37 protein-coding genes (2 of these 37 only partly in view) are annotated in these 57,671 nt (G+C 52.4%); 21 read left to right on the top strand and 16 right to left on the bottom strand.

Annotated features, from left to right (window positions below):
- Together EYB48_RS10665 and EYB48_RS10660 are read right to left on the bottom strand one after the other, a co-directional pair.
- Window positions 1-1,311 carry the 5' portion of an MATE family efflux transporter gene (locus tag EYB48_RS10665; protein ID WP_162020307.1) on the bottom strand. The gene continues 132 nt to the left of window position 1, outside the view, so 1,311 of the gene's 1,443 nt are visible here — the first part of the coding sequence; it begins with the start codon at window positions 1,309-1,311; its stop codon lies off the left edge, out of view.
- Window positions 1,292-8,812, bottom strand: a complete 7,521-nt coding sequence (locus tag EYB48_RS10660; protein WP_162020306.1) for a type I polyketide synthase — start codon at window positions 8,810-8,812, stop codon at window positions 1,292-1,294. Before EYB48_RS10660 ends, EYB48_RS10665 begins: the two co-directional genes overlap by 20 nt.
- 1,157 nt (window positions 8,813-9,969) lie before the next feature.
- On the opposite strand from EYB48_RS10660, the gene EYB48_RS10655 reads away from it, so the two are divergent.
- Window positions 9,970-10,941 (top strand): fatty acid desaturase family protein, encoded by a 972-nt coding sequence (locus EYB48_RS10655; protein ID WP_162020305.1) that lies wholly within the window; start codon window positions 9,970-9,972, stop codon window positions 10,939-10,941.
- 185 nt (window positions 10,942-11,126) lie between these two features.
- Here the strand turns inward: EYB48_RS10655 and hrpA are convergent, their stop codons facing one another.
- A complete protein-coding gene (hrpA, locus tag EYB48_RS10650) occupies window positions 11,127-15,302 on the bottom strand; it encodes an ATP-dependent RNA helicase HrpA (RefSeq protein WP_202927751.1) in 4,176 nt (1,391 codons plus the stop codon).
- Between the two features lie 152 nt (window positions 15,303-15,454).
- On the opposite strand from hrpA, the gene EYB48_RS10645 reads away from it, so the two are divergent.
- From EYB48_RS10645 to EYB48_RS10630, 4 genes are all read left to right on the top strand, one after another.
- Window positions 15,455-16,606, top strand: a complete 1,152-nt coding sequence (locus EYB48_RS10645) for a tetratricopeptide repeat protein (RefSeq protein ID WP_162020304.1) — start codon at window positions 15,455-15,457, stop codon at window positions 16,604-16,606.
- Between the two features lie 118 nt (window positions 16,607-16,724).
- Window positions 16,725-17,879, top strand: a complete 1,155-nt coding sequence (locus EYB48_RS10640; protein WP_162020303.1) for a tetratricopeptide repeat protein — start codon at window positions 16,725-16,727, stop codon at window positions 17,877-17,879.
- 84 nt (window positions 17,880-17,963) lie between these two features.
- A complete protein-coding gene (gene argA / locus EYB48_RS10635) occupies window positions 17,964-19,274 on the top strand; it encodes an amino-acid N-acetyltransferase (protein ID WP_162020302.1) in 1,311 nt (436 codons plus the stop codon).
- 51 nt (window positions 19,275-19,325) lie between these two features.
- Window positions 19,326-19,598, top strand: a complete 273-nt coding sequence (locus EYB48_RS10630) for an oxidative damage protection protein (protein ID WP_162020301.1) — start codon at window positions 19,326-19,328, stop codon at window positions 19,596-19,598.
- Between the two features lie 145 nt (window positions 19,599-19,743).
- Here the strand turns inward: EYB48_RS10630 and EYB48_RS10625 are convergent, their stop codons facing one another.
- From EYB48_RS10625 to EYB48_RS10615, 3 genes are all read right to left on the bottom strand, one after another.
- Window positions 19,744-20,478, bottom strand: a complete 735-nt coding sequence (locus EYB48_RS10625; RefSeq protein ID WP_328823358.1) for a carbonic anhydrase family protein — start codon at window positions 20,476-20,478, stop codon at window positions 19,744-19,746.
- Window positions 20,479-20,571: 93 nt separating this feature from the next.
- Entirely contained in the window at window positions 20,572-21,246 is a 675-nt protein-coding gene (gene rpiA, locus EYB48_RS10620) for a ribose-5-phosphate isomerase RpiA (protein ID WP_162020300.1), read from the bottom strand.
- A gap of 92 nt (window positions 21,247-21,338) precedes the next feature.
- A complete protein-coding gene (locus tag EYB48_RS10615; protein ID WP_162020299.1) occupies window positions 21,339-22,358 on the bottom strand; it encodes a serine/threonine protein kinase in 1,020 nt (339 codons plus the stop codon).
- A gap of 139 nt (window positions 22,359-22,497) precedes the next feature.
- Here EYB48_RS10615 and EYB48_RS10610 point away from each other — a divergent pair, with 139 nt between their 5' ends.
- A complete protein-coding gene (locus EYB48_RS10610; RefSeq protein ID WP_162020298.1) occupies window positions 22,498-23,199 on the top strand; it encodes a UPF0149 family protein in 702 nt (233 codons plus the stop codon).
- A 140-nt stretch (window positions 23,200-23,339) separates the two neighbouring features.
- Window positions 23,340-23,594, top strand: coding sequence for an acyl-CoA-binding protein (locus EYB48_RS10605; RefSeq protein ID WP_162020297.1), 255 nt, complete (start codon window positions 23,340-23,342; stop codon window positions 23,592-23,594).
- Here EYB48_RS10605 and EYB48_RS10600 read toward each other — a convergent pair.
- Window positions 23,591-24,571 (bottom strand): 2-hydroxyacid dehydrogenase, encoded by a 981-nt coding sequence (locus EYB48_RS10600; RefSeq protein WP_162020338.1) that lies wholly within the window; start codon window positions 24,569-24,571, stop codon window positions 23,591-23,593. The genes EYB48_RS10605 and EYB48_RS10600 overlap by 4 nt on opposite strands.
- A gap of 399 nt (window positions 24,572-24,970) precedes the next feature.
- Between EYB48_RS10600 and fdxA the strand changes: the two genes are divergently transcribed.
- Both fdxA and EYB48_RS10590 read left to right on the top strand, forming a co-directional pair.
- Complete coding sequence (fdxA, locus tag EYB48_RS10595; protein ID WP_162020296.1) at window positions 24,971-25,294, top strand: ferredoxin FdxA; 324 nt, start codon at window positions 24,971-24,973, stop codon at window positions 25,292-25,294.
- Between the two features lie 76 nt (window positions 25,295-25,370).
- Window positions 25,371-26,441: an NAD(P)/FAD-dependent oxidoreductase gene (locus tag EYB48_RS10590; protein WP_162020295.1), complete on the top strand. Its 1,071-nt coding sequence runs from the start codon at window positions 25,371-25,373 to the stop codon at window positions 26,439-26,441.
- A gap of 77 nt (window positions 26,442-26,518) precedes the next feature.
- Here the strand turns inward: EYB48_RS10590 and EYB48_RS10585 are convergent, their stop codons facing one another.
- Both EYB48_RS10585 and EYB48_RS10580 read right to left on the bottom strand, forming a co-directional pair.
- Entirely contained in the window at window positions 26,519-27,652 is a 1,134-nt protein-coding gene (locus EYB48_RS10585) for an HD domain-containing phosphohydrolase (RefSeq protein ID WP_235935026.1), read from the bottom strand.
- A 60-nt stretch (window positions 27,653-27,712) separates the two neighbouring features.
- Complete coding sequence (locus EYB48_RS10580) at window positions 27,713-31,627, bottom strand: response regulator (protein ID WP_235935025.1); 3,915 nt, start codon at window positions 31,625-31,627, stop codon at window positions 27,713-27,715.
- 277 nt (window positions 31,628-31,904) lie between these two features.
- On the opposite strand from EYB48_RS10580, the gene EYB48_RS10575 reads away from it, so the two are divergent.
- The 3 genes from EYB48_RS10575 (at window position 31,905) to nth (ending at window position 34,618) form a co-directional block, all read left to right on the top strand.
- Entirely contained in the window at window positions 31,905-33,140 is a 1,236-nt protein-coding gene (locus EYB48_RS10575) for a polyhydroxyalkanoate depolymerase (protein WP_162020292.1), read from the top strand.
- Between the two features lie 138 nt (window positions 33,141-33,278).
- The gene (gene rsxB / locus EYB48_RS10570; RefSeq protein ID WP_162020291.1) at window positions 33,279-33,974 is read left to right on the top strand and encodes an electron transport complex subunit RsxB; all 696 of its coding nucleotides are present in this window, start codon (window positions 33,279-33,281) and stop codon (window positions 33,972-33,974) included.
- Window positions 33,971-34,618, top strand: a complete 648-nt coding sequence (gene nth, locus EYB48_RS10565) for an endonuclease III (RefSeq protein ID WP_162020290.1) — start codon at window positions 33,971-33,973, stop codon at window positions 34,616-34,618. The genes rsxB and nth overlap by 4 nt, the downstream gene beginning before the upstream one ends.
- A 54-nt stretch (window positions 34,619-34,672) precedes the next feature.
- On the opposite strand, the gene EYB48_RS10560 is transcribed toward nth, so the two are convergent.
- Window positions 34,673-35,257, bottom strand: a complete 585-nt coding sequence (locus EYB48_RS10560; RefSeq protein WP_408058287.1) for a malonic semialdehyde reductase — start codon at window positions 35,255-35,257, stop codon at window positions 34,673-34,675.
- A gap of 205 nt (window positions 35,258-35,462) precedes the next feature.
- On the opposite strand from EYB48_RS10560, the gene EYB48_RS10555 reads away from it, so the two are divergent.
- Window positions 35,463-35,891: a DUF1841 family protein gene (locus EYB48_RS10555; RefSeq protein ID WP_162020288.1), complete on the top strand. Its 429-nt coding sequence runs from the start codon at window positions 35,463-35,465 to the stop codon at window positions 35,889-35,891.
- A 72-nt stretch (window positions 35,892-35,963) separates the two neighbouring features.
- On the opposite strand, the gene EYB48_RS10550 is transcribed toward EYB48_RS10555, so the two are convergent.
- Together EYB48_RS10550 and EYB48_RS10545 are read right to left on the bottom strand one after the other, a co-directional pair.
- A complete protein-coding gene (locus EYB48_RS10550) occupies window positions 35,964-36,308 on the bottom strand; it encodes a c-type cytochrome (protein ID WP_162020287.1) in 345 nt (114 codons plus the stop codon).
- Window positions 36,309-36,322: 14 nt separating this feature from the next.
- Entirely contained in the window at window positions 36,323-36,646 is a 324-nt protein-coding gene (locus tag EYB48_RS10545; protein ID WP_162020286.1) for a c-type cytochrome, read from the bottom strand.
- A 368-nt stretch (window positions 36,647-37,014) separates the two neighbouring features.
- Here EYB48_RS10545 and EYB48_RS10540 point away from each other — a divergent pair, with 368 nt between their 5' ends.
- Window positions 37,015-37,878, top strand: a complete 864-nt coding sequence (locus tag EYB48_RS10540) for an AAA family ATPase (RefSeq protein ID WP_162020285.1) — start codon at window positions 37,015-37,017, stop codon at window positions 37,876-37,878.
- A gap of 118 nt (window positions 37,879-37,996) precedes the next feature.
- Here EYB48_RS10540 and acs read toward each other — a convergent pair whose 3' ends face one another.
- Complete coding sequence (acs, locus tag EYB48_RS10535) at window positions 37,997-39,988, bottom strand: acetate--CoA ligase (RefSeq protein WP_162020284.1); 1,992 nt, start codon at window positions 39,986-39,988, stop codon at window positions 37,997-37,999.
- A 319-nt stretch (window positions 39,989-40,307) separates the two neighbouring features.
- On the opposite strand from acs, the gene EYB48_RS10530 reads away from it, so the two are divergent.
- The 4 genes from EYB48_RS10530 to EYB48_RS10515 all read left to right on the top strand — a co-directional run bounded on the left by EYB48_RS10530 (window position 40,308) and on the right by EYB48_RS10515 (window position 45,507).
- Window positions 40,308-40,910, top strand: a complete 603-nt coding sequence (locus EYB48_RS10530) for a TIGR00645 family protein (protein ID WP_162020283.1) — start codon at window positions 40,308-40,310, stop codon at window positions 40,908-40,910.
- Between the two features lie 117 nt (window positions 40,911-41,027).
- Window positions 41,028-42,545 carry a fumarate hydratase gene (locus tag EYB48_RS10525; protein ID WP_162020282.1) on the top strand — a complete coding sequence of 506 codons (1,518 nt, stop codon included), beginning with the start codon at window positions 41,028-41,030 and terminating at the stop codon, window positions 42,543-42,545.
- 135 nt (window positions 42,546-42,680) lie between these two features.
- Window positions 42,681-43,532: a glutamate racemase gene (murI, locus tag EYB48_RS10520; protein WP_162020281.1), complete on the top strand. Its 852-nt coding sequence runs from the start codon at window positions 42,681-42,683 to the stop codon at window positions 43,530-43,532.
- Between the two features lie 115 nt (window positions 43,533-43,647).
- Window positions 43,648-45,507, top strand: coding sequence for an AI-2E family transporter (locus EYB48_RS10515; RefSeq protein WP_162020280.1), 1,860 nt, complete (start codon window positions 43,648-43,650; stop codon window positions 45,505-45,507).
- Between the two features lie 84 nt (window positions 45,508-45,591).
- Here the strand turns inward: EYB48_RS10515 and EYB48_RS10510 are convergent, their stop codons facing one another.
- Both EYB48_RS10510 and EYB48_RS10505 read right to left on the bottom strand, forming a co-directional pair.
- Window positions 45,592-46,785, bottom strand: a complete 1,194-nt coding sequence (locus tag EYB48_RS10510) for an amino acid aminotransferase (protein ID WP_162020279.1) — start codon at window positions 46,783-46,785, stop codon at window positions 45,592-45,594.
- A gap of 404 nt (window positions 46,786-47,189) precedes the next feature.
- Window positions 47,190-50,474: an amidohydrolase family protein gene (locus EYB48_RS10505; protein ID WP_162020278.1), complete on the bottom strand. Its 3,285-nt coding sequence runs from the start codon at window positions 50,472-50,474 to the stop codon at window positions 47,190-47,192.
- A 572-nt stretch (window positions 50,475-51,046) separates the two neighbouring features.
- Between EYB48_RS10505 and EYB48_RS10500 the strand changes: the two genes are divergently transcribed.
- Entirely contained in the window at window positions 51,047-53,860 is a 2,814-nt protein-coding gene (locus EYB48_RS10500; protein WP_162020277.1) for a TonB-dependent receptor plug domain-containing protein, read from the top strand.
- A gap of 140 nt (window positions 53,861-54,000) precedes the next feature.
- The gene (locus tag EYB48_RS10495; protein WP_162020276.1) at window positions 54,001-56,256 is read left to right on the top strand and encodes a carbohydrate binding family 9 domain-containing protein; all 2,256 of its coding nucleotides are present in this window, start codon (window positions 54,001-54,003) and stop codon (window positions 56,254-56,256) included.
- A gap of 29 nt (window positions 56,257-56,285) precedes the next feature.
- On the opposite strand, the gene EYB48_RS10490 is transcribed toward EYB48_RS10495, so the two are convergent.
- Entirely contained in the window at window positions 56,286-57,404 is a 1,119-nt protein-coding gene (locus tag EYB48_RS10490) for a CaiB/BaiF CoA transferase family protein (RefSeq protein WP_162020337.1), read from the bottom strand.
- 187 nt (window positions 57,405-57,591) lie between these two features.
- Between EYB48_RS10490 and EYB48_RS10485 the strand changes: the two genes are divergently transcribed.
- Window positions 57,592-57,671, top strand: the 5' end (the start) of a protein-coding gene (locus EYB48_RS10485) for a TetR/AcrR family transcriptional regulator (RefSeq protein ID WP_162020275.1). The gene runs 541 nt beyond the window's last position; only the first 80 of its 621 coding nucleotides appear in the window; the start codon lies at window positions 57,592-57,594; the stop codon falls past the right edge of the window.

The following is a 57,671-nucleotide window of genomic DNA, read 5'->3' as shown; positions in this document are numbered from 1 at the left end:
CAGACTGAAGGCCAGCCACCACGCTGCCAGCACCAACAGGATGCTGAGCAGAACATCAAGTACAAATAAAGTTTTCAGTTCCCCGAGGCTGCGCAGCGCCGCGCTAAGTGCAAAACCGGGCGCATCACACAATACGGTCGCCACACCAATCAGCAACAGGCTGCTGACCGTGTTGACCAGTTCAGGATCAGAACTCAGCCAGGCGCTGATGGTGGCTGGCGTCAGTAAAAAAGGCAGAACCATGATCAAGGCAAGGCCAGCACTGATGCCTGCGGCCAGCCAGGCTGTGGCGCGCGGCCCCAAAGAATGGGGATTGCCCTGACTGGCGGACACCCTGACGCCAGTCGCGTCCGACAATCCCCAGATCACAATGCTGCAAGGCGTTAATATCAGCAACACGGCCTTGAGTGCCGCCATGGATGCTCCGCCCAAGCTGCCAGCCATCAAGGGGATAGTGAGATTGAGAATATTCAGTATCAATGCCTGCGCAGTCGCTGAATAGCCGCGCACTCTTTGCCCTGTACCATCCGCCCAGTCTTTGGCACTCCAGCGCTGGCGTACTCCCAGCCTCTGGTGATCACGCAAATTCCAGACATAGACGAAAAGCCCTGTCGCCATCAGCCAACGCACCAAGGTAGTGGCCCAGGCACAGCCCAAAGCACCCATCGCAGGAAAACCCAGCGCGCCACTGATGAACACCCAGTTCAAACCTATGTTGACCAGGTTGGCCAGCGTGACTGCAAGCACCACGGTATAGGCGCGTCCTGTCACCTCTAAATAACCAGCCGTTGCCAATGCCACTAAAGCCGCAGCAAAGCCCAGACCCAGCACCACAGAGACAGCCCCGCCTTGCGCAATCAGGCTGGCATCCTGCCCGGCCAGCGGCAGCCACCAAGGCGCAGTAAAGCTCAGCAACATGGCGCTCAGACCACCAGCCAGCGCCAGCATCAGGGCCTGACGCCAGACCGAGCTGCTATGCGCCGGATCGCCACCTGGACGGGCGGCCATCGTCATCCCGGCAATCACCAATGCAGCTACCACATCTAAGGCGCGCCCCGTCGTCCCTTCCGCCAATCCCAGCACTGCCAATTCATGGGTACCGGAAGGGCTGAACTGCGCAACCATCACGCCGTCCGCAACCGACATGCCAGCCAGGCCGACCCGGGATACGATCATCGGACCGGCAAGCTGCAAAAAACGCCTGGTTTCTTCTGCCAGGCTCAGGTGGCTGACTGTCATCGCTTGCTTTCCTGCCTGTACCGTAAATGCAGACGCTGGCTTACTTCCATCTTCATGTAGCCGCAGTTGCATTGATTGCTGCCATCAACATATCGGCAATCGCATTGACATTACCAGCCTGCAGCATCTGCATCACCGAGACCGGACGTCCCAGTTCATGTTCCAGGGAGTCAGCCAGTTCCACCGCCATCAGAGAATCCAGCCCCATTTCTGATAAAGGACGTGCCACATCAACCTGAGCCGCGCCAGTACCTAAAATGCGTCCCAGCAGTCCGCACAGGGTTTCCACCACGGCTGCGCGACGTGCTTCCGGCGCCAGATCACGCAGGCGCGCTGCCAGCGTGATCTGGTTTTGTCCGGCAGCTTCAGAGCCACCCTGCGGCATCAGATTCTGGAAACGCCGCGTGCGTGCCAAAGGCATCAGTTGTGCCATACGCTGCAAATTGAAAGGTGCAACACAGACACGGTTCACACCCAATGCCATCAGCTGACCTAACTCCTGCAATGCGGCAGCGGAGCTCACCGAATGCACGCCGGAACGCGCTTGCAAATGCAACTGCAAATCGGCACTGCGCGTGAGTACGCCGACATCCTGTATGCCACCCCAGCCTACTGCCAGAGCCGGTAAGCCGCGCTGACGGCGCCACATGGCCAAGCCTTCCAGATACAGATTGGCCGCCACATAGTTGGATTGTCCGGGATTGCCGATGGTGGTGGTGCCCGACGAGAACATCACAAAATGATCCAGTTCGTCATTCAATGTCTGTTCATGCAAATTCCAGGCTCCCAGAATTTTCGGTGCTAATACCTGATGCAAGCGCTGCGCATCCAGCTTCACGACAGGCGCGTCATCCAGCACCATGGCTGCATGTACCAATCCGCGTAACGGCGGCATAGATGTGCGGATTTCGGCGAATACCTGAGCCAGATCCTCAGCCTGCGTCACGTCTGCGGCAAAAGCGCGCACGCTGGCACCAGCCGCTTCCATCGCCGCGATTCCTTCACGCGCCTCATCAGTGCCCGCACCCCGTCGGCTCAACAGCGCCAGATGGCGCGCACCGCGCGACACCAGCCAGCATGCGGTCGCCAGCCCAAATCCACCCAGACCGCCAGTCACCAGATAAGTCGCATCGGCGCGCAGAGTGAGCTGTTCATCGAATACGGCGGGCAATGCTGCGCCAGCTTGCGGCAAGGTGATGAGGATTTTGCCGACATGACGGGATTGCTGCATCAGGCGGAATGCCTGAGCCGCGCGCTGTACCGGCACCGCCTGATAAGGCAAGGGCCGCAGGGCTTTGCTATCGAACAGCTCAATTAGTTGCCTGAACATCTTACGTGCCAGTGCAGGACGTTCTATCAACAAGGTATCGGCATCAATACCGAAATAGCTCAGATTGTTACGGAAAGGACGCAGACCGATACGCGAGTTGGCATACAAATCGCGCTTGCCGATTTCCAGCATACGGCCAAACGGACGCAGAATTTGCAGATTCTTCGTGATTGCTTCACCCGCCAGCGAGTTCAGCACCACATCCACGCCCTTACCTTTGGTAATACGCATCACTTCGTCGGCATAAGCCAGCGAGCGCGAATCGAGTACATGATCCGCTCCAAGCAAGCGCACCAGGCGCCGTTTATCATCATTCCCGGCAGTGGCAAATACTTCAGCACCACACAACTTCGCGACTTGTAAAGCGGCCAGCCCAACGCCACCGGCTGCACCATGAATCAGCACAGTTTCACCTGGCTCCAGACGTGCCAGATAGGTCAATGCATAATAGGCAGTCAGGAATGCGGTTGGAATTGTGGCAGCTTCTTCAAAGCTCAGGCCTTGTGGCATAGGCGCGACCGCTATGGCTTTGGTCGTGACATGGGTGGCGAAACAAGCGGTCGCAAATGCGATGACGCGGTCACCCGGCTTGAAATCAGTCACATCCGAGCCAACGGTGGTCACGGTACCGGAACACTCCATACCGATAGTGGCACCTGAAAAGCCATGTTCCACTGCTTCTTCGGGCAACATGCCCATGGCCCATAACACATCGCGGTAATTCAGCCCGGCTGCATGCACAGCAATTTCAACTTCACCCTGAGCAGGTGCCCTGCGTTCCAACCGTCGCAGCGTCAATCCATCCAAACCACCCTGGGCTGGGCTATCGAGCCGCAAGGCGGATACCGCGACAGCAGGCGGCAGATAATCACCGGCCGCAGCGGCTTCCATGCGGTTCACATAGCGCTGATCGGCCGTCAGCATCACTTCCGTTTCTGCATCGCTGCGTATCAGCTCATCTGTCAACAAGCTGGCGCCAGCTGCATCTAACTCTGCATGCATATCGATCAGCTTAGGTGCGTAGCGCGCATGCTCATTATTGGCGACCCGGACCAAGCCCCACAAAGCGATTTGTGCCGGATCAAGCGCAGCATCCCCGCCTGGCGCTGTCATTGCAGCATGCGTTACAAAGTGCAGCCTGGGTGCTTTTTCAGGCGCCTCTGCTTCCAGCGTCTGAAGCAAGGCCATCGCCGACGCGCAACGCAATTGGGCCGTGGCTAACTGACCTTCCGCCGTTCCCGGGGCACTGTTCAAACCCACGAGATGGACGATGTGCTGTACGCCAGCCCGCAGGCAATCGGCCAGCCCTGCCGTATCAAATGCCTGGCAAATGGCAGGATAGTCACGCTGACTCAATTGCGCTGCCACTTGTTTCGCAAAAGCGAATGTTTGTGGGTTTTCATCACTGAGCACCAGCCAGCGGCTTCCAACTTCAGCCAGCGCTTCCTGCGCAGATACAGCTTGAGATGCCGGCTGTGCAGGTTTTTGGGCCAGCAACAAAGTCTGATCATAGTTTTCAGCGCCATCTGCCAATACCGCAAAGTTGAATCCCGCTTTGTCCAGCATGTCATTCCAGCGCGACAATTCCTGGCCATGTATACCTAAAAACGTATTGAAGGCTTGCGCATGGGCGGCTGCGATCAATGCATACCCACCGGGCGCAAGCAAAGTATTAACATGGCTCAGGCTAGCGAGATTGTTTGGCGATCCTGCCAGCGTATGTCCACATATGACGAGATCAAAACATCCGGTCCAAGCACTCAAATTCAGTTCAGGCGCATGCACATCAAGCAGTTGCGTTCGCAATACATGGGCACCGGAAAAACGCTGTGCGACACGGTCTATATGGGCTTGTTCAGCATCGCTGAATACATAATCTGCATCGCGACCGGACAGCAGTGGCAGCAATATCGCTGTCACCGCACCTTGCCGGCCGGCCAGTTCCAGCACGCGTATCGGCCGTCCGGCAGGCCAAAGTGCGATCAGTTGGGCCAGCGCAGCCGCGCTCAGTTCGCTCATGCTGGCCTGGTAAGGCGCACCATCAAGCAAGACATCAAGTGCTTGGTCAGGGATGCTTAGCTCACCACGCAAAATCTGCGGCAAGTTCTCGCCGATACGGGCGATCAGCATTAACTCCCGCGCATAAGCGGGATAATCACGCCAGATTTCGCGCCACTGATCATCTGCAGACGACTGCTGTTCAGCTGGCATAAAGCGCCATTGCCCATTATCTTCCGAGGCTGCACCTGTGCTTTTTGCCATATGCAGCAGACTTTCCAGCAAGGTCATCTGTTCATCGCTGACATCTGCGCGACGCTGCAAGCGACCCAGTGTAAAGCTACCCTGAGCCCCTATCGCTTGCAAGGCATTGCACGCATAGGCAGCGACCAGTGTGTTCAGGCGCGGATGTAACTCGCGTTCGCAATGTACCCTGTCATGCAGCGCAAGAATACGGCTATGGACTTCAGCCAGACTGGCGGATAATTCAGGTGGTGCCGGTAAATCGATCGCACGAACCACCCGTCCGGCATTGGCACTATCAGGACGCCAATGTTCAACCAGGCGCGGCATGGTCGTGGCGGAATTGCGGAACTCTACCTTCTGCAAACGTGCATCCGTCAGCGTCAACAACACCTGACCATGTTCATCTGCCACCACGAAATCGGCGACACCGGAGCGCGCGCTTTCAGTACGTAGTACCACATGACAAAATACACGGGCAGGCAAAACGCCATAACTACGGGTACGGCCAACATGCACAGGAATGAAAGCGCAGGGACGATCTTCCGTTTGCGCCAGTAAGGAAATCAGCACTTGCAGGCAGGCATCAACTACCGCAGGATGAGCACGATATCCCAGCGTCGGGCCCAGGATGGAAGTCACACCTCCATCATCGATCGTCAACGGTGTCGCAGCACCACGTGTGATGGCTGCAGTGATTTCCTCGTTGGCGACAATTTCAGCCAGCGCACTGCGAACTTCTGCATCCGGTGCGCTCAGGTATACCGTGTGCACACCCTGGAACGCCGGGCCATAAGGCAAACCACGGCGTGTGGTCTCACGGTAATGCGCATCGGATTCAACGACAAACGGATGGCTTTCACGCAACGCATCGATATCCAGATTTTCCGGCAGGCGCAGAATAGCTGCCTTCGTAATGCGTCCGCGGGTATGGATGGTGCTGACGGCTTCATGATAAGGGCTGGGAACGCTGGGGCGTCCGCGCATTTCCCAGCTACCGTCAGCACTGTCTACATTCATTTGCAGCACTGGCGAATCTGAGATCACCATAGGCTTGAGAATATCTACACTTTCGATATCAATGACCGTGTCGCCCAACAGTCTTTGTGCTGCACTGAGCGCGACTTCCAGATACGCCGCAGCAGGAAATACCGGCGCATCCTGCACACAGTGATCCAGCAGCCACGCATGCAAATTGGCATCTATCGTATTTTCCCAATGTGCCTCGTGCGTTCCGGCGCGCCAGCCCAGCAAAGGATGTTCACGATGAAAAGGCGCAATCACATCTGGAATGGAATTCCAGCCGCGCCAGTGGCGCTCGCGCTGCCAGGGATAAGCAGGCAAATCCAGATGTTGCACCGGCTTAGCGCAGAGCGTTTCGATATGCCCTGTCCCCTGCGCGTAAGCAGCCAGAATCGCCGTCCACAGATTATCAAAATCGTTCTCAGGCTTACTTGCGGCAGGCCTGCGCAGGGTTGCAATCGCCCACGCTGTGAGAGATAAACCAGTGCCACATTGGCTGACATAATCGCGCAACACCGGATGGGGGCCAATTTCTATGAAATGCTGAATACCCATGTCCTTCATGACATAGGCGGCGCAATCCGAAAAACGGACTGGCTCACGCACATTACGCCACCAGTATTCGGCATTGAGTTGCCCGCCTTCCAGCAGTGTTCCTTCTACGCTGGAAACAAATGGCACCGTGCATGTGCCAGCTTGCAGAGACTGCAGCTGCGCTAACAGCTCATCACGAATCACATCCATCGCTGTGGTGTGGAAAGGATAATCCAGGTTCAGCATGCGGGCGAATTTGCCGGCCTCTGTCAATTCAGCGCACAGCTGCTCCAATAAAACCGGACTACCGGCGACAGTAACCGCACGCGGCGCATTGATCGCAGCAATTTCAAGAAATCCGCCTTGCGCTCCCAGAACGCTGGCGATCGCCAGCTCCGCTTCTGCCGCACTCACGCCCAGCGCTGCCATACGACCTGTTCCTGCGGTTTTCGCCTGTCCGGTACTGCGGTGATAAATCACGGCTGTGGCCTGGGCCAGCGTCAACGCGCCGGACGCGTAAGCGGCAGCAGCCTCACCGACGCTATGTCCGAACACCGCATCGGGCACTATGCCAGCATCACGTAAGACATGGGTTAAGCCGACTTGCAATGCAAATAAAGTGGGTTGTGCCACTTCCGTCAGCGCCATCCTTGAGCTGTCTGCATCGCGCTGCAATTCATCGATCAGCGACCAGCCCGCCAAGGCCTGGAAATGTGCATCGATTTCTGCAATCACCGCCGCAAATCCGGAATGCGCAGCCATCAAACCACACGCCATGCCCTGCCACTGCGGACCATTCCCGGAAAATACAAAAGCAACTTTACTGCGTTGCGTGGCAGAGGCACGGCCAACGCTGACTGCCACGCCTGGTGTATCAGCCAGATACTGTTCCAGTTCAGTGACCGCCGCCGCAACCGTAGCGGCGCGCAAGGCAAGCCGACAGGCATGCTGTGTCCGGTCGTGAATCGCTGCGGCACACAGCCCAGCCCAATCCAGTTCAGGATGCGCGCTCAGATAATCCAGCCATTGTTGCGCCATCGCTTTGAGCGCTTTCGGTGTCTGTGCCGAAATCAACAATAATTGATCTGTGTTTTGCGTCTGAGAGTTCGTCACAGCTGCCTGACTGCTGCCACCTACTTTGCTTGCAGCACGATACTCCTGAATCACCGCATGACCATTGGTACCGCCAAAACCAAAAGAATTCACTCCGAATACCAAAGGCTGCTCACGCTCAGGTAAGGGCACAGGCTGATCGACGACGGACAGACGCCAGCCCTCAAAATCAATTTTTGGATTCGGCGTATTGAAATGCAAATTGGCGGGAATTTCCCTGTGCTTCAGTGACAGCAGCACCTTGGTAATACCGGCTATCCCCGAAGCAGGTTCCAAATGTCCGATATTCGATTTGATAGAGCCGATATACAAAGGCGTATCACCACTACGTTGACTGCCAAGTATTTCGCCAATCGCAGAACATTCAATCGGATCACCAACGGCGGTACCGGTACCATGCGCTTCGACATAAAACACTTGATCCGGACTCACACCCGCCTTGCTATACACCTCGCGCAACAGCCGTGCCTGCGCTTCGGCACTGGGTAAAGAAATACCCATGGTTTTACCGTCAGAATTTACACCCGTTGCCAGGATCACGCCCAGGATACGGTCACCATCACGCTCTGCAGCTTCCAGCGGTTTCAGCAGCAGCATGCCACCCCCTTCTGCTCTGACATATCCGGCGCCATCCGCATCAAAACTCTTACAGCGCGAATCCGGTGCAAGCATAGAAGCCTGAGAAAAACCTATCCAGGGCAACGGAGCCAGCAACATATTGGCAGCACCGACCAAAGCCATGTCGGCATCTCCGCTCAGCAGACTATTGCAAGCCATGTGTAAGCTCACCATGCCGGACGAGCATGCCGTATCGATGGTCATGCTCGGCCCCTTGAGGTCGAATATGTAAGAAATACGGTTGGACGCAATACTCAATGCGATGCCAGTATTCGAATACGCATCCGCGGTCTGGGTTCCGCTAAGTTCGCCATAGTCATGATTAGACAAACCAACAAACACTGCCGTATTGGTGCCAGCCAGTTTTTTCGGTACCAGATTCGCGTCTTCCAAGGCCTCCCAAGCCAGCTCCAGTAACAGCCTTTGTTGCGGATCTACCTGGCGCGCTTCACGCGGCGAAATGCCAAAAAATTCTGCATCAAAGCTGTCAACCGCATCCAGAAAGCCTCCTTCAAATGCGTAGAAGCGATGCGGGCGCTCAGCGTCCGGATCATGGTAGGCCAGATCCCAACGATCCCCCTTGGCAGGAGAAATACCATCAACCCCGTCTTTCAGATGTTGCCAAAGTTGATTGAGATCATTCGCGCCGCCAGGATAGCGGCCCGAGCAGCCAATAATTGCAATAGGAGCTGGTTTCTGATTTAGCGTTTTCATAGTGTTGGTAACGTAAAAGTCAAACGGAGTAGCGAGATCATTTTCAAAAAAATTTCTTTTGCTTGTCGCATACATCGATAGACTTGGACACAGCATCAGGCATACATAGCGAAACAAAATTTCCAAAAAAAACAGGACTAGCGCAAAATTGTTCCGGCAAAGCAAGAAAAGGAAAATTGATCTAAAGGAAGAATTTCCGACCACCATTTCGCCAGGGCATTTTTGCGTAAGTCCTGTTTAAAAAAAACATTACGCTGCACTATTGTTAGGAATAATAGTACGTAAAATATTTTGTAAATCCATTGCACATATTGCCGAAACATTATTTAGCAATTCCTACACAAAAATACGGAATATTTGTTACCGATTAAATACATATTTACATTTGGAAATATATAAATACGTATTTTTTTTAATCAATGAATTATGGAAATATTTAGATATTTCCCCCGTGAATTATTAGATTCAAAATGGAAATAATTTCACCAACTTGGAAACTTGGATTCCGTTCTTATCTATGAAAATAAAAAACCAAATTATCCGTATTTGAAAATTTTCATCTCATATTTACCCAGGAGAAATAAGTAAATTCGCACCAATTTAATGAAAATGAGTCGTATTTTAGACACATCGATTTTCCGCACTTTTAATCGAGAATTTACACACAAGGAAACGCCTCACACTCAAGAAAATCCAAAATGGAGAAGCGTATAGAATTCAAAATTTTCCATCTGCCATTTCCCGCCGGCATCAATCAACATCAGAGTTTCAGCCGAAAAAAAATCCGGTAATTCTGGATTCACCTATGGCAATAGCTAAAGCTTAAAAAGGAGATAGGTCAAATCAGAAACAAAAGGAAACCATCCTTCCATTTCCAACCAGAAATCATTATTTATTAAGAGAAATTCTTCCTCTCATCACAGCCGCAAAAAAATTCCATTCCCTGCGGAAAAGTATTACCTCATCAGGATATTTCTCACAATAAATCCCATCGCTACATAGATTGAATTTGCATCCCGATTCACTTACCCTTCATCACAACAGTGGAATTCATCGCCACCCCAAACTGCGCAAAAATATCCGCAGACTTTGCCGGATACCCCTGCATAACAAGCAAATTCATCAGACCTCGACCTTTTATTTTGGGAGTGATTAGCATGACCAGTGTGACGCCATCACGGCCAGCCACCACCAGCATTTTTTCCGACATCCATTTTTTGCGAAAAGAGATACAGGCAGAAGGTCTGGATACGAAGGACATCCTGAAAATCAATGTGTGGCGTGCACTGGCTGATGCCTGCACCGATTGGATATTGATATTTGCCTGCGTATGGCTGGTGTATGCGGTGAGCTGGTGGCTGGCACTGATCGCGGTACCGATACTGGGTGGACGCCAGCGCGCGCTGGGCAACTTATTACATGATGCGGTGCATCGCAATCTGAGTCGGAATGTGACCATCAATACCCTGATCACCAATTGCCTGATCGCGCCACCCATGATGTCGAATTTTCGCAATTACACCGACGTGCATTTACAACACCACATGAAACTTGGCGGCGAGCAGGACCCGGAAAGTTTTTTACCTGCGTACGGCACGAAATGGAAGTCATGGACAGGCGCTTTTCTGAAAAGCTTTTTCAGTCCGACCACCTGGATCTATTCAACGCTGGGCGTGCTTGTGTATGGCTTAAGCGTGGAATCTTTCGCCTATATCGTGCTCTGGTGGACAGTTGTGACAGGAAGCTTGGGGCTGGCAATCAGCTGGGAGTTTGCATGGACTTTTGTGGCGCTGTGGTTCATCGCACGCGCCAGCACCTTCCACGGCTTTACCGCCTTTCGCACACTGTGCGATCACTGGGCATTAGCGCCTGGCGGCGTATTCAGCCGCAGTCGCGAGGTGACCACCAACAACCTGCTGCGCTGGCTTATCCACCCTTACAATAATTGCTTTCACCTGTCACACCACTTAATGCCCGGCATTCCGTATTACCATTTGCCACAAGCGCATCAGCTGTTTCAAAAAACAAAAATTTTCCGTGAACAGGCCATCGTGTGTGATGCGTATTTTTTTGGCCCCAAAGCGGTCATCAGATACAAAACTGTGAAAGTGGAATACCCGGCACTTTAAGGGTTTGGGCAAGCCCAGCAGAAAGTGAGCGACTAGAAACACCGCAACAGCTATGGCTCACAGGCCGATTTGCCGCCAGCAGCCGCACGGCTACTCAGTCTTTGCATTTCAATTCAATTGACCAAAGCGCTATTGCTACTACTGATAGCGGCAACAGCGCCCTGGTGCAAGCTGAACTGCGTCAGTCAACGCTGCATACTTTCCCAGACTTTTTGCAGGCGCTTGACCGACACCGGCATAGGTGTTTTCAATTCCTGAGCGAACAGCGAAACACGCAGCTCTTCCAGCAACCAGCGGTATTCCAGCATCTTAGGATCGATATCTGAGGCTAAGCCCGCTTTGCGCGGCGTACGCTGCCAGCCTTGCGCTGCACTAGTCCACTCAGCCTGTTGCCGCGCATCGCGTGCCGGATCAGCCCGCAGCTTATCGATACGCACATTGATGGCTTTCAGATAGCGCGGGAAATGCGCAAGCTGGCTGAACTCATTCTCAGCGATGAAGCGCTTAGTGATCAGCGACTGCAACTGATTTTGGATATCAGCCACGGCTTGCGGATGCGCTTTCAAGCCCTGCAGTTTTTTAGGAAGGGTGTAATACTCCGCCAGGATCAAGCCTGCCAGACGCGCGATTTCATTGGCCAGCAAATTCAGTCTGGCCTTACCTTCTTCACGCCGGATATTGAATTCACCGGAATTGGCTGGCAAAGGTGCCTGCAGACAGGCGCGCTCGATTGCGGTCTGGATAATCTGCTCGCGCAATTCTTCCTGCGAACCCAGTGCCATGAATTGCATGCCCATCTGCTGTAAGCCGGGGATATTTTTTTCTAAAAATTTCACCTGCTCTTTGAGCTGCAAGGCGAACAGGCGACGCAGGCCAATACGATGATAGCGCGCGGCTTCATCAGGATCGTCAAATACCTCAATATGGCAATGCGTGAGCTTATCAACCAGCGCAGGATAACCGATCAGGGTTTGCTTACCCTGCTGTACCTCCAGCAATTCCGGCAGGCTATCAAAGGTCCAGGCAGTCAGATTTTCTTGCTGATATAAGGCCGGTGCAGCGGACTGCGCACTGCTTGCTGTGCCTTGCTTGCCGGATGGCGCAGCTGACTGCAGCGCTGGTTTGCCTGCACCCTTGCCAGCGCTCGCCACAGCTTGTGGGGCGCCGCCTTCTAACAAAGCCAGTTTTTCGGCACTCGCCAGCTTTTGAAAACTTTCGCGTGCCTGGGTGCCGAACTCTGCGCGTAAATGCGCGAGATTGCGGCCCATCTCAAGCTGGCGGCCATGCTCATCCACCACCTTGAAATTCATGGTCAGATGGGCAGGCAGTAATTCAAATTTAAAGTCCGTGGTTTTACACATCAAGCCAGTCTGCTCGCGGATATCTGCAATTACCGCATCGAGGAAGTTGCCCTTACCCTGCTCAACGCGCTCACAAAATCCCGCCGCATAATCAGGCAAGGGCACGCAGTGGCGCCGGATTTTTTGTGGCAGTGACTTAATCAGCAGATGTACCTTTTCTTTCAGCATACCCGGCACCAGCCATTCGGCACGATCAGCCGAGACCTGATTCAGCGAAAACAAGGGCACCGTCAGCGTCACGCCATCGCGCGCACTGCCGGGCTCAAAGTGGTAACTAAGCTGCAAAGCGACACCCGATACCTGCATGGTTTTTGGGAACAGATCGGTCGTAACGCCAGCCGCTTCATGCCGCATCAACTCATCTTTATTCAGATACAGCAGTTTGGGATTGCTACTGGTCGCTTCTTTATGCCATTGTTCAAACAAGACCGCATTCCAGACATCGGCCGGGAGATGCTGATCATAAAACGCCACGATTAACTCATCATCCACCAGCACGTCCAGCCTGCGCGACTTGTGCTCCAGATTTTCAATTTCACGCACCAGTTTCTGGTTATAGGCAAAAAACGGCGCACGCGTATCGAATTCACCACCGACCAGCGCTTCACGGATAAATATTTCGCGAGCTTCCACCGGATGGTAGTGTCCATACTGAATACGGCGCTGGCTATAGACCACCAGACCATATAGCGTGGCGCGCTCAAATGCACTGACCTGCCCGCTGCGCTTTTCCCAGCGTGGCTCGCCGTAGGATTTTTTGAGCAAATGACCACCGATTTTCTCCAGCCATTCCGGCTGTATCTGCGCGATGCAGCGACCATACAGACGCGAGGTATCCACTAATTCAGCTGACATAATCCAGCGTCCGGCTTTTTTAGCCAGACTGGAACCGGGCCAGATATAAAAGCGGATGCCGCGAGCGCCCAGATAATGCGCTTCTTCGTCGGATTTATACCCAATATTGCCAAGCAAACCCGTCAGCAGCGACAGATGTAACTGTTCATAGGTAGCCGGTGTTTCATTCAGCCGCCAGCCCTGCTCTTTCACAATCGTCAGCAATTGTGAGTGCACCTCACGCCATTCGCGCAAACGCATTTGACTCAGGAAATTGGAGCGGCAATTATCCTGTAACTGACGATTAGTCTTCTTGTGTTCAATCGCGTCTTCAAACCAGGTCCAGATTTTCAGATACGACAGGAATTCTGATTTTTCATCGGCAAATTTCTTATGCGCCTGATCAGCCGCTGCTTGCGCTTCCATAGGCCGGTCACGCGGGTCTTGCACCGATAAAGCAGAAGCGATAATCAATACCTCGTGCAAGGCCTGATGATCGCGCGCAGCCAGGATCATGCGCCCTACTCGCGGGTCCAGCGGCAGCTTCGCCAGCTGACGACCCACCGCTGTGAGCTGATTACTTTCATCCATCGCACCCAGTTCTTGCAATAACTGGTAACCATCTGCGATGGCACGGCCCAAGGGCGGCTCGATAAACGGGAAAGTCTCCACATCGGTCAGGCGCAGCGACTTCATACGCAAGATGACTGCGGCCAGCGAAGAGCGCAAAATTTCAGGCTCGGTAAATGGCGGGCGCTGCTGGAAATCCTGTTCATCGAACAAACGGATACACACACCCGCCGCAACACGGCCGCAACGACCAGCGCGCTGATTGGCGGCCGACTGCGCAATCGCCTCGACCTGTAACTGTTCGACTTTATTGCGATAACTGTAGCGCTTGACACGCGCCAGCCCGGTATCGACCACAAAGCGTATGCCAGGCACAGTCAGCGAGGTTTCCGCCACATTGGTGGCTAACACGATACGACGTGCATTCGAACTCTTGAACACCCTTTCCTGCTCTTGTGCAGAAAGCCGCGCAAACAGCGGCAGGATTTCCACATGCGGCGGATGGTGTTTGCGTAAAGCCTCAGCCGCATCGCGGATCTCGCGTTCGCCGGGCAGGAACACCAGCACGTCGCCGGAACCGATACGGCATAATTCATCGACCGCATCAGTGATCGCGGTCATCAGGTCACGTTCTTTATCTTTCTCCGACTGCTGCACCGGGCGATAACGTAATTCGACCGGATACAAACGTCCCGACACCTCAATCACTGGCGCGGGCTTAGCTTCCTGCCCAGCCGCTGCCGCTTCAGCAAAATGCCGCGCAAAGCGCTGGGCATCGATAGTAGCGGAAGTGATGATAATCTTCAGATCAGGACGCTTAGGCAGCAATTGCTTCAGATAGCCAAGCAGGAAATCAATGTTCAGGCTGCGTTCATGCGCCTCATCGATAATGATGGTGTCGTACTGGCGCAGCAGCGGATCGGTCTGGGTTTCTGCCAGTAAGATCCCGTCCGTCATCAGCTTGACCGATGCACCCTGACTCAGGGTGTCGGTAAAGCGCACCTTAAATCCCACATGCTCACCCAGCGGCGAATTCAACTCTTGCGCGATACGCTTCGCGGTCGACGATGCGGCAATCCGGCGTGGCTGGGTGTGGCCGATCAGTCCATGCAGACCGCGCCCCAGTTCCAGACATATCTTAGGCAACTGAGTGGTTTTGCCTGAGCCGGTCTCACCACAGACGATGATGACCTGATGCTGATCTAAGGCAGCCGCGATTTCTGCCCGCTTGCCTGACACTGGCAATTCCTCCGGAAATGTAATTTCGGGCAAGGGATTGCGTATGCGCTGAGCTTCTGGCTTGGCAGACGTCGCCGACTTAGCAGAAGGCACAGCAGCTTTTTCCTGCGGACGCGCTTTTGCGCCAGCAGCAGACTGGCCTGGCCGCGGCTTATTGGCCTGACCGGCACTCTTAGCTTGCCCGCTGCCTGGCTTTTGTGCAGCAGGCGCTTCAGTTTTTATTGTCTGCGGCGCAGGTTCAGCAGCCTGGGCCTGTTGCCTTAACTGGGTACGCAGATCGCGCAAACCGGCCAGACCATCCAGGGTCACAGGCGCGGGCTTATTCGGGGATTTTTGTTTAGATGAATTTGATGACATAGCGCTGCGCATTATCCCAGATTTTCCGTTTAATTTTCTGCTTAATCAGGATAATCAGGAACACTGCAGCGCCGGGCTGGACTATACTGAGTTTCGTACAAGGCGAAGACAGGCACGCTTTGCCCTCACCTCCCCTGAGGACTAAAAATATCATGCGACGGATACTGCTGCCCCTGGTCTTACTGAGTCTGCTCAGCGCCTGCAGCAGCGTGCGCCCGCCTGTGCTCAGTAGCGAGCTGTTTCAGGATCAGTGGTACGGTCCACGACCAGCATTGATCAGTGCTGAACAAGTGCTGGCAATCAGCCCGGCGATGGAACAGTTTCTGGAAAAAGAGGTACTGCCGCGCAGTAAAAAGACTGAACTGCGCCTGGCTCTGTTTCAAGCCATCAGCCAGGACAGCCGCATCACTCTGGAATACGACGCCAGTCTGACCCGCAATGCGGAACAGGCTTTCGAAGCCAAAACCGGCAATTGCCTGTCACTGGTGCTCATGACTGCTGCATTTGCAAAAAAACTCGGGCTGCAGGTTGATTACCGCAATGTGATGGTCGACACCCTATGGCTACAGGCGGATCAGCTGGTCCTTGCGACTGGCCATGTGAACATCGCTTTGGGCAGATACCGTCAGGCTTACATGTCCAGATCGGATGATAATGATGTACTCGTGATTGATTTTCTGCCCCCACCGGAAGCGATCAAATATCCATCGTTCAGCATTTCCGAAACGCGCATCCTGGCCATGTATTTCAATAACCGCGCCGCAGAGTCCTTACAGCAAGCTCAGCTGAACGACGCGTATTGGTATGCAAAAAGCGCAATCGCACAAGATCCCGGCTTTCTGCCTGCACTCAATACCCTGGGCGTGATTTACCAACGCGGCCAGCACTATCAACTGGCCAGCCAGGTCTACCGCCAGATACTCAGCGTCGCGCCGGATCATCTGCTGGCACTCAGCAATCTGCAGGACAGTCTGAACCGCAGCGGCGACAGCGCAGGTGCCAGCCAGATTCAAGCGAGGCTGACACAGCTACATTACCAGGAACCGTTCCGGCATTTTCAACGCGGCAAAGCACTGTATCAGCAAGCCAGCTTTACCGCCGCGCGCAATGCGTTTCAACAGCAGCTCAGCATCACGCCTCAGCATACCGAGAGCTACCACTGGCTGGCCATGACTTATCTGCATCTGGGCGACACCACGAGTGCAAATCAACAATTGGTGTTGGCACGCGAATCCGCCACCACAGCGCAGACCAGGCAACGCTTTGACCTGAAGCTACAGGCACTGCGCGCGGCACAACACTAAGCCCTGGCGAAGGAATTTGGCTTGCAAACACGCATATTGTTTACCACAATGCAGAGACCATGATCTGCACAGGCCTCAGGCAGCTACCAAATCAGCAGCAACAGCAAAGGAGAACACCATGAAACGGTTTTGCATGCTTGTGATCATCGCGGCGCTGTCTGCCTGCGCCAGCACACCGACTATTCCACTTGCACAGGCGCCGCGGCATGACACCGGGTTCAAGCCACCCACTGCTCCGGTAGATACGACCGCAATCCTGAAAGTCAGCCCGGAGATGCAGCAATTCCTGAACAAAGAAGTCAGGCTGCAAGCGCGACAGTCGGATAAAAAGCGCGGTTTATTCGATGCACTGCAAAGGGATAGCAAAGTCATGCTGGACTACGACAGCAGTATCACCAAAACCGCAGCTGAAGCTTTTGCCAGCCGTTCAGGCAATTGTCTGTCACTGGTACTGATGACCGCTGCGATGGCGCATTATCTGGATCTGCCCGTGCACTATCAGCAGGTTTTCCTCGATGAATCCTGGAGCCGGGTGGGCAATCTGTATGTCTCTTCCGGTCATGTGAACATCATCATCGGCACCAAAAACAGTAACTACGGCGCCCAGCTGGATGACTTTAATACCCTGCTCATCGATTTCCTGCCTGGGCCGCAGGCCTATAAGCGCCGTAGCGTCTCACTTAGCGAAGCCCGGGTACTCGCGATGTTCCTGAATAACCGTGCCGCTGAACTGTTGGCGCAGAATCAGATCGACGACGCTTACTGGCATGCGACCGCGGCACTGCAAACCGAACCTAATTTTCAACCCGCCCATAACACTCTGGGCGTGATCTACCGTCGCCATGGCGATCTGGCGCTGGCTGAAACCGTATTTCGCCAGATCCTTGCGGCAGAGCCGAAAAATGTGATCGCGCTCAGCAATCTGGTCGAAACGCTGCAAGTGATGGGAAAACCTGCCGAAGCCGCATTACAGTTAGCCGCTTTACGACAAATTCAAGCCTATCCACCCTTCCATTTTCTCAACCTGGGGCAGCAAGCCATGGCGCAAGCGCAATATGCCGAAGCGCGCAGCTTGTTTGAGCAAGAAGTAAAGCGCGATCCCTACAATGAAGAAACCCATTTCTGGCTGGCTCAGGCCAATCTTCGTTTGGGAGACCTCAGGGAAGCTAGTCGTCAGCTAATTCTGGCCCGTGATCACAGCACCACTCCCGGTGCACAGGAACTGTATGGCAAAAAGCTTAAGGCCTTAATGGCCCTGAGCCAGCAACGATAAGCAGAGCTACTGTTTTCTCACATCAGCACTCAGCACACTGAGATTTTTTTATCGCGAATCCGGCACTGCGATTATAATTCGCGCATGGAAAATCCTCTTCAATTCGTTCAGTGGTTGCGGTCGGTCGCACCCTATATTCATGCCTTCCGTGGAAAGACCTTTGTGGTCGCATTCCCGGGTGAACTGGTCGTTGCAGGCGCATTACCGGTTCTGGCGCAAGATTTATCGCTGTTGCATGCACTTGGCATCCGCATCGTGATTGTGCACGGCTCGCGCCCTCAGGTGGCAGAGCAGCTGGCCTTGCGAAATGTGGAGGGGCGTTTCCATAATGGCGTCAGGATCACCGACACCGCTGCGATGGAATGTTCTAAAGAAGCTGCGGGCGAATTACGTCTCGATATCGAGGCCGCTTTCAGCCAGGGTTTACCCAACACCCCGATGGCACATGCGGCGATCCGCATCATTTCCGGTAATTTCGTGACCGCCAAACCGATCGGCATTGTGGGCGGCGTCGACTTCGGACTGACTGGTACCACCCGTAAGGTGGCCTACGACACCATACAACATATTCTGGAGGCTGGCAGTCTGGTACTGCTCGGTCCGCTGGGCTTTTCCCCGACCGGCGAGGCGTTTAATCTGACGATGGAAGATGTCGCGGTGTCGGCCGCGACCGCACTGCGTGCCGATAAGCTGATCTTTATCACTGAAACGCCGATGATGATAGATCAGGATAGTGACGAATTGCGTGAATTATCGTTCATGCAGGCTGAGCAGGAACTCAAAGCTGCTTACCTGCCAGCGGATTCAGCGTTTTATCTGGAACACGCGGTCAAGGCTTCACGTGGCGGCGTACCGCGTATTCACATCGTGCCGTTTGACATGGACGGCTCGGCGCTGTTGGAATTGTTTACCCATGATGGCGTCGGCACCATGGTGTCTTCAGAAAATCTGGAAAGCCTGCGTGAAGCCACGATTGAAGATGTGGGCGGCATCATTAAACTGATAGAACCACTGGAAGCCGATGGCACCCTGGTCAAACGCGGACGCGAACTGATAGAACGCGAGATCAACTACTTCTCTGTCATCGAACATGATGGCGTGATTTTCGGCTGCGCTGCGCTGTATCCCTTCCCTTTCGACAAAATGGGCGAAATGGCCTGCCTGACCGTCAATCCCGACGTGCAGAGTCAGGGTGACGGCGAGCGCATACTGAAGCACATGGAGAAACGCGCACGCCGCGCCGGTTTCCATTCTTTGTTTGTACTGACTACCCGTACCGAACACTGGTTCCTGAAGCGCGGCTTTGTGAAAGCCTCGGTCGATGATTTACCAAAAGACCGCCAAAAAATGTATAACTGGCAGCGCAAATCGCTGGTACTGATCAAGCAGCTGTAAGCACTTCCCTTTATAATTCAGGCTGTTTGCGTATCACTAAGGAGTATTACCATGGCCCGTATGGTCCACTGCATTAAATTAGATAAAGAAGCTGAAGGCCTGGATTTTCCACCAGTACCCGGCGAACTGGGCGCGAAACTATATCAGTCCGTTTCCAAAGAAGCCTGGGCTGGCTGGATCAAGCACCAAACCATGCTGGTCAATGAAAACCGTCTGAATCTGGCCGATTTGCGCGCCCGTAAATACCTGATGGCACAGATGGACAAGCACTTCTTCGGCGATGGTGCTGATGCTGCAGCTGGTTATGTGCCTCCATCCGAATAAGTAGCTACGCTGTTACCGGCATAGGCTTTTGCCGCAGATGATAGTCAACGGATAGTCAACGATTAGCTGCGCAAAATAAAAAAACCGCAAACTCAGTTTGCGGTTTTTTTACATCTGCACTGACTGCTACAAGCTCAAAACAGCATCAAAAGAATTCAACCTTACCGGTTTCCACGTCATGCATAGCACCGATGACCTTGATCTGACCACTCTTGATCATGTCGCGCAATACCGGGCTTTTCTCGGAAATTGCCTGCACTGTCATCTTGACGTTCATTTCTGCAGCAGCATCAACGAAATGGTGATTTTTTGAACTGCGGTCAGCACCATGGGTATCTGGTGTCGCCTTGACTGCCGGAGCAATTTTAGCGACCAGTTGCGTCAGATTACCCAGAACTGCGCTGTCACACGCACCTTTCACTGCGCCACAATGGGTATGCCCCAATACGACGATGGCTTTGGAACCCGCTACTTTAGCCGCATATTCCAGGCTGCCCAGGATGTCTTCATTGACGATATTGCCAGCCACACGTGCAGTGAACATATCACCGATGCCCTGATCAAATACCAGCGCCGGATCAGAACGGGAATCGATGCAGGACACCACGCTCACGAAGGGATACTGGCCATCTTTACCGCTGATTTTTGCCTGAGCCACCAGATCGCGCTTCAACATACTGCCAGAAACAAATCGTGCATTTCCATCTTTCAAACGCTGAATCGCGAGATCCGGCGTAACTTCACTTTGCGTGATTTTAGTCATAGGCACGGCTAGCTGCGCAGTAGTCACTGGCTGGGTAGCACAGGCAGACATCAACAAAGCTGCAGCTAATGCACTCAGAAATTTCCCGTGTTTCTGTAAAGTGGAATGAATTTGCACGTCGTACTCCTTAAATGAAATTAATGGATACCGATAGTAAAGCCACACGCATTTTATTGCAAATATGAAAACCTTGGTGGCTATATTTACAATTTATTTATATATCAGACTTTTCACACCTTCAGCCGTCCCCAGCAAACAAACATCTGCACCCTGACGCGCAAACAAACCAACGGTGACTACACCAACGATATTATTAATCGTATTTTCCAAGGCCAGCGGATCGGTAATCTGCAAGCCATGCACATCCAGGATGTAGTTACCATTATCGGTTACTAATGGCTGACCATCCTTGAGGCGCAGCTTAGCATTTCCCCCCAGCGCATTCAACTGGCGACTGACCACCGCATGAGACATAGGAATCACTTCAACCGGCAAAGGAAAACGTCCCAACGTGTCGACCAGTTTAGAGCCATCTGCAATACATACAAATTTATCTGCAACGGAAGCCACAATTTTTTCACGGGTCAAAGCAGCACCGCCACCTTTGATCATCGCGCCTGAGGCATTGATCTCATCAGCACCATCGATATATACCGGCATATGCGTGACTTCATTCAAGTCCAGCACGGTAATGCCATGTGCACGCAGACGTTCTGCGGTTGCTTCTGATGAGGCGACCGCAGCTTTGATTTTATCTTTCATCTTTGCCAGTTCATCGATGAAGAAGTTCGCGGTGGAACCGGTTCCCACACCGACAATTTCACCTTCAACCACATAGGCGATAGCGGCTTGGGCGACGGCCAGTTTCAATTCGTCCTGAGTCATGTTGCAGCTCCGTAGATGTGCAGACACGTGATCTGCAGATTAAAAAATTGGCCGCATTGTAGCCGATCAGCGCTGCCTTGCCGACCGATTTTTCAGAAATTCCAGAGCGGCGGCTCGTCCATGAGCGCGATTTGTTCACGTAATTCCAGTATCCTGTCTTGCCAGTAGCGCTGAGTATTAAACCAGGGGAAGGCAGCCTGAAAAGCCGCATCATCCCAACGCTGCCCCAGCCATGCCGAATAGTGAATCAGGCGCAGTGTGCGTAAAGCTTCGATCAGACAGAGCTGGCGCGGATCAAAATCAAAAAAGTCTTCGTAACCAACCAGGATATCGGTCATCTGGCGCTGCATCTCAGCGCGTTCACCTGATAAAAGCATCCATAAATCCTGAATCGCAGGCCCCATGCGACTGTCATCGAAATCGACAAAGTGTGGTCCGGCCTGCGGTCCCTGATCCAGCCACAGTACATTCCCCATATGGCAATCACCATGTAGCCTCAACACAGGAACAGACCCGGCACGCGCATAACACTGCTGCACAGCATCCAGCGCCTGTTGAGCAACTGACAGATACACACTCTGTAATTCGGGCGGGATCATGCCACTGCGGGTCAGCCAGTCCAACGGCTGCGCACCAAAGGTATCCGGATTAATTTCAGGCCGCTGCTGATAGCTACTGAGCGCACCAACCGCATGGATGCGTCCCAGAAAACGTCCCATCCATTCCAGCGTCGCCGCATCCTGCAACTCGGGTGCGCGCCCGCTCTGACGCGGGAATAAAGCAAAGCGATAGCCCTGATAATGGTGCAGGCTCTGGCCTGCAGCCGAACTTAAGGCAGTAACGACAGGGATCTCTTGCGCAGCCAGTTCCATGGTGAATGCGTGTTCTTCCAGGATTGCCGCATCAGTCCAGCGGCCCGGCCGGTAGAACTTGGCAATCACAGGCGGCCCATCTTCCAGCGCGACCTGGTACACCCGGTTTTCATAGCTATTCAAAGCCAGGATGCGGCCATCACAAAACCAGCCGCAGCTTTCTACTGCGCCCAGCACCAGGTCAGGGGTCAGGTCCGCAAAAGCGGGTAAAGTATTTACTTGATTCGTTTGAGCATTCATAGCCGCGATTGTACGTCTGAATGCACACTGTTTCGGCGCTGAATGCATAGTTCAACACGGAAAAAGCGGAATTCTGCCCCACGAGGCGAGCGCAAAGCGCTACACTTCCGGTATTTTCACATTCAGCTCAGGTATGACCATGCATCTCGACGAACCACTCAGCGACAAAGAATTCAATGAACTCGACAAATTCCTCATGTCAGACCGGGTCGGTGACGATGGCATGACCATGGATGCCCTGCATGGCTATATGACCGCCATCGCACTGGGCCCGGAAATGATACCAATGACAGAATGGCTGCCGCTGGTCTGGGGCTTGCCGGATCAGGGTCAGCCTAAATTCAAGAACGACAAGGAAATGCAGCGCGTCACCAACCTGATTGCGCGCTTCATGAACGAAATCCAGATCACCTTTGAAGTCGCACCGCAGGAATATGAACCGCTGTTCTGCGTATTGGAACAGAATGGCAAAGAACTCATCGATGGTGAAACCTGGGCCTGGGGCTTCTGGGAGGGCATGCAGTTACGCGCCGAAGCCTGGGAAGCCGCCTGGGAATCGGAAGAAATCGGCCCGCTGTTACAGCCTATCTATTTGTTAGGCGCTGAAGAAATTGAAGAAGAAGAGATGAAGTTTGTCGACACACCGGAAAAATGCCATACCCTGGCACTGGCGGTCGAACAATCCATCCCGGCCATACGCCGCTTCTGGGCACCGCTGCGCAAATCTGGCGTCACCACGGTCAAGCGCGACAGCCCCAAAGTTGGCCGCAATGATCCCTGCCCTTGCGGCAGCGGCAAAAAATTTAAATCCTGCTGCGGCGCTGAGCCGACTGTGCATTAATTCCGCCTGTACCTGACATGGTTTGCGCTGGAGTAAATGCTCTAGCGCATTTCCCCACCAGTTGTGAGTCCCGTGCTATTTTCGCGTTTGCTAATTTTTTAAATCAAGCATTCGTATGCTTCAATAACACGGAGAACAACATGAGCTTACAAGATCAATTCGCCCAGGCCCTGGCTGATTCCAAAAACCTGCCGGAACGCCCGGACAATATGACGCTGCTGAAGATTTACGCGCTGTACAAACAAGGCAGCACTGGTGATGCGACCGGCGACCGTCCTGGCATGACAGACTTTGTCGGTCGCGCCAAGTTTGACGCCTGGGCAGGTCTCAAAGGCACGACCCAGGAAGCAGCGATGCAGCAATACATAGACCTGATCACTTCCCTCAAAGCTTAAGCCTGCACAGGAAAACTGGTCAGCAGATTGGGCGGACGCTGTCCGCTCAAGCCTGCGATCAGATTATCTGCCGCACAGTTTGCCATCGCACGCCGGGTCTTTTCTGAGGCGCTGGCGATATGCGGTGTCAGCACCACATTGGTCAAATCCAAAAAATCCGGATGCAGGGCCGGTTCATTCTCAAACACATCCAATCCTGCCGCAGCGATAGTTTTGTTACGCAAAGCCTGTATTAATGCCTGATCGTCGACGATGCCACCGCGTGCGATATTGGTCAGCGTCGCAGTCGGCTTCATCAAGGCCAGCTCAGCGCCAGCAATGGTATGGTGGGTCGCAGCGGAGTAAGGCAAGACTAATATCACGTGATCGGATTCACGCAACAACTGCTCTTTGCTGACAAACTGTGCTTGATTAGCAGCCTGCTCCAGCTCAGGCGCCAGCCGCGAACGGTTATGGTAAAGCACCTGCATTTGAAAACCTGTCGAACGACGCGCTATCGCCTGACCGATGCGCCCCATGCCTATGATACCCAGCGTACTATCGTGTAAATCGGGCCCAATGAAGCTGTCATAGCGCCATTTGGTCCATTTCCCTGCACGCAGCCAGTGCTCAGCTTCCGTGATGCGCCTTGCGGTTGCCATCATCAATGCCCAGCCAAAATCAGCCGTGGTCTCATTCAGCACATCCGGCGTATTGCTGGCCAGGACTTGAAAGCGCTCACAGGCAGCGGTATCGATATTGTCGTAACCCACTGCCATATTCGCGACCATACGCAAGCCAGGGACAGCAGCCAACACTTGCTCATTGATACGTGCGCTACCGGTAATCAGTGCACCCTGCTTACCCTGCAGACGGTCGGTCAGTTGCTGCTGCGAGTAAATTTCATCCTCTTGATTACTCTCTACTTCAAAATGCTCAGCCAGCCGGGCTAAGACTTCAGGAAATACTGCGCGCGCCACTAAAATGCCGGGTTTCATCATCATTTACTCTTTCTGTGCCTGGTTTTCACGGCGGCCTGAACGATTGCCGTCATTATTTGCTGTGAATATTAACGGAAACAGTCACTGTCTTGCAGTAAAACATTGGCAATGAAATAATTTTCATCGATTGTTGCATAGGCTATTGCGTGAGACAAATCAAAGCAAAATGGGTTTATCTCACCTAAAATGTAGCGATTTCATGCTTTACAGCAGCTTGCCGTTACGCAAACTGCTGCTCAGTCTGCGCGCAAACAGCTTATTTGCTTATGCGCAAACTATATAACGCTGATTTGTGGGAACTGTTAAATTGCCTTAAAATACAAGGCTTTGCAGCCCCAGAGCGCATTTAGTCTGCACTGGCTGTGCCAAACCCCGAATTTTTAAGATTGGACTGTTATGACCCACGTTGTGACCGAATCCTGCATCCGCTGCCGCTATACCGATTGCGTGGATGTCTGCCCTGTGGACTGCTTCCGCGTTGGCCCGAATTTCCTGGCCATTGATCCGGACGAATGCATAGACTGCGCCGTGTGCGTTGCAGAATGCCCGGCCAATGCGATTTTTGCCGAGGAAGACGTGCCTTCTGACCAGCAAAACTTCATCAAGATTAATGCTGATCTGGCGCGCAACTGGCCATCGATCACTAAAACCGTTGCTCCATTGGCCGATGCCGATGAATGGAAAGACGTCAAAGATAAACTGCAATTCCTGGAGCGCTGATCCGGCACTCCAGGCCCGCTCACTCACTAACGGTGAGCGCTAACATTTTTTGGTATCTCTGAAACTGACTCCGCGTATGGAAAATATACAAACTACTCAGGCAAATGGCGTGATTGATGCCGATGCCGTCATCATCGGCGCAGGCCCGGTTGGCCTGTTCCAGGTTTTCGAATTAGGCCTGCTGGAAATCAAAGCTCACGTTATCGACTCTTTGCCTGCAGTTGGCGGTCAGTGTATCGAGCTGTATCCGGACAAGCCGATTTACGATATTCCTGCAGTACCGGTATGCACCGGCCAGGAACTGACGGACAATCTGCTCAAACAAATTGAACCGTTTGAGCCGACTTTCCATCTGGGTCAGGAAGTGACACTGGTTGAACGCCGTGAAGACGGTCGCTTCGACGTTGAAACATCCACTGGCACGCGCTTCATCACTAAAACCATTTTCATCGCAGCCGGTGTTGGCTCCTTCCAGCCACGTACTTTAAAAGTCGATGGCATTGAAGCCTACGAAGGCAAACAAGTATTCTATCGCGTCAAAGATCCTAGCCAGTTCCATGGCAAAAATCTGGTGATCTGCGGTGGTGGTGACTCTGCGCTGGACTGGGCATTGAACCTGGTTGGCAAAGCGGAATCCGTAGTACTGCTGCACCGTCGCGACGACTTCCGTGCTGCGCCAGCTTCCGTCGCCAAGATGAAAGAACTGTGCGATAACTACGAAATGCAATTGCTGATCGGCCAGGTGACCGGCATAGAAAGCAAAGACGACACACTGAGCGAAATCAAAGTAACCGGTGCTGATGGCGTTACCCGCCGCCTGCCACTGGACAACTTGCTGGTATTCTTCGGTCTGTCACCAAAACTGGGTCCGATCGCAGAATGGGGCCTGGACATTGAGCGCAAGCAGTTAAAAGTCATGAACACTGAAAAGTTCGAGACCAATGTGCCTGGTATTTTCGCGGTTGGTGATATCAATACCTACCCTGGCAAGAAAAAGCTGATCCTATCTGGCTTCCATGAAGCCGCGCTGGCTGCATTCGGTGCTGCACCGTATATTTTCCCTGAAAAGAAAATCCACATGCAATACACCACGACCTCACCTAAGCTGCACAAAATCCTGGGCGTGGAAACACCGGTATTTGACTAAGCCGCAGGCCTCAAGTCGTAAAAAAACGCAGCTGTTTCAGCTGCGTTTTTTATTTTCATTCAAGCCTGCGACGACAATTACAAGGCCATCTGCATCTGCTCAGGCGCCGCCTGCACCGGAAAACGCTGAGTGATCCGATAGATTTCATCAGACACTTCACAAAATGCATGCACGATGCGCGGATCGAAGTGCGAACCCGATGATGCGCGCAGAATCTCCAGCGCTTCCTGATGCTGTCGGGCTGGCTCATACTCGTAATCTGAAATCAGTGCATCGTACACATCAGCCACACTCATCAGTCTGGCTGCCAGCGGAATAGCCTCGCCGCTGAGCTGCTGCGGGTAGCCACTGCCATCCCATTTTTCCTGATGTGAATACGCGATTTCACGCGCGAAGCGCAAGAAGTCATGGGTACCGCCAAAACACGTCTCCACGATCTCTATGGCTTCGCGCCCAAACACAGTATGCTGCCGCATCAGCGCCAGCTCAGCCTCACCCCATTTACCACGTTTTTCAAGTATCCAGTCGGGCAGTTGTATGCGCCCTATATCATGTAAGGGTGCCGCTTGCGCCATCAGACTGATCGCCTCATCGTTGAGCTGCCTCGCAAAATCCGGATGCTGGCGCAAGCGCTGAGCCAGAACACGCAAATATTCCTGGGTACGCCTTAAATGATTAAGTTTGGCGGCGTCACCCGATTCACTTAAAGAAGCCAGGCCTATGATAATCGCCTGCTGAAGCTGATTAAGTTTTTCTGTTTTCTCAGTCACCAGCAACTGTAACTGCTGGTTTTGCATACGCAATTGCTGCTGCGCCTTGAGTAAACGAAACTGGGTCGCGACACGCGCTATCATCACCGGGGGACTGACGGGCTTACTGATGTAATCAACAGCGCCCAGACGTAAACCCAGCTCCTCATCATGCACCTGATTTTTCGCAGTCAGAAAAATCACTGGAATCTCAACAGTACGCGCGTCCCGCTTGAGCAAACGACAGGTCTCATAGCCATCCATGTCAGGCATCATGACATCGAGCAGGATCAGATCCGGCTGCGGTTGGGTCTGCGCTATCTGCAATGCCTTGGCACCACTGGTCGCGATTTTAACGCGATACAACTCCCGCAAGAGATTCGATAGCAGAGACAGATTATCCGGCGTATCATCCACCACCAATACTGTAGGCCGACTGGCATTTTCGTAAGAATCAAGCATCGCTAGGCTCATTCATGGGTTTGCGTGTCCGCGCCAGTCAGGCATCACCTGCCCGGCACCTTATTGCTCAACATGTGGATTCCGGGTATAGCCGTGATTCAGTGCCGCCTCCCGCACTATGCTCAATGCTGCATCAAATTCAAACTGGCGTAAGGCGCGCATCAGTTGTTGATGTACTTCCTGACCAAATGCAAGCAGCAACTGTTCACTGGCATCCTTCAATAATTCCACGGCCTCACCATCGTATTCAGCTAACAATGCTTCGCTACGCTGCAACAAGGCCTGCATCGCTGCCCTATCTAATTTTGCATCCGTACCCGGCAATGAGGCGGCATCCAGATCCGATTTCAACGCAGCCTCTATCGCTGCGGTGGTCTGACTCAGCTCTTGCTGACAGGCATCAAACCGCAAGATGATTTCGCGTGCTGACACAGCGCCACGGATACTATGCTCCAGTTGTTCAGCACTCTTGCGCATAGCTTTGGCCGAGATCAGTGCTGCCACGCCTTTCAGGGTATGAATCAGGCGTTCTGCAATTGCTGTCTCACCTGCGATATAGGCATCCCTGGCATCAGTCACTGCATTTTTCTGACTTTCACAAAAACGCCCCAGTAAGTCGCGGTACAACTCCTGGCTACCCAATGCACGTCTGAGTCCCTCCTCCACATCAATATGATCAATTTGCAGCCGCGCTGTCTGTGCCGCAGGGGATGCCGGTGGCACGGCAAGCGTATGCGTTTCAGGCTGGCACCATTGTCGTATCGTGTTATACAAGGACTGAGGATCCACCGGCTTGGTCACATGCGCATCCATGCCCGAGCGCAGGCAATGGGCACGTTCTTCCGCCATCGCATGCGCCGTCATGGCAACGATAGGCAAATCGGCATAAGCCGGATTGAGGCGTATCAGTCTGGTCGCTTCGTGCCCATCCATTTCCGGCATCTGTACGTCCATGAATACCATCCCAAAATGTTCGGGTGGGTGGCGCAACACCAGATCGACCGCTTCACGACCATTAGCGACCAGGCTGACATCTATCGCAGCTGCCTCCATCAGTTCACGCGCGATCTGCTGATTGACTTCATTATCTTCCACCAGCAATACGCGCAAACCCGGAAATTGTGGCACTGCCTGCTGACTGCGACTGATATTTGGCTCGTGCTCTATGAGCATCAGATTATCCAGGCATTGCCTCAGAATAGAAGCATTGACCGGCTTACGCATGAAAGCATCAGGCAAGACTGTATCGGTGCGGAAGCTGGCCTCTTCGCGCGCATGAACACCCAGCAAAATAAATTTCGGCATGCTGCGCAAATTTTTGACGTTCTTAAGCAAACTGATCAGACTCAGCCCATCCAGTTCCGGCATACGCAAATCCACAAACACCAGATCAAATGGTGTGGCATGATCCGCCAGCTCTATCGCCTGCATCGCAGCCGTCGCACTATGCACACTCTCGCAATTTGGCGTCAGAATTGCCAGTTCTTCACTCAGTACCTGAGCAGCTTTGCGATTATCATCAACGATCAATACTTTGAGTGCAGGATTCGTCATCACCGCTGGCGCCAGCGCCAGTCTTTTTTCAGGCAAATCAAACCAGGTATGGAAACGCACTGTTGTGCCCACACCCATATCGCTATTGAGAGAAATCTCACCACCCATCAGTTCTATCAAACGCTTGGAAATCGATAAACCCAGACCGGTTCCGCCAAAACGGCGCGTGGTCGACTCATCAGCCTGACTGAAAGGCTGAAATAAACGTTGAGTCTGCTCTTCCGACATGCCAATACCGGTATCACTGACCTCAAATTCCAGCTTAACGCGCCAGGCCTTGCTCTCTGCGACACGGCAAGACATAAAGACTTCACCCGCATCGGTGAATTTGATGGCATTGTTAATCAGATTAATTAAGACCTGACCAAGCCGCAGCGAGTCGCCTCTTAATAGCCGAGGTATCTCCTTCGGTACATGCAATATGAATTCCAGATTTTTTTCGTAAGCGCGGTCGGCCGTCATCAGGGTGATGTTTTCCAGCACCTCATTCAGATTGAAGTCGATATGCTCGATGCTGAGCTTACCCGCTTCCACTTTAGAAAAATCCAGAATGTCATTCACAATGCCGAGCAAAGACATGCCGGCATGATGGATTTTCTCTACATAGTCTCTTTGCTTATCATCGAGATCAGTACGCAAGGCCAGATGCGCCATCCCTATGATGGCATTCATGGGAGTACGGATTTCATGACTCATATTGGCGAGGAACATAGATTTAGCGGCGGTTGCCTCTTCGGCGTGTATCCTTGCGCGCTCTGCTTCCTTGAGTTCAGCCTGCATCTGTAGCGTTCGCAGACGCAATTGTTCCGCCATACTTTCCTGTAACTGGGTTTCCAGACGCTTACGTTCCGTGATATCCATCACGACCCAGACGGTACCCATCGTGAGCCGGTTCTGATCCACTGCACGCCCTGAAAAGTGGACCCAAAACAAGCTGCCATCGGCGCGCCGCATTTGCAATTCACTCTCATAGGCCTCACCGCGCAATACCGCCTCACTGACAGCAGCGCCTGAGGCATGATAGGCATCACGCGAGGTATAAAATGGCTCCAGCGAAGCGCCGAGCACAGCGTGTCTGTCCACCCCAAAAATCTGACACAGGGGTTTGTTCGCCCATTGCACTCTGCCCTCGTTATTCAGAAAAACCATGCCGACTATAGAATTTTCCAGTATGGTTTCGCGTTCTGCGAGTATGCGCTGCAACTCGTCATCCAGCGCCTGGCGCTCAGCATAAGCCTCTTCAGCCAGCCGGCGCGCCAGTTCCGCCTCTTTCAATTCATGCCCGATATGTAAAGTCTGTACATGCACACGGGTTGCCAAACCCTGGGCTTTGACAAACAATGTCATATAGCGCTGCTGCTCCTGATACCCCTCTTCCCACTGCCCAGTCTCACCGAAAATCTCTATCAATTCGCGCATCGCCCGCAGCGGCATGTAGACATAACCCTTGTCGCCAACACTGTCAATTGCGCGTCGCAAGTCTGAGATCGCCTCAGGAAAGCGCTGGTGACAACGGTGCAGATAACCATTCACCCACCAGCTATAGGGCTTGAGCGGCTTATCTTCATAGGTATCGAGCAGCGACATCGCAATGCTGTTGAGATGATCTGCTTCAGTCAGTTGTCCGCGTGCTGCCAGCGTGTAAGCGGCAACGGACAGGCAAAAAGCACGGCTGGAATTATCGGTATGATGGGCACTGCCTTCGCTGATGTAGTTTGCCACACTCAAATAGGCATCATCATATTTTTCCAATGCCAGATAACACAGCGCCAGCATGGTTGAGATAAAGGGAGCCAGCCATTTTTCATCGGAATCTACCGCAATTTCACGCGCTTCCTCCAGCAAAACCTCGGCATCCTCGGCATTACCGCTGATGTAGAAAATTTCACCCAGATTGGCCAGTATCTGCGACACGCGATTTGAAATTTGCAGCCGTTTGGCTTGCTCAAGCGCGTTATAAAAATGCCTGATCGCCTCTTCGGTGTAGCCCAACTCCTGCGACAGCGTACCGAGGATATTCAGTACCAGCACAGTCAGCCTGTGATCACCCTCAGGCAAAATCGGCAGGATACGCGAATGGCAAAGGGAATACGCTTGCTCAGCGCGCCCGTGGCGGCGCCATACGGCAACGGTGCCCAGCAAAGAGAAGGCCAGGCCTTCGCTATCGCCGATCAGCTCAAACATGGTCGCAGTGCGCTCAAACTCAGGCTCTGCCAGATGCAGCTTACCGTCAAAAAAATCGGCAAACGCATACAGGATTTCGGCCAGTCCACCCAGTACCGGACGACGCTTTTCACGGGCTTCCGTACGTAAGCTCTTGGCAATCAAGCGGCCCACTTCAGGCGAATCACGCATTAAATCAAATGCAACAAAACACTGTTCTCGCCATTGAATTTCCGTCTGATCGAAGTCACTAGTCATTCTGCTATGCCCTATATCCTTATCAATGACACATTTACCCTGCATCACATTGTAGCCCGCAACTTATTATTTTTAAGCCAATTTTTTAACATAAATTTGCACCGACTTCACATTGAATTCCAAGCACAGGAGCAAAACGGACTAAACTGGTTTATGATGCGATGCAATACAATAGATGGAAAGCTCTATTGGAATTCCATTTTTCTGTTGCCAAAAATAACACTACCTTAGTCACGCCCCAGGGAACTGCCTGTCTTTTTATCAGAAAGAAGTCACTATGCTCTACCAATTTCATGAATTGAACCGCGCATTTCTGAACCCTTTAACCCAGTGGGCTGAAGCCTCCTCCAAGTTGTTTACCAATCCGGTCTCACCACTGGCCCATACGCCCTATTCTCAGCGTATCGCTGCTGGCTACGAACTTTTGTTTCGCCTTGGAAAAGATTATGAGAAACCAGAGTTTGGCATTACTTCGACGACCATAGGCAAACAAGTTGTAGAAATCACACAAACCACCGCTGTGATCCGACCTTTTTGCAAACTGCTGCACTTTAAAAAGGTCTTGAACGATAAGGAGCTGGCGAAGATCAAGCAGCCGACTGTGTTGCTGGTCGCCCCTTTATCGGGACATCATGCCACCCTGCTGCGCGATACCGTGCGCGGATTGCTGCCGGATCACGATGTCTACATCACAGACTGGACCGACGCGCGCATGGTGCCGCTGTCTGAAGGCAGCTTCCATCTGCACGACTACATTTACTATGTTCAGGATTTCATCCGCTTGCTGGGCCCGGACGTGCATGTAATCTCAGTCTGCCAGCCTACGGTACCGGTGCTGGCCGCGATAGCACTGATGGCTAGTGCCAACGATCCTAAGCTACCAAAAACCATGACGATGATGGGCGGCCCGATTGATCCGCGCAAATCACCGACGGAAGTCAATAATCTGGCGACTGAAAAGAAATTCTCGTGGTTTGAGAATACGGTGATTTACAACGTACCGGCTAACTATCCTGGCTATGGACGCAAGGTCTATCCAGGCTTTTTACAACATGCCGGTTTTGTCGCAATGAACCCTGACCGCCATGCGCAAAGCCACTGGGATTACTATCAGCACCTGATCAAAGGTGATGATGATTCAGCCGAGCAGCATCGTAAATTCTATGATGAATACAATGCCGTCCTCGATATGCCAGCCGACTACTATCTGGAAACGATCAAGACTGTGTTCCAGGAATTCCGTCTGCCTAAAGGCACCTGGGAAGTCGAAGGCAAGCTGGTCAGGCCACAGGATATCAAGACGGTCGCGCTGTTCACAGTCGAAGGCGAACTGGACGACATTTCCGGCCCTGGTCAGACCCAGGCAGCCCATGATTTATGCAGCAGCATTCCAGCCAGTATGAAACAGGATTACGTAGCGCCTGGTTGTGGTCACTACGGCATATTTTCAGGCCGCCGCTGGCGTGAAATGATATGCCCGAAAATCGGTGAATTCATCCGCAAGCACGGCTAATCGCCAATGAACACAAAAACGCCGCCGCGAGGTGGCGTTTTTGTTTGTGAGTCGCGCTGAATCAGGGGATAATCTCAGTTTTGGCGCTTGCTTCCTGAGTGGCAAGCCGACCCTGATTTTTCCTATTGAGTTCTTCCTGTGCCCTCTCCTGCATCCGTCTCACTTGCTACACAACTTGAAGCACTGTTACCGCAAACCCAATGTACTAAATGTGGCTATCCGTCTTGTCACGATTATGCAGTGGCAATGGCTGCTGGCAACGCCAGTCATAATCAATGCCCACCCGGTGGCGAACAGGGTATTGCCTTGCTGGCTGATGCACTCGGACTGGCCACCATCCCTTTGAATCCTGAGCACGGTACAGAACGTGAACGACCAGTCGCAGTGATTGAAGAAGCCTATTGCATAGGCTGCACCTTATGCATACAAGCCTGTCCGGTCGATGCTATCGTCGGTGCAGCCAAACAAATGCATACCGTGATACCGGAATTGTGTACCGGCTGCGATTTGTGTGTCGCGCCCTGCCCGGTAGATTGTATTTCCATGATCTCCGTCACGCCAGGAAAAACCGGCTGGTCAGCCTGGAGCGAACAACAAGCCAGTCAGGCCAAAACCGCCTATGACAGCCGTACTGTGCGGCTGCAGCGTGAGAAATACGAAAACGAACAAAGACTGGCAGCTAAAGCCGCCGCCAAACTACAAGCGCTGGAAGCAGAAGCTGCCGTCACAGCGGAAGAGCAAGCCAGCAAAGACAGAAAGAAGGCGATCATTGCTGCCGCAATCGAACGCGCACGCCTGAAAAAACTGGAAGCTGAAAAAGGACAAGGCGCATGAATGCAGAAAAACGCCAGCTGATTTTCCAGCGTCTGCAACAGGAAAATCCACATCCAACCACGGAACTCGAATACAACACGCCATTTGAATTACTGATCGCGGTTTTGTTGTCCGCTCAGGCTACAGACGTATCGGTCAACAAAGCAACCCGCAAACTGTATCCGATTGCTAATACACCCGAGACTTTGCTGCGCTTAGGGGTAGACGGTTTGATGCCTTACATCCAGACCATAGGCTTATACAAAACCAAGGCAAAAAACGTGATCGCGACCTGCGAGATCCTGCTACGCGAGCATCAAGGTCAGGTGCCTCAGCAGCGTGAAGCACTGGAAGCCTTGCCTGGCGTGGGCCGGAAAACTGCCAACGTGGTTCTGAATACGGCTTTCGGCCAGCCCACCATTGCGGTCGATACCCATATTTTCCGGGTATCCAACCGGACCGGGATTGCACCGGGCAAAAACGTGGATATCGTCGAACAAAAGCTAATGAAATTTGTTCCCAAAGAATTCAGGCTGGATGCACATCACTGGCTGATACTGCATGGGCGCTATACCTGCATCGCCCGCAAACCTAAATGTTGGAATTGTATGATCGCAGATTTATGCGATTTCAAAGAAAAAACGCCCTTACCTGAAAAGGTGTAAGGACGTTCTTTGAGCCTTGTTAGCGGGCAAAGGAAGCAACTGCCCGCTCAGCAATCAGACGATACGGCAAGCCTGTTCAAAACTCAGACGTGGACCACGTGCATGTAATTTACTGGCGTCGCCATAGCCAAGATTGCAGATGAAATTCACTTTAACTTCGCTACCAGCAAAGAAAGTCGCATTGACTTTATCGGCATCAAAACCTGACATCGGACCACAGTCCAGACCCAGGGTACGCGCAGCCAGCATCAGATATGCGCCTTGCAAGGAGGAGTTACGGAAGGCTGTCGCTTCTATCAGTGCCTGATTGCCGACAAACCAGGAACGTGCATCCGCGTGTGGAAACAATTGTGGCAGCTGATCATAAAATGCCATATCCATACCGATAATTGCGGTTACCGGCGCAGTTTTGGTTTTCTCCAGATTTCCCTCCGCCATGCAAGCGAGCAAGGCAGATTTTTGTTCTTCGGACTTCACAAATACGATGCGCGCCGGGGAAGCATTGGCAGAAGTGGGCGCCCATTTCATCAGCTCATACAGTTCATGCAATATTGCGTCGCTCACAGGCTTATCCTGCCAGCCATTATGGGTACGTGCGTTGGTAAATAAGGTTTGCTGAGCTTCTGTACTTAACATGATGATTCCTTTTCTGGAAAACGAGGGAAAAACTTGCCGCATGATAAACGAAGATACTGAGCTCGTGTGCACTCCACCTGGCGAAATCGGCATATGCGCTGAGTTTAAACGACTCTGCCTGCAATGACAGCTAAAGACAGGGCAGCCAGCGCACCGTTTTTACCCTACAATAAGCGGCTTTTTCCAACGCTCATATTCAGGAAGCCGTATGTTCAACCCCAGTCAGGATGATGTCCGCCGTTTTTTCTGCGAAACATTCAGAAAAATGCATGCAAAAGAAATTCTGACACCGCTGGAAGGAATTGCTGCCGACTGGATACAACAACATCCTGAATACGACCAGGCACTGACTGATGTCGAAGCGGCTTTGCAGGCCAATTACAGCGTGGATCAGGGTCAAACCAATCCCTTCCTGCACCTATCCATGCACTTATCAATCAGTGAGCAGATTTCTGTCGATCAGCCGCGTGGCATTCAGGGCGCGGCACGCCAACTGGCACAGCGCTACAATTCCGAACACGAGGCACACCATCAAATCATGGAATGCCTGGGCGAGATGATCTGGAATTCCCAACGCTCAGGTCTGCCGCCAGATGGACAAGCCTACATAGAAGCGGTACAGAAACGCTGCCGCTGAGCTCAAGTCAGATTCAGCATAAAAAAATGCCACGGTGCGATGTCACACCGTGGCATTTTTATTCTTCGCCGCTTATTTCTTCAGTACCAATGTACCCGGCAGGCTGGATAAATAGGCGGAAATATTGGCAATATCCGCTGCACTCAAGGCCTTGGCCTGTCCACCCATGATTGCATTCGTGCGTCCGTTCGGACCATCGCCGCGCTGGTAGGCTTTCAAGGCATGTTCCAGATAATCTTTGTGTTGGCCAGCGATTTTAGGATAGGCCGGATCAATCGGAGAATTAAAGTCTTTCCCATGACATGAGGCACAGTTAAATTTTTCTGTCGCTGCTTTACCTGCTTCGACATTCCCCGCAGCCTGCGCAGTCGCGCTCAACATCGCCAGGGACAGAACAACACCGTTGATTACTTTCATGCTGACTCCTGTTCTTATTTTTGTTGTGAATAATAAGCGGCCAGATCGGCGATATCCTGATCAGTCAGGCTACCCGCGATACCACGCATAGAGGGATTTTTGCGCTCACCTTTCTGATAGGCTTTCAGCGCTGCTTCCAGGTATTTGGCAGACTGACCACCGATTTTAGGTACCTGAAACACTTCCGGATAACTGGCTTTATAACCGGGTATCGCATGGCAACCTATGCACATGGCAATCTTTTTGTCGGCAGCGTCTTTAGCATTTCCAACTACTTCCGCTGCTGCCGCAGCTTGGGCGAGACTCGCAACAGCGAGGAGTGCGAACAGTTTTTTCATAGGAACAATAGATTAGTACGGTTGGAACAAAGAAAATGACCCATAAGCTCTGCAAAACTCAGTGTATGCGAACAAATCTTGAAGACACGACGGGCTGTCTCAGACCACAGCAACGGATTTGCATCAGTCTTACTACATGTTGATGTTGCACATCATTCTATATGATGCACATCAAACTCCAGATGAAAAACATGCGAAATGCGGTCTATTTCCCACACTTTTTATGTTGCAACTGCACAAGAAACATCTTGCGTCTCTCCTTGGATAGGAATAACTCTTTTGAACAGCCAAAAATAGAACAGGCGTTCACAGATTGCCGGAATCTCGCTTATACTCAGACTCCGGGCTCAACCTTACCAACACTGACTATGACGCAAGATACAACTAGCTTACGCTTCGATGGTGCCGAAAATTATGTCGCCACCGATGATTTGAAACTGGCCGTGAATGCCGCTTTACGCCTGCAACGCCCGCTGCTGATCAAGGGCGAGCCTGGTACAGGCAAAACCATGCTGGCGGAGGAAGTCGCAGCTGCATTAGGTATGCCTCTGATGCAATGGCATATCAAATCTACCACCAAGGCGCAGCAAGGCTTGTATGAATATGATGCAGTTTCACGCCTGCGCGACTCACAACTCGGTGATGAACGTGTCAAAGATATCCATAACTACATCGTCAAAGGCGTGTTGTGGCAGGCATTTACCGCCGAACAGCCAGTGGTGTTGCTGATTGATGAAATCGACAAAGCAGACATTGAATTTCCCAATGACTTACTGCGCGAACTGGATCGCATGGAGTTTTATGTGTATGAGACACGTGAAATGGTCAGAGCACGACATCGTCCGCTGGTGATCATCACATCCAATAACGAAAAAGAATTGCCGGATGCCTTCCTGCGCCGCTGCTTCTTCCACTACATCAAATTCCCTGACAAAGAAACCATGCAGCAAATCGTCGATGTGCACTTCCCAAATCTGAAAGGGGATTTGCTGAGTCAGGCACTGCAAACTTTCTATGAAGTCCGCGAGATTGCCGGCCTGAAGAAGAAGCCTTCCACCTCTGAGCTGATCGACTGGCTCAAGCTCTTACTGGCTGAGGATATCCCGGCCGAAGCCTTGCGCAGCAAGGACAACAAGGCTTCCGTCCCGCCACTACACGGTGCTTTGCTGAAAAATGAACAGGATGTACACCTGTTCGAGCGCATCATGATGATGGCAAGGAATAATCGCTGATTTTGGCTGAATGCAGGCAAAAAAAACAGGCTCATTGCGAGCCTGAATACCTTAATCAAACCTGAATCGAACCTGAATCAGAAGCACGGCACCGTAGAGGTGCCGTGTACAAATCAGCTTACTGCGCCTGTTTGAGCTGGTCCAGAATTGCCGGATTTTCCAGTGTAGAAACGTCTTGCGTGATTGCCTCGCCTTTAGCGAGTACACGCAACAGGCGGCGCATGATTTTTCCGGAACGTGTCTTAGGCAGATTGTCACCAAAGCGGATTTCTTTTGGCTTCGCAATCGGCCCGATTTCCTTGGCAACCCAGTTGCGCAATTCTGTTGCTATCTGCTTGGCTTCATCACCGGTAGGACGAGCGCGTTTCAATACCACAAATGCACAGATCGCTTCACCCGTCGTATCGTCCGGCTTACCAACTACAGCAGCTTCGGCTACCAGCGGATTCGCAACCAGTGCTGACTCAATCTCCATCGTGCCCATACGGTGACCAGACACGTTCAGCACGTCATCAATACGGCCGGTAATGGTGAAGTAACCGGTATCTTTGTTACGGATCGCGCCATCACCTGCCAGATAGACCTTGCCACCAAACTCTTCCGGGAAATAGCTTTTCTTAAAGCGCTCAGGATCACCCCAGATGGTACGTATCATGGAAGGCCATGGACGTTTAACCACCAGAATACCGCCCTGCCCGTTTGGCAATTCATTGCCGGTTTCATCCACGATGGCGGCCATAATGCCGGGTAAAGGCAGCGTGCAGGAACCGGGGACCAGCGGCGTCGCGCCCGGCAACGGTGTCATCATGTGACCTCCGGTTTCGGTTTGCCAGAAGGTATCGACGATAGGACAAACATTGCGTCCTATATTTTTGTAATACCACATCCAGGCTTCGGGGTTGATAGGCTCGCCGACCGAACCCAGCAAACGCAGGCTGGACAAGTCATAGCGGTCCGGATGCACAGCGGCATCAGCGTCGGCCGCTTTAATCAGTGATCGTATCGCCGTCGGCGCGGTATAGAAAATACTGGCCTTGTGTTTCTCTATCATGGACCAGAAGCGTCCGGCATTCGGGAAAGTCGGTATGCCTTCAAACACGATTTCGGTCGCACCCATCGCCAGCGGGCCATAAGTGATATAAGTGTGCCCGGTCACCCAGCCGATATCAGCCGTACACCAGAACACATCGTCCGGCTTGATATCGAAAGTCCATTTCATGGTCAGCTTTGCCCACAGCAGGTAGCCACCAGACGAATGCTGCACGCCTTTTGGCTTGCCGGTTGAGCCCGAGGTATACAGGATGAACAGCGGATGTTCGGCGCTGACCCATTCCGGCTCGCAGACTACATCCTGGGTCGCCACCAGCTCATGCATCCACAGGTCCCGCCCTGCCTGTAACTGAATAGCGCCACCGGTACGACGGTAAATCACCACATTCCTGACCTTTTCGCACTCACCCAGCGCCAGCGCCTCATCGACGATCGCCTTCAGCGGTAAATGCTTGCCACCCCTGACCTGCTCATCGGCGGTAATCACCGCCACCGCACCTACGTCTACGATGCGTTCTTGCAGAGATTTCGCAGAAAAGCCACCGAATACGACGGAATGAGTTGCACCGATACGTGCACAAGCCTGCATTGCGACCACACCTTCGACTGACATAGGCATGTAGATCACCACCCGGTCACCCTTGCTGATACCCAGCGACTTCAAACCATTGGCGAACTGACAGACCTTTTGATGCAGTTCACGGTAAGTGACTTTGGTGACTTCGCCACCATCGGCTTCGAATATCAATGCGACTTTCTCTGCATTGCCATTGTCCAGATTCACATCCAGACAGTTGTAAGACACATTCATCAAACCATCCGGGAACCACTGGTACAAAGGTGCATTCGACTCGTCCAGCGTGGTTTCGAAAGGCCGTTGCCAGTGCAGATTTTCACGTGCCAGCCTGCCCCAGAAGCCCTCATAGTCTTGTTCGGCTTCACGGCATAAAGCGTGGTAAGCGTCCATACCAGAAATCGCAGCTTTTGCGGCGAATTCAGCTGGTGGTGGAAAAATACGGGATTCGGCTTTGGTTTCGTTTTCTGCTGCGCTGTTTGTCATTTTTGTCTCCAACTGGATTAATCGCATCTGATGCATCTGAAAATTCGCAGGTCTTTGCCCGGGAACAGCTTGGCTCTGACCAGGCAATACTAACAACTGCCTGTCTGGCACCGGTTCCGCTTCGCCTGATGATGTGCCAACCTTAAACGCAGAGACTTACTGAAGCCTTACGCATCACCGGACAATTACCATACCAAAATAATACCATCCCACATCCAATAAAAAACCACTGGTATTGCGCACGATGACACGACTGACTTAGCCAGATGTAAAATAGCGTTTTTATGCTCCACCACCTCTCTTACTTCAGAATTGATCTATGTCAAATCCAAAACAGTTCACCAAGTTATCACCCCTGGCAAACCTCATATTTTTCAGCCGCTGGCTACAGCTCCCCCTGTACCTGGGCTTGATACTCGCCCAGTGCGTATATGTATTTCATTTCTGGGTAGAGCTGATTGATCTGATCGGTGCTGCGATGGGCAACCAGAGCGCCTTGCAGCACATACTGGACGCCGTGTCTGCCGGTGGCAACCGTCCTACCAAGCTCAATGAAACAACAATTATGCTGGTGGTATTAGGCCTGATAGACGTCGTGATGATTTCCAACCTGCTGATTATGGTCATTATCGGTGGCTACGAGACCTTTGTGTCCCGCCTTGGCTTAGATGGACATCCGGATCAGCCAGAGTGGCTGTCCCACGTCAATGCCTCGGTGTTGAAGGTTAAACTGGCGATGGCAATTATCGGCATTTCATCGATACACCTGCTGAAAACCTTTATCAACGCGGCCAATTACACTGACACCGTGTTACTGGCCCAAACCGGCATCCACCTGGCCTTCCTGCTGTCCGCGCTGGCAATTGCACATTGCGATCAGATCGTGACGCGCACCCAGCTGGCAGCGAACGAGCATCAATAAAGCAAACTGATACTTCATCCCTGCATATCCTGAATGCCAGACCCAGCCGCGCTGTAAGCCTGGATTCAGGACCAGGGTTTACCCTAACCATTTTTTTACTCAGCCAAGAGCCATCCCATGACAGTCATCAAACAAGACGATCTGATTGAATCCGTCGCAGCCGCGCTGCAATACATCAGCTACTACCACCCGGCCGATTACATCGCCCATCTGGCGCGTGCCTATGAAGCAGAACAAAGCCCGGCCGCGAAAGATGCGATTGCCCAGATCCTGACTAACTCCCGCATGTGCGCCGAAGGCAAGCGCCCGATCTGCCAGGATACCGGCATCGTCAACGTATTCCTGAAAATTGGTATGGGCGTGCGTTTTGAAGGTTTCTCAGGCTCGATTATTGACGCCGTCAACGAAGGCGTACGTCAGGGTTATAACCTGGCAGAAAACAAGCTGCGCGCCTCCATCGTGGCCGACCCTCAGTTTGAACGCAAAAACACCAAGGACAACACGCCAGCGGTAGTACACATGGAACTGGTACCGGGCAATACGGTAGACGTAAAAGTCGCAGCTAAAGGTGGTGGCTCGGAAAACAAAACCAAGTTCGTGATGCTGAATCCTTCCGACTCCCTGGTGGACTGGGTGATGAAAACCGTGCCTACCATGGGTGCAGGCTGGTGTCCGCCTGGCATGCTGGGTATAGGTATAGGCGGTACTGCAGAAAAAGCGATGCTGATGGCGAAAGAATCCCTGATGGATGACATCGACATGTACGAACTCAGACAGCGTGGCCCGCAAAACAAACTGGAAGAATTGCGTATCGAGCTGTGCGACAAGATCAATGCGCTCGGCATCGGCGCTCAGGGTCTGGGCGGTCTGACTACCGTACTGGACGTCAAGATCAATATGTACCCGACCCATGCAGCATCCAAACCGGTTGCGATGATCCCTAACTGTGCAGCAACCCGCCATGCACACTTTGTGCTCGATGGTTCTGGTCCTAGCTACATCGAACCTCCAAAACTGTCTGACTGGCCAGAAGTCCATTGGACACCGGATACCGAAAAATCCAAACGCATCGATCTCAACACCCTGACTAAAGAAGAAGTCGCGTCCTGGAAACCAGGTCAGACCTTACTGTTGAACGGTAAAATGCTGACTGGCCGCGATGCAGCACACAAGCGTATTCAGGACATGCTGGCGAAAGGCGAATCCTTACCCGTCGATTTCACCAACCGCGTAATTTACTATGTCGGCCCGGTTGATCCTGTGCGTGATGAAGCTGTCGGTCCGGCTGGCCCGACCACCGCAACCCGCATGGATAAATTTACCGACATGATGCTGGAAAAAACCGGCCTGATCTCCATGATCGGTAAGGCGGAACGTGGTCCGGTTGCAATCGAATCCATCAAGAAGCATCAGTCTGCATATCTGATGGCCGTTGGCGGCGCTGCTTATCTGGTATCCAAAGCCATCAAATCCGCAACTGTCGTTGGTTTTGCTGACCTCGGTATGGAAGCCATTTATGAATTTGACGTGGTGGATATGCCAGTCACGGTTGCCGTTGATTCACAAGGTACCTCGGTACACAACACCGGCCCGAAAGAATGGCAGGCAAAAATCGGTATTATCCCGGTTCAGTAAGCGAATCTTTGTGCAGCGCGCACAACAGCCAATTCTGCAGCGATGTAAGAACTGGCTGACTGCTGCGCCAACTTTGCATTTTGGCTCCAGTCTGCATCACAGACTGGAGCATTTTTTATTCCGGATTCATTGCATATGATTTTTGATTCAGGCAGCCCGATAGGAATTTTTGATTCCGGCATCGGTGGTCTTTCGGTACTGCGCCACATCCACGCCTTGCTTCCGGCAGAACATCTGCGCTACATCGCTGACGCTGCCTATGTACCCTATGGAGAGAAAAGCGAGCAGGAAATCACAGCACGCTGCATGCTGATCGCGGACTATTTTTTTTCGCAAGGTGTTAAAGCATTGGTGGTTGCCTGCAATACCGCAACTGCGGCTGCCATACACAACTTAAGGACTGCATACCCTGAGCACATCATCATCGGTATGGAGCCGGGATTGAAGCCCGCAGCCGCATGCAGCAACAACCATGTGGTCGGGGTGCTGGCTACGCAGCGCACTCTGCAAAGTGAAAAATACCAGCGTCTGCGTGAGCAATTGAGCCAGGAAACCCAAACCCGGTTTGTCGCTCAAGCCTGTGTAGGTCTGGTCAATCTGATCGAACAAACCGACATGGACGCTGACGAACTGCAGCAATTATTGCGTGGCTATCTGCAAGTCATTGCCGAAGCCGGTGCAGATACACTGGTATTGGGCTGCACCCATTATCCGTTTGTACGGGAAAGCATAGAAAACGTTTATGCCAGCCTGCGTCCGGGCCTCGCCGCAGCCACCATCATCGATACTGGTATCGCCGTTGCCCAGCACTTGCAACGTCTGCTAATCCAAGAACAGTTACAAAGCCAGCGCACAGCTGAAGACCCGGCACAAAGCGGCAGCATTGCTGCCTATACCACCGGTGACGTAACTCACTTGCACAGCATGCTGAACAAGCTCTTGCAGCTCGACAACTGCCCGGTATCAGCACTGCAATTAGCAAGCTGAATCAGCAGCACAAATCCAGGTTTGCATAATTAGCATCTGCGTTTACAATCGCGGCACCCCTAAGCGCAGCATGCACTTCTTACACAGTTAAAGTGAGATCAAATTGAATTTGCAGATGAATGAAAAACTGGAACTGAGCCGCTTCCTGAGACTGGTCAGTGCTGCGATCGTCTTATTCTTCCTCGACTTCGGCAAGGAAGTGCTGATCCCGATGACGCTGTCTGTGATACTGTCATTTCTGCTGGCACCGCTGGTGAGGCGGCTGCGCCTGATCGGCCTGCCTTCCAGCGTATCGGTACTGATGACGGTTTTCCTGTTTGCCGCATCGATCTGTCTCGCCGGTTTGGTACTGGGTAGTCAGGTAGTCAAACTCGGTACCAGTCTGCCGCAGTATGAATCGACCATACGCGACAAATTACGCACGCTGAATGCCATCACCCTGGAGAAACTGCACAGCGTCACTGGCAAAACCGACTTTGTGACCGATCCATTTTCACGCGAGCTGGCCACGCCAAATAACGATAACGGCCTCACGCAGCAAGGAAATAAACCGGTGGCGGTGGAAGTGCATCAGCCACCTGCCACACCCGGCCAGCTGATCGCCAATATCCTGGACTCCATTACCGGCCCGGTAGAAACCATAGGCCTGGTGTTTGTGATGCTGGTCTTTATTTTGCTGGAACGCGAGTCACTCAGGGACCGGTTTATCAGCCTCATCGGCAGTAATAATCTGCGTGCCACCACGGTCGCCGTGGATGATGCGGCACGCCGCCTGTCACGTTTTTTCATCTCTCAATTTGCCGTGAATGGTGCCTGTGGCTTAAGTATTACGGTGGCATTGGCAGTCGTTGGTCTGCCGCAAGCGGTGTTGTGGGGTGTACTGACTGGCCTGTTGCGCTTTATTCCTTACATAGGCGCATGGATAGCGGCAGGCCTGGCAACTTTGCTGGCATTTGCTATCTCACCCGGCTGGGAATTAACCACTGCAACCTTGGTCGTGTTTATCGTGATCGAATTATTATTTGGACACGTGATTGAGCCTCAGTTATATGGACACACAACTGGCCTGTCGCCATTGTCGGTGGTGGTGGCAGCCGTGTTCTGGAGCTGCATCTGGGGGCCGGTCGGCTTAGTTTTGTCTACACCTTTAACACTGTGCTTTGTGGTAGCAGGCCGCTATATTCCAGGCCTCAATTTCTTGGGTGTCTTACTCGGCGATGAGTCTGCACTGACCTTACCGGAAAAATTCTATCAACGTGCACTGGCCGGAGATTCCGACGAGCTGATTGATGCTGCCCATCGCTTCATCCAACATCAATCCGTCGCGGCCTATTGCGATACTGTGCTGATACCCGCACTCAGACTGGCACAGACTGATTTTTCTGTTAAAGCGATTACCGATGAAGAAAAACATAAAGTCAGTAATGCAATCGCTTCTGTCTTAACCTCACTGGAATCGAAAGCGCCGTTCTGGCGGCGTCGGCGCAGCTCAGTGCTGGACAGTGAAACCCTGGCACGCCATCTGATACATGAGCGTGAGCTCAGCCTCGGCAGTTATCAGGGTCCCGTCGACGTACCAGCTGGTTCGGTGGTGCTCGTGGTTGGAGTACGCGAACAAACCGATGAACTGGCAGCCGAAATTCTGGTCAGGGTACTGCGTGCTGCACACATCGATGCACGGCACATCTTTACGACCGACATCAGTCAGCCGCCTCCGGATGTATCAACCAGCATGGTGGCTGCAATCTGTCTGGTTACCGCCAATTCGGATGAAAATAATCCTGCCATGCATGATCTGATCACGCAGATACACCAGCAATTACCGCAAGCCTGTCAGCTGGCTTTGTTCATCCCCGGAGATGCCAGCCAGGCGATACAGGAAACCCCGTGTCAGTCGGAGCTGGTACAAGCTTTTTACTCGTATCAGGAAATCACCGCCTCCATCACCCGCCATAAGGCAGAGACCCAATCCTAAACGCTGAGTGGGAATAACAATGTGTCCCGGACATAAAAAAAGCGATGCCTGAGCATCGCTTTTTTTTATTTGCAGCCGTATGGATTAGTTCAGTACCGCCGCGATAGCATTCGCCGTCGCTTCCACGTTGGAAGTATTCAGACCCGCCACGCACATACGTCCGGAACGCACCAGATACACACCGAATTCTTCTTTCAGACGATCACACTGCTCTGCTGATAAGCCGGTGTAGCTGAACATACCGCGCTGGGTCAGGAAATAGCTGAAATCACGGCCTGGTACTTTCGCGCTCAGCACATCATGCAACTTACGACGCATCAGCTGGATACGATCACGCATGGCCACCACTTCCGCTTCCCACATAGGACGCAATTCAGGGTCAGTCAGCACACGTGCCACCAGCTGGCCACCATGCATAGGTGGATTCGAATAATTACGGCGTATCGTTGCCTTCATTTGACCCAGCACATTGACTGCCTGCGCTGCGTCCGGGCACACTACACTGAGTGCACCGCAACGTTCGCCATACAAGCTCATGCTCTTGGAGAAGGAATTCGCCACGAAGAAGCTCAGACCTTCATCTGCCAGCAAACGGATCGCATACGCATCTTCTTCGATACCATCGCCGTAGCCCTGATACGCCAGATCCAGGAAAGGAATCAGCTCGCGCTCTTTGAGCACGGGTACCAGCGCCTGCCATTGCGCCTTGGTCAGATCTACGCCGGTCGGGTTGTGGCAGCATGCGTGCAACAGCACGATGCTCTTCGGTGTAGCCTGCTGCAAGGCTTCCAGCATGGCGTCGAAGCGCAGACCACCTGTTGCAGCATCATAGTAAGGATAGGTTTTTACGCTCAGTCCTGAACCTTCAAACACTGCACGGTGGTTATCCCAGGTCGGATCGCTGACCAGAATAGACGATTGTGGGAAGTAACGATGAATAAAATCACCACCGACTTTCAAGCCACCACTGGAACCTACTGTCTGCAAAGTCACAACGCGGCCTTCGCGCAATGCGACATGATCTGCACCGAATAACAAATGCTGAACTGCAGTACGGAAGTTAGCCGCACCTTCCATAGGCAGATAAGGACGGGCACCGGCTTCAGCCACCACTTTATGCTCAGCGGCACGTACCGAAGGCAGCATAGGGATTTTGCCGTTATCGTCGAAGTAAATACCGATAGACAGATTGATCTTGTTTGGACGCGGATCTTTACCAAATGCCTCGTTCAGAGACAGGATAGGATCGCCAGGATAGGCTTCGACATGCTGAAACATGGTTTGACTCCGGTAGTGGTGGACTGTGCCTCATCGCAGCAGCTGCAGCAGCCTTAAGTCGCCTTGCCGTCACGATGTTGGATAAGCCCTGTGAAAAGAAAACTGCCTGGCACCCTGCGCAGACACACTCTCGTCGCAAAGGCGCAATAGTCCGGCATTTTGACACATTCTGCGCTGCAATCAGGATACAGATAGTGTTTTTACTAGGGTGAACAGAGGAGTCGTGCTGTATGCGGCCTGAAATTTGGCAAATAAAGCAATAAACCAGCACAGAAACGACTACATGTTGCATGTTGACGGCCAAATACAACAAAGCGCCACCCCTGCCTGAGCAAGGATGACGCTTCGCTGTTGACTGATGCCGCTAAATTCCCGCCTGCGCGGGAGTGACAAAACCGGTCAACTTACTCCCCGGCGTGATTATGAGAATAATCGGTGGCGTCTACCGGCACATTGGCACCAGTTTTTCCTTCAAAGAAGAAGGGCTTTCTGGCCTTAGGATGTTTGCCGGTCTGATTCATGGTCGCCGTTTCAAATAAACGGCCATTCATCATCACATGCGTGATGCGGTCAGACTGGCGGATATCCTGTAACACATCGCCATCGATGATCATCAAATCCGCCAGCTTACCTGCCTCCAGCGAACCCACATCTTTATCCAGCCCCAGATAGCGCGCGCCATTCAGAGTCGCACTGCGGATCGCTTCGATTGGCGTCATACCACCCTTCACCATGGTCCACATTTCCCAATGTGCAGCCAGGCCTTCGCGCTGACCGTGTGCCCCCAGATTCACTGGCACACCGGCACGCTGCAATTCATTCGCCGCCTTGGCGACACGCAGCACATTGAAGTCCTCTTCAGGTGCAGTTTCGCGCCGTATGCTACGTGGCTGCAACACCGAGCGTGGCACATATTTAGACAGGATAGGATGCTTCCAGACATCGGTGCGCGCATACCAGTAATGCTCGCCATCGAGCCCGCCATAGGCCACACCGAGCGTAGGCGTATAACCGACCTTGGTCTGCGACCATAATTGCTTGACGTCGTCATACACATTTTCAACCGGCAGCGCATGTTCTATACCAGTATGCCCATCCACCACCATACTCATATTGTGCTGGAACAGCGAACCACCTTCCGGCACCACCATCATGCCGGTCTGCCTTGCGGCTTCCAGTATTTGCTGTCTTTGTTCGCGACGTGGCTGGTTATAGCTTTTCACCGAAATCGCACCGGCAGCTTTCATGCGCTTCAAATGGGTCAGGGCGTCGTCGAAATTATTCACCACTGCACTGAAATTCCCCTTAGCGCCATACAAGATGGTGCCAGTAGAAAAAATACGCGGCGCCACCACGGCTCCGGCTTTTTGCATCTCACTGTGGGTGAAAATTTCGTTGGTATCGTTAGACGGATCGTGAATGGTGGTGACACCAAAAGACAGCGAAGCATAATCTATCCAGCTTTGCTGAGGAATAATGCCGCCTTCACCCATGCCACCATGCCAGTGCACATCGACGATACCAGGCAAAATGGTTTTGCCGCTTGCATCAATCATGGTCGCACCTGCGGGTACAGCGACATCAGCGACACGTCCTATCTGCTCGATGCGGTTATCACGGATCACGATGCGGCCATTGTCGATCACTTCATCGCCCTTCATGGTCGCAATGCGCGCACCGGAAATCACGGTCACACCACTCGGCTTATCGGCTTTTTGTTTAAAGCCGATATGCAGGCCATCTTCGCTAAACTTAGGTAATTCTGCAGGCGCGCCCGGCACAAAGCTGAAAGCATCTTTTAAGTCACGGGTAAATAACTGATTACCCAATGCAAAATGGATTTTTTGACTATCGCCCGACCAGTGCAGGTACTGACCCGCATTCACATCCAGCTGACGTACCGGCAGTGCATCCATTTTCTGCCCTATGCTGATCGGCTTGCCGGCCAAAGGTAAAGGCGTGACATAGGCATGGAAGCGCTCACCAAATGCGAGCCACTGACCGTCAGGCGAAATCGCAAATTCACCGGCAAATTCACTTTTTGCGACCGCCTGCTCAGGACTGCCATCAAGCGGAACTTTGACCAGCGAGGTGCTCCAGTCAACTTCACCGGTGTACTTGGTACGGCTCACGTACACCGCGCTGCTGTCTTTTGCAAACTGCGGCGCACTGCCTTCTTCTGTCAGTAATTTAGGTGCTGACTGACCATCGGCTGCCACGGTATAGACGCCGGTATCCAGACCATTCCACGGCGTGGTCAGATAGCCGCCACGCGCTTTGACATAGGTGACGGTTTTTCCATCCGGGGACAAGCGCGGTTGCGTGTATTTGCCAGGTGTTTTGGTCACGATGGTTTCTTTGCCAGTACCCAGATCCAATACGCGCACTGAACCTGTCTGCTCATCATTCCAGGTCGTATAAACAACACGCTTACCATCTTTCGAAAAGCTAGGGAAATATTCAAAATGCTGACTCTGACTGGTCAGGCGTTTAGGCTGGCCATCAGGTAACTGGCGCACATACAAATGACCCAGCGCTGAATAAATCACTTTATCGCCAACCGGAGAAACCTGCACCCAGCGCAGCTGATGTACATCGAACTGTTCAGGCGCGACCTGATGTGCAAAGCGCAGGGCTGGCGTGATTTCACGCGTATCTTTGACGTGAAAAGCGATCTCCGTCGCTTTACCGGCAAAGGGATCGAGGCGCCACAATTTACCTTTCGCCCACACCACGATCTCTTTACTGCCCGGCATCCAGGCGAAGGAAGGATAGACGCCGTGGATGGCCCAGGCTTCCTGCATATCGCGCTCCAGCTCCGGCCAGGCCGCACGTTCTTCACCAGTCTGCAAATCTTTCAGGAACAGGGCCGACTGGTTGCGAATACGACGTACAAAGGCCAGATACTTACCGTCCGGCGAAGGAACAGGCCGAACCGCACCACCGGCGCCACTGACCAGTGCCTTGACTTTACCGTCCTGTAAATCTTTGCGGAAGATCTGATAAATCTGACCGTTGGAATCTTTGTTGTATTCAAACGAAGTTCCACCAGTCGTATCCTGGGAATAATACACATAGCGACCATCAGGCGAGAACGCAGGTTCGCCCAGGTCTTTCTGCCAGTTCGGTTTTTCATTGAGCTGTATGCCAGCACCGCCTTGGGTGTGATACATCCAGATTTCACCCGAACCCAGTGAACGTGTACCGCTGTAATGCTTGCGTGCCGCCAGATACTGACCAGACGGATGCCAGACCGGGTTGTTCAGCAAGCGAAAGTCTTCCTTGGTCACCTGACGCGGATTGCTGCCATCCGCATTCATCACCCACACATTATCGCCGCCCCCCGCATCCGACATAAAGGCGATTTGCTTACCATCGGGCGAAAAACGCGCCTGCATTTCCCAGGCGACTGAGTGTGTAAGAGGCTTAGCCTCACCGCCACTGATGGGCAGGGTATAAATATCACCGAGCAAATCAAATACGATTTGCTTACCATCCGGACTCACATCCACACTCATCCAGGTACCGCTATGGGTATCAATATTGACGACTTGTTTTTCACCAGGCGGCTGATTCACATCCCACTTTTTTGCAGGCTCTTTTTTCGCATCATTTGCCGCATACATGTCGCCACTGTTAGCTGCAAAGCACAGCGCCACTGCGAGTGGAATTAAACGTTTTTTTGACATTGAGCCTCTCCTTTATTGATTTATTTTGCACTGCAATGCTGAACATGCAGCCTGAAGTGATAGTAAGCGTTAGGTCTAGGATAAATAGTAAGGTGGAAAGTTCCAGGAAATACAACTTTGCTTCAGAGAAAAAAAACGACTGAATTTTCCAACTTTGCGCATAAAGAATACGGAGCTAGACGATAAAATAGAAAATATATTTTCAAAATTTGAGAAAATTAAGCCTGTTTTATCTGCCCAAAAGGAATAAATATCAAAAAAATCACTCTAAGTCCTCAAAAAGACTGAAAGTTAATTTTCATGAAAACTTTTTTTCAAAAAAATCCATTAATTGAACAAAAAAACGACATTTTTTTAGTAATTTGCCATTGTTTCAAAGAATTTTTTTTGGAGAAACGATACAAATTGTTACTATCGATACTGGGGTAAACATTTTTCTCAGCGGGGGGGATCTCGCAGGGAAAAACCAGACAAAAAATTACTGCATTGCAAAGAAGAAGCGTTTGCATTGCAGGAGCAACCCCGCGCGAACCTGTCATTGACTGGGTTTTCTATAACCGGAGAGTTAAAGAATGAAATTAAATAAAATTACCGCAGCATTAGCAACGATAGGTATGTTCAGTACCGCTGCTTTTGCTCAGGCACAAACACAAACCACTGAAAAAATTCAAAAAGTGGAAGTGACTGGTACCAGCATCAAACGTACTAACACTGAAACTGCATCCCCAGTGCAAGTCATCAGAGCCGCAGACATCAAACGTTCTGGTGCGACTAACATGTCCGAACTGATGCAAACCATTCCATCCATCACTTCCGGTGGTCAGAATGACTTCACATCTGGTAACGGTTTTGCTGCCGGTACAGCAACTGCGTCTCTGCGTGGTCTGGGTTCTGCATCCACACTGACGCTGATCAATGGCCGCCGTATGGCTGCAACAGCGACTGCCGATCCTAACTCCGGTCAATCGACACTGTATAACATCAACAATATTCCAATGTCCGCGATTGAGCGCGTTGAAGTTTTGAAAGATGGCGCATCTGCTGTTTATGGCTCTGACGCGATCGCCGGCGTGGTGAACATCATCCTGAAAAAAGAGTACAAAGGTCTGGAAGCGACTGCAACCACATCCGGCGCGACTCAGGGTGGCTTCAAAAACAATAACATCTCCCTGTTCGGTGGCTACGGTGACGTGGACACAGATGGCTTCAACATCATGGTTGGCCTGGATGCCAGCAAACGCGAAGGCACTAAAGTAGAAAAAACCGGTGGTATCAGCGCTTTACCAGTGGCACGCGGCAAATGGGGTGGCAATATCTTCGGTGAAGACAGTGCGATTACCTTTACACCGAACTACTATCCTGAAACTGGTGTAGGCAAGGGTGTTTATGACACGACAGCACCTTTAGCTCCAACTAAGTGCCCTGCAAATCAGGTCAGCACAACAATTCTGCAAAGCAAAGCACCTGCTTGCGCGATGGATACTAACCAGTATGCATACTTCACCATGCCATCGAAGTCTGCCAACCTGTTTTCGCGCGCCTCTTTCAATGTCACCAAAGACATCAGTGGTTTCGTTGAAGCCGGCGTATCCCGTCTGGAAAACGAATTCCCAGGCGGCGGTGGCTTCGCTACCCTGTCCAGCGGTCTGAGCACCTGGTTTGACCCGTCTGGCACACGCCGTTCCTTCCGCTTCGCTCTGCCAGCCAATCACCCAGACAATCCTTTGTTCATCGCTAACAGTGCAAACCAGCTGCGTGTAGCGACTGGCGCACGTTTGGCTGATATTGCTGCCGGTACTGACGTAACACAAACCACCTATCGTCTGGTCGGTGGTCTGAGTGGCACACACTTTGGCTGGGACTGGCAATCTGGTCTGATGCTGAACAAATCCAAACGTGAATCCCGCGACTTCGGTGCAATCAACTCCATAACGGCAGGTGCTGCGCTGGAAAAATATCGTTTTGGCGGCGTTAACAGTGCTGAATTGCTCAAACAAATCAGTCCTGATGCGAATTCCAGTGGCGAAACTAAAGTTAACAGCATTGATCTCAAAGGTTCTACAGAATTCGGTCAACTGGCAGGCGGCTCTATTGGTATCGCTGCCGGTGCAGAATATCGCCGTGAAAGCATCGACATGGTTTCTGATGCCAATCTGGCAGCCGGTAACTACGTCGGTCGTGGATCGTCGTCCGCAACAGGTTCGCGCAATGTCGCCTCTCTGTTTACAGAAGCTAACCTGCCAGTATTGAAGTCTGTCAATATTGAAGCAGCGGTACGTTATGACCGTTACAGCGACTATGGCTCTTCCACGACACCAAAAATCGGCTTCAAATACACACCGATGCCTGAACTGAGCTTCCGCGGTACGGTTTCTGAAGGCTTCCGCGCTCCTGGTCTGACGCAGATCTCGACTTCGAACGTCTCCAGCTTCCAGACCATCAATACCAACCGTGACTGGGTACGCTGCCCTAACGGCGCTGCTATTCCCGGCGCAACTAACTATGAGTCTGCAAAAGAATGCAGCGATGGCGAACGCTCCATCGCATCGTTCATCGTTGCCAACACTCAGTTGAAACCAGAAACTTCCCGTAGCAAGACTTTGGGTCTGGTATTTGCACCGACTGCAAACTTCAGCGGTACATTGGATGTGTATCAAATCAGCCGTAAGAATGAAATTGATCGCCTGAGCTCTAACGACATCCTGCGTAAGCTGTATGCCGAAGGTAATACAGTCTACAATGAAGTCGTATTCCGCAGCCCGGATCCTACAACCTTGTTGAAGGATGCCGCAGGCAATCCTATCCCTGGTACAGGCCCGGTTGTTGGTGTAAAACGTAAATACCTGAACCTGGGTGAATCCATTGTTAAAGGTGTGGATCTGGAATTGGCTTACAAAGCAAATCTGGGAGCATGGGGTCGCTTGAACACCACTTTGTTCGCTGGCTACATTGATAGCTTCAAATATCAAAGCGAAGCAGGCCTGCCATATGTTGACACATCGGATACAGGCGATACACCTCGCTTGAAAACCCGCTTGAACCTGAGCTGGTCGCTGGACGACTACACCGTATTTGGTTCAATGAACTATACAAGCGGCTACGGTCTGCCAGCATTCAATAACACAACTGGCGTAAAAACAGTCTGCAATCCTCTCCTGAAGGCTGCAGCACTGGCAGAAGCACCTGGTTGCCGCGTAGCTTCATTCACATCGTTCGATATGGGTGCAACTTACACAGGCTTCAAAGATCTGACACTGAGCGCAACCGTACGTAATGTATTTGATCGCAATGCTCCATTCGATCCTAACTACAGCTACTACAACACTGTATTGCACAACCCACAAGGTCGTGCTGTCACAGTCAGCGCAAACTACAAATTCAAATAATCAAGTCATCGTTTATTGAAATTGAAGTGTAAAAAACCCGGCTGAAAAGCCGGGTTTTTTTATCTGTTTACTTCAGGAACTCCAGGCACAGTAAGCAGTCTGATACCCAGCTCAAACTTCACCCGCCTAAAGCTAACATCATGCCTACTCCGTCTCTATCCAAGCGCCTGTCACTGCAAGGCTGCAGCCTTGCTTTATCAATGCTTTGCAGCGCTGTCTACGCAGCGCCCACCGGCTTCCAGGCCTACCCCATCACAGATAAAACCCAGCGCATACAAGTCGATGGCAAGCTGGATGATGAAATCTGGTCCAAGGCAGCGGTGTTTGATACGTTTTATCAAACCCAGCCTGTCGATCAGCAAAAAGCGCATTTGAAGACTGAAGTAAGACTGGCCTATGATGAAAAATATCTGTACGTCGGCATCAAGGCTTACGATGACAAGGCGGCGCTGATACGGGCACCTTTTGCGCGGCGCGATAAGATCAGTATCGATCAGGACTTTGTCGCACTCTACATCGATGCCAGCGGCAGCCATAAGTCCTCACAAGTGTTTTATGTGAATGCACGCGGCGCAATCATGGATGGCATGTATGCAGATATGACCGGTGACGATACTGCACCGGACTATGATTACCAGGTCGCGACGGCGCTACAGGATGATGGCTGGAGTGCCGAGTACCGCATACCTTTTTCCGAAATCGCCTATGATAAAAATGCGGAAAAACCCTGGAGCCTGCTGGTATTGAGGAATATGACCAGGGATCAGCGTTACCGTATGTATAGCGGTGGTGTCACGCGTGCTGCCAGTTGCAATCTATGCTTCTCAGATGACATTCAGGGTTTGAAAAATCTGCCTTCCGGCATGAACTGGAGCATCACGCCACAGATAGTCAGCCGCCGCAGTCGCGATGAACAAAGCGGCTCACCGGCAAAATCAGCGAGCAGTAATCAGCTGAGCCTGGATATGAAATTCAGGCCGGATTCCGCTACGACTTTCGATGCCACCATACGCCCGGATTTTTCACAAATCGAGCTGGATGCACCTCAGTTATCCGGCAATACCCGCTTCAGTATTTTTGTCTCTGAAAAACGGCCGTTCTTTTTGGAAGGCGCTGATATGCTGAAAACGCCGATGAACGTGATCAGCACGCGCAGCATTTCCAATCCCGATGCAGGCTTGCGCTATACCCGGCGCGATGGCGAACGCGATATCAGCATCCTGACAGCCAGAGATGTCGCCGGTGGCCTGGTGCTGCTGCCTAACAGCTATTACACCGGACTCGCGACCCGCACCGAGGATTCCATCGCCACCGATGCACGCGCTAACTTCCACTTTGGCAGTTTATCAGCAGGTGCGGTATTCACCGACCGTACCCTGAGCCAGTCGAAAGCCTATAACCGCGTGTTCGGCCCTGACTTTATCTGGCAGCGCAATGAAAATGAAATGCTGCGCGGCCAGCTCTTAGTCAGCCAGACCACAGCCCAGACCAATGCTGACGGCAATCTGGTCGCGGGCGCCAGTACCCGTGGTCATGCTGCACATCTCGAATGGTCGCGCGGCAGTAGCAGTTGGGCGATGTCCGCCACTTACAAGGATTTGAGTAAAGACTTCCGTGCTGATAATGGATTTTTTTCACAGACCGGATTTCACAGCTTTAACTCTGAGCTGGTCAAAAAATTTGGCCGTAACGGCATCTTCCATGAAGTGAATCCTTATCTGCAGCTGGAATACAAACGCGACAGCCTGGGCAATATCATGGGTCGCAGCCTGATTCCGGGCATACGGGTCGCCAGCCATTACGACAGCAGTGCCTATCTGGCCTTCAGTCCGGCCAGCCAGAGCCGCGTCAGTGAAACGGGTGAGGTATTTTCAAGTAATAAGTTACTTGCCGGTTTTGGTGTCAGCCCCGGACGGCAAGTGGCCAGGGTTTCCGCTGACCTGACACTGGGCGATGTGATAGATATCGACAGCAACCGTCTCGGTCGCGGCGGCACGCTGAGCAGCAGCGCTAAACTGCGTCTGCATGACCGCTTCGAGCTGGAGCCCAATTTTGCGATCAACTGGATCGATCAGACTGCCACACCCGGCATCACTCAGTCTGGCCGCGCCTACAGCGAGACTGCATTTCAGCTCAACAGCGTGCTGCACTTCAGCAGCCAGGATAATCTGCGTCTGATTTATCAACGCGGCCATGTCTGGCGCAATCCGACGCTATACCAAAAAGCGGTCGCTGCCGATAGTGAGCGCCATATCAGTTCGCTGGTGTACACCCATACCGAGAGCCTGGGACGGGTAGCCTATCTGGGCTGGACCCGCTCCGGCAATGAGACGCCGGGCTTTACTGCCAAACGTCAGCAAAACGAAGTCTTTGTGAAGCTGTCCTGGCGCATCTGAAGCTGAGCTAGTGTTAAAACCTGAGCGACTCAGGCTATACCCCAGTCGCGCAGTATCGCAGCCGACTCATCGTTCTGATGCGCAGATTGCGCGGGCAAATCCGGCTGGGTACGGCTGAAACGCGGTGCCGGTGCTGGCTGCACCACACCATCGAGTTCGACAAAACTGGAACGCGCTTTTGCATGTGGATGCAAAGGCGCGTTTTGCATATCCAGCACCGGTGCGCAACAGGCATCACTACCTTCCAATAACTCACACCATTGCGCCTGGGTTTTCGTCGCAAATACCTGCCCCAGCTGTTGTTTGGCAGCGGCCCAGCCAGCGCGATCAAACTGCGCAGGTAACTGACTTGCTTCTATTCCGGCCAGTTGCAGCAATTGCTGATAAAACGCAGGCTCTATCGCACCGACCGCCATATAACGCTGGTCGGCACAAGCATAGGTATCGTAGAAATGCGCAGCACCATCAAGCAGATTACTGCCGCGCTGCAAGGACCAGGCTCCGGCGGCCTGAAAGCCATATAGCATCGCGCCTAATAAGGCACTGCCTTCCGTCATGGCAGCGTCCACCACCTGCCCTTGCCCTGACTTGCGCGCTTCCAGCAAGGCGCAGACCACACCAAAGGCCAGCAGCATGCCACCGCCACCAAAATCAGCCACCAGATTCAAGGGCGGCGCTGGCGGGCTATCCGGTCTCCCCATCGCTTGCAACATGCCACTCAGCGCGAGGTAATTGATATCGTGTCCGGCACTGTGCGCTAAGGGTCCGCTCTGCCCCCAGCCTGTCATACGTCCATATACCAGACGCGGATTACGCTGCAGGCAAACCTCAGGTCCCAGCCCCAGTTTTTCCATCACACCGGGCCGGAAGCCTTCGATCAGAGCATCCGCTTTATCACTCAGCGCCAACAAGGTCGCCTGATCCTGAGGCGATTTCAAATCCAGTGTGATCACACGCCGGCTGCGCCCCAGCACATCGTAACGACTGCCCAGCAAAGGAAACACCTGCTGCGCCGCCGTGGCTGAGTCGGCGCGGCGCTGCACCCGAACCACCTCAGCCCCCATATCCGCCAGCATCATGGCGGCAAATGGACCGGGCCCCAGACCCAGCATTTCTATCACACGCAATCCTGCCAGCGGCCCAGTCATCGGCATACTCCTGCATTGAAAGAGAATCGAAAGAGAATCAGCAGTATCGCTGTTTTTTTGCGCTGTTCGTCCTTAGTGCATGCGGAAACAACAGGATTTTTCAGTCTGCTGCATTCACTCAGCTACATTCAGGCTCTGACTCAGGTAAGCTGACAGGCTGATCAAGTTCTTTTTATTTTCAATGCACATGCCTGACATGCAGCCACCCGCCAAGCTCATCAAAAAACGTGGCCGTCCCACTCAAAGCGGATCAGACAGCAGTCGCCG

Origin of the sequence: Cognatundibacterium crateris (assembly GCF_010078235.1) — a bacterium.
Classification (GTDB): Bacteria; Pseudomonadota; Gammaproteobacteria; order Burkholderiales; family Burkholderiaceae_D; genus Undibacterium; species Undibacterium crateris.
The sequence above is the reverse complement of the archived record's forward strand: the minus strand, read 5'-3'. Positions and strand labels throughout refer to the sequence as shown.

What these genes read in the sequence shown, in the direction of transcription:
- EYB48_RS10500 (WP_162020277.1), top strand. Translation starts at nt 51,047, where the DNA reads ATGAAATTAAATAAAATTACCGCAGCATTAGCAACGATAGGTATGTTC.
- nth (WP_162020290.1), top strand. Translation starts at nt 33,971, where the DNA reads ATGAATGCAGAAAAACGCCAGCTGATTTTCCAGCGTCTGCAACAGGAA.
- EYB48_RS10575 (WP_162020292.1), top strand. Translation starts at nt 31,905, where the DNA reads ATGCTCTACCAATTTCATGAATTGAACCGCGCATTTCTGAACCCTTTA.
- EYB48_RS10495 (WP_162020276.1), top strand. Translation starts at nt 54,001, where the DNA reads ATGCCTACTCCGTCTCTATCCAAGCGCCTGTCACTGCAAGGCTGCAGC.
- EYB48_RS10645 (WP_162020304.1), top strand. Translation starts at nt 15,455, where the DNA reads ATGCGACGGATACTGCTGCCCCTGGTCTTACTGAGTCTGCTCAGCGCC.
- rpiA (WP_162020300.1), bottom strand. Translation starts at nt 21,246, where the DNA reads ATGACTCAGGACGAATTGAAACTGGCCGTCGCCCAAGCCGCTATCGCC.
- EYB48_RS10590 (WP_162020295.1), top strand. Translation starts at nt 25,371, where the DNA reads ATGGAAAATATACAAACTACTCAGGCAAATGGCGTGATTGATGCCGAT.
- EYB48_RS10600 (WP_162020338.1), bottom strand. Translation starts at nt 24,571, where the DNA reads ATGAAACCCGGCATTTTAGTGGCGCGCGCAGTATTTCCTGAAGTCTTA.
- EYB48_RS10530 (WP_162020283.1), top strand. Translation starts at nt 40,308, where the DNA reads ATGTCAAATCCAAAACAGTTCACCAAGTTATCACCCCTGGCAAACCTC.
- fdxA (WP_162020296.1), top strand. Translation starts at nt 24,971, where the DNA reads ATGACCCACGTTGTGACCGAATCCTGCATCCGCTGCCGCTATACCGAT.
- EYB48_RS10580 (WP_235935025.1), bottom strand. Translation starts at nt 31,627, where the DNA reads ATGACTAGTGACTTCGATCAGACGGAAATTCAATGGCGAGAACAGTGT.
- EYB48_RS10615 (WP_162020299.1), bottom strand. Translation starts at nt 22,358, where the DNA reads ATGAATGCTCAAACGAATCAAGTAAATACTTTACCCGCTTTTGCGGAC.
- hrpA (WP_202927751.1), bottom strand. Translation starts at nt 15,302, where the DNA reads ATGTCATCAAATTCATCTAAACAAAAATCCCCGAATAAGCCCGCGCCT.
- EYB48_RS10515 (WP_162020280.1), top strand. Translation starts at nt 43,648, where the DNA reads ATGAATGAAAAACTGGAACTGAGCCGCTTCCTGAGACTGGTCAGTGCT.
- EYB48_RS10630 (WP_162020301.1), top strand. Translation starts at nt 19,326, where the DNA reads ATGGCCCGTATGGTCCACTGCATTAAATTAGATAAAGAAGCTGAAGGC.
- murI (WP_162020281.1), top strand. Translation starts at nt 42,681, where the DNA reads ATGATTTTTGATTCAGGCAGCCCGATAGGAATTTTTGATTCCGGCATC.
- EYB48_RS10545 (WP_162020286.1), bottom strand. Translation starts at nt 36,646, where the DNA reads ATGAAAAAACTGTTCGCACTCCTCGCTGTTGCGAGTCTCGCCCAAGCT.
- acs (WP_162020284.1), bottom strand. Translation starts at nt 39,988, where the DNA reads ATGACAAACAGCGCAGCAGAAAACGAAACCAAAGCCGAATCCCGTATT.
- EYB48_RS10550 (WP_162020287.1), bottom strand. Translation starts at nt 36,308, where the DNA reads ATGAAAGTAATCAACGGTGTTGTTCTGTCCCTGGCGATGTTGAGCGCG.
- EYB48_RS10490 (WP_162020337.1), bottom strand. Translation starts at nt 57,404, where the DNA reads ATGACTGGGCCGCTGGCAGGATTGCGTGTGATAGAAATGCTGGGTCTG.
- argA (WP_162020302.1), top strand. Translation starts at nt 17,964, where the DNA reads ATGGAAAATCCTCTTCAATTCGTTCAGTGGTTGCGGTCGGTCGCACCC.
- EYB48_RS10660 (WP_162020306.1), bottom strand. Translation starts at nt 8,812, where the DNA reads ATGAAAACGCTAAATCAGAAACCAGCTCCTATTGCAATTATTGGCTGC.
- EYB48_RS10610 (WP_162020298.1), top strand. Translation starts at nt 22,498, where the DNA reads ATGCATCTCGACGAACCACTCAGCGACAAAGAATTCAATGAACTCGAC.
- EYB48_RS10540 (WP_162020285.1), top strand. Translation starts at nt 37,015, where the DNA reads ATGACGCAAGATACAACTAGCTTACGCTTCGATGGTGCCGAAAATTAT.
- EYB48_RS10505 (WP_162020278.1), bottom strand. Translation starts at nt 50,474, where the DNA reads ATGTCAAAAAAACGTTTAATTCCACTCGCAGTGGCGCTGTGCTTTGCA.
- EYB48_RS10510 (WP_162020279.1), bottom strand. Translation starts at nt 46,785, where the DNA reads ATGTTTCAGCATGTCGAAGCCTATCCTGGCGATCCTATCCTGTCTCTG.
- EYB48_RS10640 (WP_162020303.1), top strand. Translation starts at nt 16,725, where the DNA reads ATGAAACGGTTTTGCATGCTTGTGATCATCGCGGCGCTGTCTGCCTGC.
- EYB48_RS10525 (WP_162020282.1), top strand. Translation starts at nt 41,028, where the DNA reads ATGACAGTCATCAAACAAGACGATCTGATTGAATCCGTCGCAGCCGCG.
- EYB48_RS10555 (WP_162020288.1), top strand. Translation starts at nt 35,463, where the DNA reads ATGTTCAACCCCAGTCAGGATGATGTCCGCCGTTTTTTCTGCGAAACA.
- EYB48_RS10605 (WP_162020297.1), top strand. Translation starts at nt 23,340, where the DNA reads ATGAGCTTACAAGATCAATTCGCCCAGGCCCTGGCTGATTCCAAAAAC.
- EYB48_RS10655 (WP_162020305.1), top strand. Translation starts at nt 9,970, where the DNA reads ATGACCAGTGTGACGCCATCACGGCCAGCCACCACCAGCATTTTTTCC.
- EYB48_RS10585 (WP_235935026.1), bottom strand. Translation starts at nt 27,652, where the DNA reads ATGCTTGATTCTTACGAAAATGCCAGTCGGCCTACAGTATTGGTGGTG.